Source organism: Microbulbifer maximicatervae (SeqCode) (assembly GCF_052468295.1).
In genome coordinates this window covers 230,685-286,591 of sequence record NZ_CP174340.1, presented here as the reverse complement: position 1 = coordinate 286,591, position 55,907 = coordinate 230,685, and the positions used below count along the sequence as shown (strand labels likewise).

The 55,907-nt window shown below is 45.5% G+C and carries 61 protein-coding genes and 1 tRNA gene (2 of these 62 cut by a window edge); 32 read left to right on the top strand and 30 right to left on the bottom strand.

All coding sequences use genetic code 11. From position 1 onward, the window contains the following. Positions 1-553: the 3' portion of a ribonuclease T gene (rnt, locus tag ACJJIQ_RS01585; protein WP_282931564.1), read on the top strand. 119 nt of this gene lie to the left of the window's left edge; 553 of the gene's 672 nt are visible here — the last part of the coding sequence; its start codon lies off the left edge, out of view; it ends in the stop codon at positions 551-553. 170 nt (positions 554-723) lie between these two features. Further along, positions 724-918 carry a PFL_1563 family small protein gene (locus tag ACJJIQ_RS01580; protein WP_413664697.1) on the top strand — a complete coding sequence of 65 codons (195 nt, stop codon included), beginning with the start codon at positions 724-726 and terminating at the stop codon, positions 916-918. 105 nt (positions 919-1,023) lie between these two features. On the opposite strand, the gene secF is transcribed toward ACJJIQ_RS01580, so the two are convergent. From secF to queA, 4 genes are all read right to left on the bottom strand, one after another. Then, on the bottom strand, positions 1,024-2,025 hold the full coding sequence (gene secF / locus ACJJIQ_RS01575) for a protein translocase subunit SecF (RefSeq protein ID WP_444891809.1): 1,002 nt from the start codon (positions 2,023-2,025) through the stop codon (positions 1,024-1,026). 11 nt (positions 2,026-2,036) lie between these two features. Then, on the bottom strand, positions 2,037-3,905 hold the full coding sequence (gene secD / locus ACJJIQ_RS01570) for a protein translocase subunit SecD (protein ID WP_445360246.1): 1,869 nt from the start codon (positions 3,903-3,905) through the stop codon (positions 2,037-2,039). Between the two features lie 219 nt (positions 3,906-4,124). Beyond that, entirely contained in the window at positions 4,125-5,243 is a 1,119-nt protein-coding gene (tgt, locus tag ACJJIQ_RS01565; RefSeq protein WP_445359662.1) for a tRNA guanosine(34) transglycosylase Tgt, read from the bottom strand. 14 nt (positions 5,244-5,257) lie between these two features. Next, a complete protein-coding gene (queA, locus tag ACJJIQ_RS01560; RefSeq protein WP_445363491.1) occupies positions 5,258-6,331 on the bottom strand; it encodes a tRNA preQ1(34) S-adenosylmethionine ribosyltransferase-isomerase QueA in 1,074 nt (357 codons plus the stop codon). Between the two features lie 178 nt (positions 6,332-6,509). Between queA and ACJJIQ_RS01555 the strand changes: the two genes are divergently transcribed. The 6 genes from ACJJIQ_RS01555 (at position 6,510) to ACJJIQ_RS01530 (ending at position 10,408) form a co-directional block, all read left to right on the top strand. Further along, a tRNA-Leu gene (locus tag ACJJIQ_RS01555) sits at positions 6,510-6,596 on the top strand. 758 nt (positions 6,597-7,354) lie between these two features. After that, on the top strand, positions 7,355-7,573 hold the full coding sequence (locus ACJJIQ_RS01550; RefSeq protein WP_445363490.1) for a hypothetical protein: 219 nt from the start codon (positions 7,355-7,357) through the stop codon (positions 7,571-7,573). A 37-nt stretch (positions 7,574-7,610) separates the two neighbouring features. After that, positions 7,611-8,045, top strand: a complete 435-nt coding sequence (locus ACJJIQ_RS01545; RefSeq protein ID WP_445363489.1) for a hypothetical protein — start codon at positions 7,611-7,613, stop codon at positions 8,043-8,045. Positions 8,046-8,182: 137 nt separating this feature from the next. After that, positions 8,183-8,980 (top strand): DUF2971 domain-containing protein, encoded by a 798-nt coding sequence (locus ACJJIQ_RS01540; RefSeq protein ID WP_445363488.1) that lies wholly within the window; start codon positions 8,183-8,185, stop codon positions 8,978-8,980. A gap of 4 nt (positions 8,981-8,984) precedes the next feature. Beyond that, on the top strand, positions 8,985-9,296 hold the full coding sequence (locus tag ACJJIQ_RS01535) for a hypothetical protein (protein WP_445363487.1): 312 nt from the start codon (positions 8,985-8,987) through the stop codon (positions 9,294-9,296). 14 nt (positions 9,297-9,310) lie between these two features. Continuing rightward, on the top strand, positions 9,311-10,408 hold the full coding sequence (locus ACJJIQ_RS01530; RefSeq protein ID WP_445363486.1) for a hypothetical protein: 1,098 nt from the start codon (positions 9,311-9,313) through the stop codon (positions 10,406-10,408). A gap of 219 nt (positions 10,409-10,627) precedes the next feature. On the opposite strand, the gene ACJJIQ_RS01525 is transcribed toward ACJJIQ_RS01530, so the two are convergent. Next, on the bottom strand, positions 10,628-10,870 hold the full coding sequence (locus ACJJIQ_RS01525) for a hypothetical protein (RefSeq protein ID WP_445363485.1): 243 nt from the start codon (positions 10,868-10,870) through the stop codon (positions 10,628-10,630). Between the two features lie 460 nt (positions 10,871-11,330). Here ACJJIQ_RS01525 and ACJJIQ_RS01520 point away from each other — a divergent pair, with 460 nt between their 5' ends. Next, the gene (locus tag ACJJIQ_RS01520) at positions 11,331-11,762 is read left to right on the top strand and encodes a GFA family protein (RefSeq protein WP_445363484.1); all 432 of its coding nucleotides are present in this window, start codon (positions 11,331-11,333) and stop codon (positions 11,760-11,762) included. A gap of 111 nt (positions 11,763-11,873) precedes the next feature. Here ACJJIQ_RS01520 and ACJJIQ_RS01515 read toward each other — a convergent pair whose 3' ends face one another. From ACJJIQ_RS01515 to ACJJIQ_RS01505, 3 genes are all read right to left on the bottom strand, one after another. Beyond that, on the bottom strand, positions 11,874-12,803 hold the full coding sequence (locus tag ACJJIQ_RS01515; RefSeq protein ID WP_445363483.1) for a hypothetical protein: 930 nt from the start codon (positions 12,801-12,803) through the stop codon (positions 11,874-11,876). An 854-nt stretch (positions 12,804-13,657) separates the two neighbouring features. Next, positions 13,658-14,677 carry a hypothetical protein gene (locus tag ACJJIQ_RS01510; RefSeq protein WP_445363482.1) on the bottom strand — a complete coding sequence of 340 codons (1,020 nt, stop codon included), beginning with the start codon at positions 14,675-14,677 and terminating at the stop codon, positions 13,658-13,660. Positions 14,678-14,754: 77 nt separating this feature from the next. Next, a complete protein-coding gene (locus ACJJIQ_RS01505; RefSeq protein ID WP_445363481.1) occupies positions 14,755-15,183 on the bottom strand; it encodes a hypothetical protein in 429 nt (142 codons plus the stop codon). Positions 15,184-15,308: 125 nt separating this feature from the next. Between ACJJIQ_RS01505 and ACJJIQ_RS01500 the strand changes: the two genes are divergently transcribed. Then, a complete protein-coding gene (locus tag ACJJIQ_RS01500) occupies positions 15,309-16,250 on the top strand; it encodes an IS1595 family transposase (protein WP_445362153.1) in 942 nt (313 codons plus the stop codon). Here ACJJIQ_RS01500 and ACJJIQ_RS01495 read toward each other — a convergent pair. Continuing rightward, positions 16,242-17,048: a hypothetical protein gene (locus ACJJIQ_RS01495; protein ID WP_445363480.1), complete on the bottom strand. Its 807-nt coding sequence runs from the start codon at positions 17,046-17,048 to the stop codon at positions 16,242-16,244. The genes ACJJIQ_RS01500 and ACJJIQ_RS01495 overlap by 9 nt on opposite strands. 803 nt (positions 17,049-17,851) lie before the next feature. On the opposite strand from ACJJIQ_RS01495, the gene ACJJIQ_RS01490 reads away from it, so the two are divergent. Further along, a complete protein-coding gene (locus tag ACJJIQ_RS01490; protein ID WP_445363479.1) occupies positions 17,852-18,139 on the top strand; it encodes a hypothetical protein in 288 nt (95 codons plus the stop codon). Between the two features lie 18 nt (positions 18,140-18,157). Then, positions 18,158-19,183 carry a hypothetical protein gene (locus ACJJIQ_RS01485; RefSeq protein ID WP_445363478.1) on the top strand — a complete coding sequence of 342 codons (1,026 nt, stop codon included), beginning with the start codon at positions 18,158-18,160 and terminating at the stop codon, positions 19,181-19,183. Between the two features lie 458 nt (positions 19,184-19,641). On the opposite strand, the gene ACJJIQ_RS01480 is transcribed toward ACJJIQ_RS01485, so the two are convergent. The 5 genes from ACJJIQ_RS01480 to ACJJIQ_RS01460 all read right to left on the bottom strand — a co-directional run bounded on the left by ACJJIQ_RS01480 (position 19,642) and on the right by ACJJIQ_RS01460 (position 23,360). Beyond that, positions 19,642-20,319, bottom strand: a complete 678-nt coding sequence (locus tag ACJJIQ_RS01480) for a DUF7822 domain-containing protein (protein ID WP_445363477.1) — start codon at positions 20,317-20,319, stop codon at positions 19,642-19,644. Between the two features lie 145 nt (positions 20,320-20,464). After that, on the bottom strand, positions 20,465-21,490 hold the full coding sequence (locus tag ACJJIQ_RS01475) for an IS630 family transposase (protein WP_445363476.1): 1,026 nt from the start codon (positions 21,488-21,490) through the stop codon (positions 20,465-20,467). Positions 21,491-21,908: 418 nt separating this feature from the next. Further along, on the bottom strand, positions 21,909-22,157 hold the full coding sequence (locus ACJJIQ_RS01470) for a hypothetical protein (RefSeq protein WP_445363475.1): 249 nt from the start codon (positions 22,155-22,157) through the stop codon (positions 21,909-21,911). Positions 22,158-22,200: 43 nt separating this feature from the next. After that, positions 22,201-22,428, bottom strand: a complete 228-nt coding sequence (locus ACJJIQ_RS01465) for a hypothetical protein (RefSeq protein ID WP_445363474.1) — start codon at positions 22,426-22,428, stop codon at positions 22,201-22,203. A 434-nt stretch (positions 22,429-22,862) separates the two neighbouring features. Next, on the bottom strand, positions 22,863-23,360 hold the full coding sequence (locus tag ACJJIQ_RS01460) for an SMI1/KNR4 family protein (RefSeq protein WP_445363473.1): 498 nt from the start codon (positions 23,358-23,360) through the stop codon (positions 22,863-22,865). Positions 23,361-24,232: 872 nt separating this feature from the next. Here ACJJIQ_RS01460 and csrA point away from each other — a divergent pair. Then, positions 24,233-24,412 carry a carbon storage regulator CsrA gene (csrA, locus tag ACJJIQ_RS01455; protein ID WP_299588813.1) on the top strand — a complete coding sequence of 60 codons (180 nt, stop codon included), beginning with the start codon at positions 24,233-24,235 and terminating at the stop codon, positions 24,410-24,412. 121 nt (positions 24,413-24,533) lie between these two features. Here the strand turns inward: csrA and ACJJIQ_RS01450 are convergent, their stop codons facing one another. Further along, positions 24,534-25,262, bottom strand: a complete 729-nt coding sequence (locus ACJJIQ_RS01450) for a helix-turn-helix transcriptional regulator (RefSeq protein WP_413664679.1) — start codon at positions 25,260-25,262, stop codon at positions 24,534-24,536. Between the two features lie 170 nt (positions 25,263-25,432). Here ACJJIQ_RS01450 and ACJJIQ_RS01445 point away from each other — a divergent pair, with 170 nt between their 5' ends. From ACJJIQ_RS01445 to ACJJIQ_RS01420, 6 genes are all read left to right on the top strand, one after another. After that, positions 25,433-26,377 (top strand): alpha/beta fold hydrolase, encoded by a 945-nt coding sequence (locus ACJJIQ_RS01445; RefSeq protein WP_444942527.1) that lies wholly within the window; start codon positions 25,433-25,435, stop codon positions 26,375-26,377. Between the two features lie 343 nt (positions 26,378-26,720). Continuing rightward, positions 26,721-27,194: a LabA-like NYN domain-containing protein gene (locus tag ACJJIQ_RS01440; RefSeq protein WP_444894959.1), complete on the top strand. Its 474-nt coding sequence runs from the start codon at positions 26,721-26,723 to the stop codon at positions 27,192-27,194. Positions 27,195-27,371: 177 nt separating this feature from the next. Beyond that, a complete protein-coding gene (locus tag ACJJIQ_RS01435; RefSeq protein WP_444912271.1) occupies positions 27,372-27,752 on the top strand; it encodes a hypothetical protein in 381 nt (126 codons plus the stop codon). Positions 27,753-27,793: 41 nt separating this feature from the next. Continuing rightward, complete coding sequence (locus ACJJIQ_RS01430) at positions 27,794-28,366, top strand: hypothetical protein (protein WP_445363472.1); 573 nt, start codon at positions 27,794-27,796, stop codon at positions 28,364-28,366. A 20-nt stretch (positions 28,367-28,386) separates the two neighbouring features. Beyond that, positions 28,387-28,746, top strand: a complete 360-nt coding sequence (locus ACJJIQ_RS01425; RefSeq protein ID WP_445363471.1) for a hypothetical protein — start codon at positions 28,387-28,389, stop codon at positions 28,744-28,746. Between the two features lie 290 nt (positions 28,747-29,036). Then, complete coding sequence (locus ACJJIQ_RS01420) at positions 29,037-30,053, top strand: patatin-like phospholipase family protein (RefSeq protein ID WP_445363470.1); 1,017 nt, start codon at positions 29,037-29,039, stop codon at positions 30,051-30,053. A 56-nt stretch (positions 30,054-30,109) separates the two neighbouring features. On the opposite strand, the gene ACJJIQ_RS01415 is transcribed toward ACJJIQ_RS01420, so the two are convergent. From ACJJIQ_RS01415 to ACJJIQ_RS01405, 3 genes are all read right to left on the bottom strand, one after another. After that, complete coding sequence (locus tag ACJJIQ_RS01415; RefSeq protein ID WP_445363469.1) at positions 30,110-32,056, bottom strand: aconitate hydratase; 1,947 nt, start codon at positions 32,054-32,056, stop codon at positions 30,110-30,112. A gap of 621 nt (positions 32,057-32,677) precedes the next feature. Continuing rightward, on the bottom strand, positions 32,678-33,334 hold the full coding sequence (locus ACJJIQ_RS01410; protein ID WP_445363468.1) for a class I SAM-dependent methyltransferase: 657 nt from the start codon (positions 33,332-33,334) through the stop codon (positions 32,678-32,680). Between the two features lie 346 nt (positions 33,335-33,680). After that, positions 33,681-34,076, bottom strand: coding sequence for a DUF4345 family protein (locus ACJJIQ_RS01405; RefSeq protein ID WP_445363467.1), 396 nt, complete (start codon positions 34,074-34,076; stop codon positions 33,681-33,683). 59 nt (positions 34,077-34,135) lie between these two features. Between ACJJIQ_RS01405 and ACJJIQ_RS01400 the strand changes: the two genes are divergently transcribed. Next, positions 34,136-34,903, top strand: coding sequence for a helix-turn-helix transcriptional regulator (locus ACJJIQ_RS01400; RefSeq protein ID WP_445363466.1), 768 nt, complete (start codon positions 34,136-34,138; stop codon positions 34,901-34,903). Between the two features lie 317 nt (positions 34,904-35,220). Continuing rightward, positions 35,221-35,538 (top strand): cupin domain-containing protein, encoded by a 318-nt coding sequence (locus tag ACJJIQ_RS01395; RefSeq protein WP_445363465.1) that lies wholly within the window; start codon positions 35,221-35,223, stop codon positions 35,536-35,538. 192 nt (positions 35,539-35,730) lie between these two features. On the opposite strand, the gene ACJJIQ_RS01390 is transcribed toward ACJJIQ_RS01395, so the two are convergent. Further along, entirely contained in the window at positions 35,731-36,279 is a 549-nt protein-coding gene (locus tag ACJJIQ_RS01390; protein ID WP_413664666.1) for a cysteine hydrolase family protein, read from the bottom strand. Between the two features lie 114 nt (positions 36,280-36,393). Here ACJJIQ_RS01390 and ACJJIQ_RS01385 point away from each other — a divergent pair, with 114 nt between their 5' ends. Both ACJJIQ_RS01385 and ACJJIQ_RS01380 read left to right on the top strand, forming a co-directional pair. Continuing rightward, positions 36,394-37,356, top strand: coding sequence for a GlxA family transcriptional regulator (locus tag ACJJIQ_RS01385; protein ID WP_445363464.1), 963 nt, complete (start codon positions 36,394-36,396; stop codon positions 37,354-37,356). 181 nt (positions 37,357-37,537) lie between these two features. Next, positions 37,538-37,915, top strand: a complete 378-nt coding sequence (locus tag ACJJIQ_RS01380) for a hypothetical protein (protein ID WP_444916296.1) — start codon at positions 37,538-37,540, stop codon at positions 37,913-37,915. Between the two features lie 34 nt (positions 37,916-37,949). Here ACJJIQ_RS01380 and ACJJIQ_RS01375 read toward each other — a convergent pair whose 3' ends face one another. Beyond that, on the bottom strand, positions 37,950-38,891 hold the full coding sequence (locus tag ACJJIQ_RS01375) for an IS1595 family transposase (protein ID WP_445362153.1): 942 nt from the start codon (positions 38,889-38,891) through the stop codon (positions 37,950-37,952). 473 nt (positions 38,892-39,364) lie between these two features. On the opposite strand from ACJJIQ_RS01375, the gene ACJJIQ_RS01370 reads away from it, so the two are divergent. The 3 genes from ACJJIQ_RS01370 (at position 39,365) to ACJJIQ_RS01360 (ending at position 43,411) form a co-directional block, all read left to right on the top strand. Further along, positions 39,365-40,384, top strand: coding sequence for a cytochrome-c peroxidase (locus tag ACJJIQ_RS01370; protein WP_445363463.1), 1,020 nt, complete (start codon positions 39,365-39,367; stop codon positions 40,382-40,384). Positions 40,385-40,932: 548 nt separating this feature from the next. Next, positions 40,933-42,099 (top strand): patatin-like phospholipase family protein, encoded by a 1,167-nt coding sequence (locus ACJJIQ_RS01365; RefSeq protein WP_445363462.1) that lies wholly within the window; start codon positions 40,933-40,935, stop codon positions 42,097-42,099. A gap of 205 nt (positions 42,100-42,304) precedes the next feature. Next, entirely contained in the window at positions 42,305-43,411 is a 1,107-nt protein-coding gene (locus ACJJIQ_RS01360) for an acyltransferase family protein (RefSeq protein ID WP_445363461.1), read from the top strand. Between the two features lie 97 nt (positions 43,412-43,508). Here the strand turns inward: ACJJIQ_RS01360 and ACJJIQ_RS01355 are convergent, their stop codons facing one another. Continuing rightward, positions 43,509-44,129, bottom strand: coding sequence for a LysE/ArgO family amino acid transporter (locus ACJJIQ_RS01355; RefSeq protein ID WP_444894975.1), 621 nt, complete (start codon positions 44,127-44,129; stop codon positions 43,509-43,511). A gap of 130 nt (positions 44,130-44,259) precedes the next feature. On the opposite strand from ACJJIQ_RS01355, the gene ACJJIQ_RS01350 reads away from it, so the two are divergent. Then, positions 44,260-45,162, top strand: coding sequence for a LysR family transcriptional regulator ArgP (locus tag ACJJIQ_RS01350; protein ID WP_444892969.1), 903 nt, complete (start codon positions 44,260-44,262; stop codon positions 45,160-45,162). 8 nt (positions 45,163-45,170) lie between these two features. Here the strand turns inward: ACJJIQ_RS01350 and ACJJIQ_RS01345 are convergent, their stop codons facing one another. Both ACJJIQ_RS01345 and ACJJIQ_RS01340 read right to left on the bottom strand, forming a co-directional pair. Continuing rightward, positions 45,171-46,052, bottom strand: coding sequence for a nucleoside deaminase (locus ACJJIQ_RS01345; protein WP_445363460.1), 882 nt, complete (start codon positions 46,050-46,052; stop codon positions 45,171-45,173). Further along, positions 46,043-46,912 carry a LysR family transcriptional regulator gene (locus tag ACJJIQ_RS01340; protein ID WP_445363459.1) on the bottom strand — a complete coding sequence of 290 codons (870 nt, stop codon included), beginning with the start codon at positions 46,910-46,912 and terminating at the stop codon, positions 46,043-46,045. The genes ACJJIQ_RS01345 and ACJJIQ_RS01340 overlap by 10 nt, the downstream gene beginning before the upstream one ends. Before the next feature lie 90 nt (positions 46,913-47,002). Between ACJJIQ_RS01340 and ACJJIQ_RS01335 the strand changes: the two genes are divergently transcribed. Further along, the gene (locus ACJJIQ_RS01335; RefSeq protein ID WP_282933974.1) at positions 47,003-47,503 is read left to right on the top strand and encodes a lactoylglutathione lyase family protein; all 501 of its coding nucleotides are present in this window, start codon (positions 47,003-47,005) and stop codon (positions 47,501-47,503) included. A gap of 100 nt (positions 47,504-47,603) precedes the next feature. Here the strand turns inward: ACJJIQ_RS01335 and ACJJIQ_RS01330 are convergent, their stop codons facing one another. Beyond that, entirely contained in the window at positions 47,604-48,809 is a 1,206-nt protein-coding gene (locus ACJJIQ_RS01330; protein ID WP_444926906.1) for a multidrug effflux MFS transporter, read from the bottom strand. A gap of 280 nt (positions 48,810-49,089) precedes the next feature. Between ACJJIQ_RS01330 and ACJJIQ_RS01325 the strand changes: the two genes are divergently transcribed. After that, positions 49,090-50,193: a glycosyltransferase family 25 protein gene (locus tag ACJJIQ_RS01325; RefSeq protein ID WP_445363458.1), complete on the top strand. Its 1,104-nt coding sequence runs from the start codon at positions 49,090-49,092 to the stop codon at positions 50,191-50,193. 11 nt (positions 50,194-50,204) lie between these two features. On the opposite strand, the gene ACJJIQ_RS01320 is transcribed toward ACJJIQ_RS01325, so the two are convergent. The 4 genes from ACJJIQ_RS01320 to ACJJIQ_RS01305 are packed head-to-tail and all read right to left on the bottom strand — an operon-like array spanning position 50,205 to position 53,558. Beyond that, positions 50,205-50,642 carry an ion channel gene (locus tag ACJJIQ_RS01320; protein WP_192879377.1) on the bottom strand — a complete coding sequence of 146 codons (438 nt, stop codon included), beginning with the start codon at positions 50,640-50,642 and terminating at the stop codon, positions 50,205-50,207. Next, positions 50,629-51,084: a tRNA adenosine(34) deaminase TadA gene (gene tadA / locus ACJJIQ_RS01315; protein WP_413664653.1), complete on the bottom strand. Its 456-nt coding sequence runs from the start codon at positions 51,082-51,084 to the stop codon at positions 50,629-50,631. The genes ACJJIQ_RS01320 and tadA overlap by 14 nt, the downstream gene beginning before the upstream one ends. Before the next feature lie 36 nt (positions 51,085-51,120). Continuing rightward, complete coding sequence (locus ACJJIQ_RS01310) at positions 51,121-51,924, bottom strand: putative RNA methyltransferase (protein ID WP_445363457.1); 804 nt, start codon at positions 51,922-51,924, stop codon at positions 51,121-51,123. After that, positions 51,921-53,558 carry a GMC family oxidoreductase gene (locus ACJJIQ_RS01305; RefSeq protein ID WP_282933980.1) on the bottom strand — a complete coding sequence of 546 codons (1,638 nt, stop codon included), beginning with the start codon at positions 53,556-53,558 and terminating at the stop codon, positions 51,921-51,923. The genes ACJJIQ_RS01310 and ACJJIQ_RS01305 overlap by 4 nt, the downstream gene beginning before the upstream one ends. Positions 53,559-53,642: 84 nt before the next feature. Here ACJJIQ_RS01305 and ACJJIQ_RS01300 point away from each other — a divergent pair, with 84 nt between their 5' ends. After that, positions 53,643-54,332 carry a class I SAM-dependent methyltransferase gene (locus ACJJIQ_RS01300; RefSeq protein WP_445363456.1) on the top strand — a complete coding sequence of 230 codons (690 nt, stop codon included), beginning with the start codon at positions 53,643-53,645 and terminating at the stop codon, positions 54,330-54,332. A gap of 26 nt (positions 54,333-54,358) precedes the next feature. On the opposite strand, the gene ACJJIQ_RS01295 is transcribed toward ACJJIQ_RS01300, so the two are convergent. Continuing rightward, positions 54,359-54,511 (bottom strand): hypothetical protein, encoded by a 153-nt coding sequence (locus ACJJIQ_RS01295; RefSeq protein ID WP_413664650.1) that lies wholly within the window; start codon positions 54,509-54,511, stop codon positions 54,359-54,361. Between the two features lie 165 nt (positions 54,512-54,676). Here ACJJIQ_RS01295 and ACJJIQ_RS01290 point away from each other — a divergent pair, with 165 nt between their 5' ends. After that, positions 54,677-55,165 carry a hypothetical protein gene (locus ACJJIQ_RS01290; RefSeq protein ID WP_413664649.1) on the top strand — a complete coding sequence of 163 codons (489 nt, stop codon included), beginning with the start codon at positions 54,677-54,679 and terminating at the stop codon, positions 55,163-55,165. Positions 55,166-55,253: 88 nt separating this feature from the next. Continuing rightward, the gene (locus tag ACJJIQ_RS01285) at positions 55,254-55,748 is read left to right on the top strand and encodes an RDD family protein (RefSeq protein WP_413664648.1); all 495 of its coding nucleotides are present in this window, start codon (positions 55,254-55,256) and stop codon (positions 55,746-55,748) included. A gap of 13 nt (positions 55,749-55,761) precedes the next feature. On the opposite strand, the gene lptG is transcribed toward ACJJIQ_RS01285, so the two are convergent. After that, positions 55,762-55,907, bottom strand: the 3' portion of a protein-coding gene (gene lptG, locus ACJJIQ_RS01280) for an LPS export ABC transporter permease LptG (protein WP_444926902.1). Its footprint extends 916 nt past the window's final position; only the last 146 of its 1,062 coding nucleotides appear in the window; its start codon lies beyond the right edge, outside the window — the gene reads right to left on this strand; it ends in the stop codon at positions 55,762-55,764.

Below are 55,907 nucleotides of genomic sequence, written 5' to 3'. Positions count from 1 at the left end.
GCTGGAAATTTCTGCGGTTATCCTCGACATGGATGACTCCGGCAACCTCTTCCCGCTGGAGACCCACAGTTTCCACCTGGAGCCTTTTGAGGGCGCCAACGTTGAGCAATCCGCTCTCGACTTTATTGGCATCGACCTGGAATCCCCGGATCGCGACGCCTGGCCGGAAGAAATCGCCATCCCCGAGCTGTTCCGCAAGATTCGCAGCGCCGTGAAAAAGCACAGCTGCACCCGCGCCATCGTGGTTGCCCACAATGCCCACTTTGACCTGGGCTTCGTCAATGCAGCCGTCGAGCGGACCGGCATCAAGCGCAACCCATTCCACCCGTTCTCCTGCTTCGATACCGCTAGCCTCGCCGGCCTCGCCTACGGCCAGACCGTACTGGCCAAAGCTTGCCAGGTTGCCGGAATCGAGTTTGATAACAACTGCGCCCACTCCGCCGAGTACGACGCAGAAAAAACCGCAACCCTATTTTGCGGCATCGTGAACAAGTGGAAAGAGATGGGCGGTTGGCCGCTGGAAACCGAAGAGACCACAGAAGAAGCCGAATAACGCACTATCTTCCGGGCTGCCTCAAAGCGGCCCGATTTATCCAAAAACGACAAAATTATTCGAAAGCTGTCGACAAAACACCCGCTATGTGCAGAGTCTGGCCACTTGGGTGATTTTTTGTGCAAGCCGTGCTAATATGGCCCGCTTACACATAAAAACCGGATAGCGCCGTGGCCAAGAAACCTTCCTCTTCCTCCAATCGCAAACAAGCCGCTCCCCTCGAGACCAGCGAAAGTATCGAGGAGCAGGTAAAGGCGTTCCTCGCCGGTGGCGGTGAGATCGAGCAGGTGCCCAAAGGGGTGAGCGGCCAGACCAACACTTCCGGCCCCAAGCACATCACCCTCGGCAAAAAGCCCAGAGCCTAAACTCCGCGCAATAAAAAACCCCGACGGCGCTCCGCTGATCAGCAGCAAAGCGCGGCCGGGGCCGCTCGAATATGGCTGCGTCAACGCAGCCACTTCTCATTCACATCAGGGCATTTCTTCCAGTTCTGCACCCTCTTTCACCGGCGGCATCAGGTCTTCTTTGTTGATATTCAAAGCCATCAGCACGTTGGCAGCTACGTAAACAGAGGAGTAAGTACCCACAACCACACCCACGATCAAGGCCAGGGAGAAGTTGTGGATCAATTCGCCACCGAAGAACTGCAGCGCCCACAGCACCAGCAAGGTGGTGAAGGACGTCATAAAGGTACGGCCCAGGGTCTGGCTGATAGAGATATTGATAATTTCCTCAGACTCAGCCTTGCGCACCTTGCGGAAGTTCTCGCGGATACGATCCGATACCACGATGGTATCGTTCAGGGAGTAACCGATCACCGCCAGTACTGCCGCCAGTACGGTTAAATCGAAGTCCAATCCCATCACCGCAAAGAAGCCCAATACGATAATCACATCGTGGCCCAGAGCCGCTACAGCGCCGAAAGAGAACTTGTACTGGAAGCGCAGGGCAACATAGATCATCACCATGAACAGGGCCAGCATCATGCCCAGGCCGCCGTCGTCACGCAGCTCGGCACCTACCTGTGGGCCCACCATCTCGACACGGCGCAGCTCAACATCACCCTCACTGCCCTCTCTCAGGAGAGCCACAACCTTGTCACCGATCGGCGTCGTTGTTTCCTGATCGGTAGCGCTGATCTGGATTTCTTCCTCGGTTACCGCAGGGGGCAACTTGATCAGCAGGTCCTTCTCAGAACCAAAATTCACTACCGTGGCACCGTCGTAACCCGCTGCTTCGAGCTGGTCGCGCACGTCGCTAATAAAAGGCGTTACCTCATAGCCCACTTCAACCTGGGTACCACCGGTAAAGTCCAGGCCGAACTTCAGGCCGTTCATTGCCAGTGCGGCGATGGAGGCGAGTACCAACACCACCGAAACAATCCCGGCGATCTTGCGCCAGCGCATAAAGTCGTAGACGCGCTTGCCCATGTACTCGGTAATTTTGCCGTTATCCACTTTGGTCTCACTCATGACTGACTCCCTTAAATCCAGAGCTTCTGCACACGGCGACCGCCGTAGAACAAGTTAACAATTGCTCGCGTACCCATAATGGCACTGAACATGGAGGTGAGAATACCGATAGACAGGGTTACCGCGAAGCCCTGTACCGGACCGGAACCGATGGCATACAGGATCACCGCCACAATCAGGGTGGTGATATTCGCATCCACAATGGTGCTGTAAGCATTGTCAAAACCGGCACTGATCGCTGTTTGGGGAGGCATCCCATTCCTGAGCTCCTCCCGTATTCGCGAGAATATAAGCACGTTGGCATCCACCGCCATACCCACGGTCAATACGATACCGGCGATACCAGGCAGCGTGAGGGTTGCACCCAGCAGCGACATCACCGCCACCAGCAGGATCATATTCACCGCCAGGGCCAGGTTCGCGGCCAAGCCAAATACGCGGTAGGAAATCAGCATACAGATAATCACGGCCAGCAGACCAATCTGTACGGATTGCACACCCACCTTGATGTTATCGGCACCCAGGGATGGGCCGATCACACGCTCTTCCACAAAGTACATGGGCGCAGCCAGGGCACCGGCACGCAGCAGCAGGGCCAGTTCCTGGGCTTCAGCCGGGCTGTCCAGACCGGTGGTGCGGAACTGCTTGCCCAGGGCACTCTGTACCGTGGCCAGATTAATAATCTTCTTCTCTTCGGTGCGCTTCTGCACGGTAACTTCGTTACCGTTTTCGTCGATCTCGGTTACCGGCTCAAAGCGAGTCTCGATAAACAGGGTACCCATACGGCGACCGACATTCTTCCAGGTTGCGCGGTGCATCATCTCGCCGCCACGGGCATCGAGGGTGATATTTACCTGCGGGAAACCGCTCTCGTCGTAACCGACGCGGGCATTGGTAACGCTGTCACCCTTGATAATGATCTGGCGCTCCAACCAGGCACCACCATACATCTGCGCCTGGCGATCATCGCGGTACTCGAAGTATTCCTTGTTGGAAACCAGCTCATCCGGGCGAGCTTCCATACGGTATTCGAGGTTGGCAGTTTTACCGATAATACGCTTGGCCTCTGCAGTGTCCTGTACACCGGGCAGCTCCACAACGATACGATTGCGGCCCTGGCGCTGTACGATCGGCTCAGCAACACCCAGCTCGTTCACCCGGTTGCGCAGGGTGGTGAGGTTCTGGGTTACGGCGTAATCTTCCAGCTGCTTGATTTCCTGATCGGTCAGGGTTGCGCGGATCTCCAGGTTTTCACCGCTGCCGGACTCGCGCAGTTGGAGCTGCGGGAATTCCTTGCGCAGGGTGGACATCGCCCGGCTGCGCAGCTCATCGTTGCGGAAGCGGGCAATAATCTCGCGATCATCCACCAGCTCCACATTGCGGTAACGAGCCTTGGCTTCGCGCAGTTTGCTTTTCACTTCCTGCTCGTAGCTTTCCATGTTGTTCTTGACGATGGTGTTGGTGTCGACTTCCATCAGGAAGTGCACACCACCCGCCAAGTCCAGACCGAGCTTCATCGGGCTAGCGCCGATATCTTTCATCCACTGGGGCGTAGTGGAAGCCAGGTTCAGGGCGACAACATAGTTGGTGGTACCGAGAGCTTTTTGAATCGCCTCTTTAGCCGGCAACTGCTCCTCCATGGAGTTCAAGCGGATCAGTACTGACTTGTCCCCAACTTCGCCGCCGAAGTGAGCAATTCCCGCTTCATCCAGGGCTTTTTGTGCATTCGCAAGGACATCGGGGCCGATGGTGAGTGCACTGGATTGCCCGGAAATCTGCACGGCAGGGTCCGGCTTGTAGAGATTGGGCGCGGCGTACATCAGGCCAAAGGCCACAACCGCGAGAATCAGAAAGTACTTCCAGATCGGGTAGCGATTCATGCTGTTCTCATTGTTCTAGTGTGACCCCGAGGGCCGGTAAATCTTGGCAATCTGCCTAAGCAATTTGCCTGGATATGCGGGCAGTATACGCAGAATGCAAGGTACACCGCCCCCAATAAAAGTGGGGGCTGATTATACGGGGATCGTGGGAACGGACAAATTACAGGGGTGCCGCAATGAGACGGGCAGCACCCCAGGCAGGGTAAAAGCGACGCCTGATCAGGCCTCCAGCGCTGGAACCTCGCGCCCCAGACCACGGTAGAACTCGGCGACATAAGCCTCCAATTCATTGGCGGCAATGGCATCGCGCAGCTTTTGCATCAAGCGCTGGTAGTGGCGCAAATTGTGAATCGTATTTAGCTGCGCACCGAGAATTTCACCGCAGCGATCCAAGTGATGCAGGTAAGCGCGGGAGAAATTCTCACAGGTGTAGCAATCGCACTCTTCCTCCAAGGGACCCGTATCGTGACGGTGCCTGGCGTTGCGGATTTTCACCACACCTTCGAAGGTAAACAGGTGGCCATTGCGCGCATTGCGAGTGGGCATGACGCAGTCGAACATATCCACACCGCGGCGCACCGCCTCGACAATATCCTCCGGCTTGCCCACGCCCATCAGGTAGCGCGGCTTATCTTCCGGCATCTTGTGAGCCAGGTGATCCAAGACCTTGATCATCTCCTCTTTAGGCTCACCCACAGACAGGCCACCAATGGCATAGCCATCGAAACCAATCTCGGTCAAGCCACGCAGGGACACATCGCGCAACTCCGGGTACATACCGCCCTGCACAATACCGAACAGCGCCGACGGGCTATCGCCGTGAGCCTTCTTGGAGCGCTCCGCCCAACGCAGGGACAACTCCATAGATTTACGCGCTTCGTCAGTGGTGGCCGGATAAGGGGTGCACTCATCGAAGATCATGACGATATCGGAACCCAGGTCCCGCTGAACGCGCATGGACTCTTCCGGGTCCAGGAATACCGGGCTGCCATCAATAGGCGAACGGAAGGAAACCCCCTCTTCCGTAATCTTGCGCAGCTCACCCAGGCTAAACACCTGGAAACCGCCGGAGTCGGTAAGGATCGGGCCGGACCACTGGGTGAAATCGTGCAGATCGCCGTGGGCTTTAACCACTTCGGTACCCGGGCGCAGCATCAGGTGGAAGGTGTTGCCCAGAATAATCTGTGCACCGATCCCTTCGATATCCCTCGGCAACATGCCTTTCACGGTGCCATAAGTGCCCACCGGCATAAACGCCGGGGTTTCCACCACACCGCGAGGGAAACGCAAGCGACCGCGACGGGCCTTGCCATCAGTGGTATCCACTTCAAACTGCATAAAACATTCGCGGCTCACTGGGTATCTCCTTTCGCTGGTGCTACTTCTTCTTTTTTGGCATTGGGATCGCGGGTAATAAACATGGCATCGCCGTAACTAAAGAAGCGATAGCGCTCCTCAACTGCGGCCTTATAAGCGGTCATCGTGTGCTGGTACCCCGCAAAGGCACTCACCAGCATCAATAAGGTAGATTCCGGCAGATGGAAGTTGGTGACCAATTTATCCACAACCTGGAATTCATAACCGGGATAAATAAAGATATCTGTCTCCCCCACCGTGGCCTGTAACTGGCCACTGCGCGCCGCACTTTCCAGCGCGCGCACGCTGGTGGTACCCACCGCAATCACGCTGCCATTGCGCGCGCGGCAAGCGGTTACCGCATCCACCACTTCCTGGGAGACATCCAGCACTTCGCTGTGCATCTGGTGCTCGTAAATATTGTCCACGCGCACCGGCTGGAAAGTACCCGCACCCACATGCAGGGTAACGAAGACAACCTCTACACCTTTATCCCGCAGCGCACCGATCATTTCATCATCAAAGTGCAGCCCCGCAGTAGGCGCGGCCACTGCACCGGCATTGCGGCCGTATACGGTTTGGTAGCGCTCCCGATCACTGGCATCGTCTTCGCGATCAATATAAGGGGGCAGCGGCATATGGCCGAGGCGATCCAGAATCGCCAGCACACCCTCTTCTTTAGGGAAGGACAATTCAAACAATGCATCCTTGCGGCCGGTCACTTCTATACGGGTGCCGTCTTCAAGGACGATGGTGGAACCGGGCTTAGGCGACTTACTGGAGCGCACATGGGCCCAGATATCCGTCTCGTTGAGCACCCGCTCCACCAGGATTTCCAACTTACCGCCGGTCTCCTTCTGCGCGAACAAACGCGCCGGGATCACCCGGGTATCGTTAAAGACTATCAGGTCACCAGCTTGGACCTGATCGAGAATATCTGGGAACTGCCGATGTGCAATGGCCCCACTGGGCCCATCCAGACACAAAAGACGGCTGCCACGGCGCTCCTCGGTGGGCGCGCGGGCGATCAGCTCATCGGGCAGATGAAAGTCAAAGTCCTGACGCTGCATGGAATCCTGGAAATCTAGAAACTATGGAGAGGTCGCGAAGGTTATAGGAAATTTTAGGAGCTGTTAACTGCGACGACAGAAAATGCGCTAAGTTATTGAAATCACTGGTTGACCCAAGCGAAAGCATTGCTATAATCACGCCCTCTTCGCACCGACCCCAAGGTCGAGCAGCGAAAGTGCCAGAGTGGTGAAATTGGTAGACACAGGGGATTCAAAATCCCCCGCCCTTAAAAGCGTGCCGGTTCGAGTCCGGCCTCTGGTACCATCTCTCAAACCCGCGATAGCTGTAGCTTTCGCGGGTTTTTTAATTCTGGTTTACCTTCCCTAAATTTTGAAGAATGGCGCTTAAAAGACCCAAAGTGTCCACATTGTGTCCACACAGGATTTTTTTAACTCTACCTTGCCCAGATGTGGACACCATCAATCTATTGCTTTCCCCCTGTGAAACTCCTCTTCATTTCTCTTCCAATCTCTTCAAAGTGTGAAATCCAATTCTTACCCAAACCCCGCACCAGCTCAGGCCAGGGCCGCTAGCCTCATTTCATCAACTAAAACAGCGCCCAAAATCGGCAGGCGTGGGGAGGAGTGAACGGCAGCCCTTTTGTCAGTATGATTTTTGATCAGGTTGAGTTGTAGGCCTTATGGGTTATGGGGTTTGGGGTTTGGGGTTTGGGGTTTGGGGTTTGGGGTTTGGGGTTTGGGGTTTGGGGTTTGGGGTTTGGGGTTTGGGGTTTGGGGGGAGATTGGTAGTTTTAGTTGCTTTGAGAAGGCGTGAAGGATTTTGAAATTTGATTGGGGCGCAGTTGATGCATGCTACAGGTTTTGAAGCATCTTCATGGGGTGATAGGATTTTGTTGAATAACAAATCACAGGGAGAGTAGTGTTGGCATTTTTTGGGGGCCTTTTGTCTTTTTTGGAGCTATCGGGCTTGGGCTTTTTATTGGTGGACAGGATGAGCCGACCGAACCTCCACGACAACTTAGCCCCGCAGAAATTACCGCTATTACTCTGATCAGAGAAACTATGACACATGATGTCCGCCATTTGCTGGCGAACAACTCTAGCGCCCACTTAAACGATGGTATCGCAGTGCTTACCGAATCCCGAGCGGCTTACTGGGTCAAGAATGAAAAAGTCTACGCAGCTAATGGGATTGCGATGATTTACTCGCCCAAGATTGGGAAATCTCCAGTAGATATCGACTTCGATAGTGTTGAAGCTGCTGTGAAAGGTGGTCTGTAGCCCGCCCTATAGAAACAAAAACTAGACGGAACTAGTTATGCATATCTTTTTAATCATCTTAACTATTGCCTCAGGCCTAAGAGTTTTGTCCGGCTGCGACAAACAAGAAACAATTTACCCTAATGCCGATAATCTATTAGAGATTGATAGTGACCGATTACAGGTATTAGAAGCCAAGGATACTGAAAATGGTGTCTTAGTTGCGATAGGAGAATCGGCCTCTCGCCGCTGTGAAATCAAAGTTATCAAAGCAAGTCTAGCAGAAGGTGTATCGGCCAACTCTTTAGAGGATCGTGATAAAATTGATGCAAATTGCATGTGGGATGAATTGGCCTATAAAATCTCAAAAAAGCCATATACGAACATAGCAATACGGGGGGCAGGCAACAATATAACTGTGGACCTTCAGCTTTTTAACTACAGAAAAGCAAACTATATTGCTTTTACCTTAGTAGACGCTCCCCTGCCTTAAAATAGACTCAACCAGACACACCCAAAAAAAATAGACACATGAATAACACTAAAAACAAAATAACTGCCACCAACTAAGCTGTAGTAGACAACGAAAACTTCCTATACCACTACACAGACATACATGGCGTTATAGGAATGCTCGGCAGAAACAATGATGAAGGAAAGTACGAAGCAGGAAAGATGTGGCTTTCTAACCGACAATATATGAATGACCCCACGGAGGGAACAGACTGTAAGACACTCCTTAACGCCTTCTTTGAAGAAAAATACAAATCAGTAACATGTAATGACACCCATCAAGCAATCAAAAAATTTATTTATGACTCAACCAACTATTTTTCAGTAGATGAGAGTTACATAGCCTGCTTTTCTGAAGGCGATAAACTTAGCCAGTGGAGAGGTTATTGCAGTAAAGAGGGAGGCTACTGCATAGGATTTGAAAAGAAACACATAAAAGAGCTAGAAATCCAGAAGAACCTCCATGTAGAAAAATGCAAATATATCCATGAAGAAAAAATGAAAGACTGGGAGTCGATTTATAACGATGCCTGCACTTTTTACGATACCCACAAGACTTTACATGCTTATGACACCAATCAAATGGGAAGATCTATTTACAATCAATATTTACAAATGTCTTACAAAATCCTCCTCAATGTACTAACTCACAAAGATGAAGGATATAAAGAGGAAACGGAATCAAGAGTTGTCATTTATTCAAAGGACACGAATTACAAAATTAAATTTAGACCTTCAAAATCTTATTTGATTCCTTATATTGAGCATCAAGAAATATGCCAACACATCAAAAGCATTATAATTGGCCCCTCTCCAAATGCGGAATTTAATAGGCGTTCAATAGAAAGATACCTAAAAGAAATCAAGAAAACCGATATAGAAGTTATAGACTCGGTAATTAATTTTCGTGCTTGATATCATGGAAGCCAAGGACATTCCCGGCGGCATTCTTTTAGTAATCGGAGAATCATCTAGTCGTCAGTGCGAGATCAAAATTTCAGGTGCAAGCTTAAAAGAAGGGATTGGTGTTACCTCAATAGAGGAAGCCAGTAGAGTGAGCGCCCGATGTCATTGGGATGATGGAGAATTTTCTCAATCTAGAAAAAACTACACTTCAGTTGCTGTAAACATAAACGAAGAAAAGGCAACCATAGATCTTCAACTCATAGATCTACGTAGTAAAAATTATCTAGCACTCACCAAAATAACAACACTTCAAGCTGATCAATAAAACGAGGAAATTGAATGTTCTGCAAAAATGATAAGAATTCCAAAACGGGACAGGATGAAGATCACACTTCGGAACCGCTATCAAAAGACCCCTGGTTTATAGGGTTACTGTCTGGTGCCTTCATAGCACTAATTGCTGTGGGCATATATATAATATACTTATTATATACAAGCCAAAACCCGCAGTATGAATTTTCGCCGGACTATAAAGGTTTTGAAAACCTAGTATCCTCCCTTGAACCTGCCTTTAGAATTTTTACTGCTTTTCTTATTTTTGCAGGCATCAGGGGCGTAATGTTTCGCAGCGAACAAACAGCCGAACAACTCAACCATGCCAAACAGCTTTGGGGACACGAGCAAGAAAAAAGCAACTTCAGCCAACACAATGAGCATAGAGAAATATTCAAAAAAACACTAGGAGATCTGGAAGAAACCCTAGAAATAAAATTCAATAAAGATATGGATTCTTTCCATAACGCTTGCTTTGAAAATCTTGATATAACGAATTTTGATATTTCAATCGCAGAGGACAGCCTCATACAACTCGCCCTGGAGAATATCTCGATCATTGAAAATATAACAAGGGATATTGAGGAAAACTATATATTCTCAGACAAACAAATCGATAACATAAAATCTCATTTAAATCAGGCATATTGCAACATACCCGTAGAAAAGGAGGGTAGGCTAGCCAATATACCCCCAGAGGAGGAGGACTGTCTAGGCAACGAGGAAAGATATACAAATATTCATGATAGACTTGAAATCCTATGCACTATATTAAACGCTATAATAAAGATATCAACCAGTAAAAATTACGCCCCTGACAACATCTCAGACACTTATACCTTATATTCGAATGCAAGCAACTACATAAAATTTAGAGATAAAGACACACAAAGTCTCGCTGGCTATAATTATGTATTTATATTTGGCCAGTTCAATGAGACCTCCGACAGGTATTTTAAAATACGAGAATTAAAATCCGCTTATGTACCCAGCAGCGATCTCACTGCCCCGCCAACAGCGGAGATTATTAGCAAAATAATAAATAACCATGAAACCATAGACGCCAATGATCCCTTAGCTGTGCTTGCAAGTTTAGAAAATTAAGATCATTTGAAAGCCTCGAACAAATATAACTTTACGTATACTAAAGAAAAAAAGCTCAGGGTAAGTACTCTTGGAATGGGCTGCTAATCAGCCCATTCATCAAGTGAACTCCACACGCAATAATTGCGTATCTATTCGCCTTTCGCTCTTTCATATACTTATCCAGAATTTTAAAAACTTAACCACAAAGTTCTAAATTATTGATACAGGCTAAACGTCTTAATACACAATCGGCGCCAACTCAGCATCCAGCTTGTCGGCGTCGCCCTTCTGCCCACTAAACTCCCCCGCCTGGTCGGGCACTTTGGTTTTTAGTGACGTGCCGTTATCCGTGTACTCGTGAGTGTGCCCTGCCGCCGTGTTGGCAATTTCGCTGGTCACTTTGATTAACTCATCCAGGATGCGCAGTACGTTGCTGGATTCATCAGAGATTTTGGACACCCACAAAATTTGTAGCTTCAAGCGCCATCCATATTGACACCACATAAAATACCGGATCAAATGCTGTATAAATAGTCATACATATAGGGATGACCAATGCCCCTTCCATCTAGTCTAAAATCTCACTTGAGGGCACCCCTTATTACCACCGCACCTCCCGCTGTGCATGGATAATATTTTCATGTGCCAGAGATATAGAATCTGGTAAAAACTATGAGCATCACCTCAGATAAATTAAATCTAGAACACACAATCTTACTTTAAATTTAACTATTGACTTCATAACATATACAATTAGGAACCACTATCATCTTGTAGTTCAGGATAAAACAAATAAATAGCTATCTAGGCCATCAATATTTAAATCATAAAATTAGAATGGCATTTTCCATTTAAAAGAATCATTATTACTGAAAATAAAAAGGCATACTTAATTTAAGCTCTAAATTCAAGTAAATTTTTGCATCTACAGGCTCATTATATGAATAGTAATAATTCAATTACTTCCGGTGGTTGCTTATGTGGAGCTGTGCGGTACGAGGTTAAAGGGCCACTACGCAACGTAGTTAACTGTCATTGTAGTATGTGTCAAAAACTGCATGGAAGTTTCGGCCCTCATACCAAGGCTCGCAAGGTCAACATTAAAATAACAAAAGATGACGGGCTGGCGTGGTATAAAACATCAGAAGTAGCCCGCAGAGGCTTCTGCCAGCAATGTGGCTCAAGCCTCTTCTGGGAGCCATTTAATCTTGATGCAACTGGAATTATTGCAGGATCACTAGATGGCCCAACCGGGTTGAAAACTATGGGGCATATTTTCACCGGCGAAAAATCTGATTTTTACGAAATTGATGACGAACACCCTCAATTCAAGGAGTCATCAAATGGGCAGCTAGTCAATGACTACAAATAGATAGCTATCAGAGAGATAGGGGGCTCTAGTGCTCAAATAGCACTAAGGCTCCCAATCAAATCTACGGGCATCCAATTTTTTTCGGGCCCATATATTATTTAATTCGTATACCTAGTGGGCACTTAAGGATCTAACTGAGATAAACGCACCTCGACTAATATCCTTCAAATTAGAACCTCCACCAAATACAACCAGTAGAATTCCGGCCCCAAGTATTGGCAAATGCCCTATCAATTCATGAATACCGAGAATGGATGCGGTCAAAATGAAGAAACTCAATACCGTAATCGTTGCCAACCGTGTTGACCACCCCAACAAGATAACCAAACCAAAGCAGAACTCAGCCATTCCCGCAGAAAAAACGAAGGTCAAATCGGAGAAAGAATGCCACCCCAGATTAGACATGAAGTTCCAATGATAGTGCTGCAGAAATTCAAGACCCAAGTGAGGATTGAGCCACTTATTGTGAACTGCCAGAGTCATAAGCTGAAGGCCTAGCCCGCAGCGTAAGGCAAGCAGTCCAAGACCTGGCTTTTGGTACAATATAAATGCTAGTGAAAGCCCTAAAAATTCGAAGCCATAATCAATCCAGATTGAGAATGGATAAGTAGCCATTATTGAGAGCAAAAGCGCGAAGATTAGATACCCGGAGCTTCTTAGGCTGACATCTAAAATTAACACAATACCAATTACCAGCTGAAACTCATTAGCAAGACTTTGTGTGACAGAGAATTCCAGGTTGGGGGCCAGTAATACACCCGAAAAATAATTAAAAACAAAGGTCAACCCAATCAATGCGGACGTGATATGCCAAATTTTGTGACGGCCAATATCGGACCAGAGGTTGGGAAATTTATTAGATACTCTGTGAACAGCCACTGTTTCAAGCGACTGTAAGGATCTATTCACCATACAGTATAGAAAGCCCCCCAATAGAACTAACGCATATATCCAATTCCACTCAAACTCAACTGCATTACCATCGTTTTGTACAAACCAGCGTACATGAGACCACGCAGGAGGAGAAACAAAGTAGCCCATAAAAGCTATAACCAGTAGAAAGCTGTAAGACTTCCTCCGTGTAAACATAATTATTACCTCAATGAATACTGCTTTTAGCCTACAAAAACCTATGCAGGCAGCTCTTGCACCTGATCATATATAGTTCACGTATTTAGAGTAAATGGGGTAGCTTTCACATTGTTAGGTACTTAACAAATGTGAAAAAAATAGCATTTTGAGGAAATTCTTTGTCAACCAAAAAAAATCTTAGGACAACCTCTATCAGCTAAGAACCACGACACAATACTTGTTTGCTAGGGTACCACCCGGGGCAGGCACATAAGCTTGCTAAGCTTTTCTAACTATGGTTGAAGGCAAGAGGCATCTACTCTTATTAATCCATTGACTGAAAAACGTTCAACCTTACTGGCTGAAGTGCCGGTTAGTTATGCAATGAGCTTCAAAGATTAAATCACTACAATTATCTTGGATTCACTTTATAGCATAAAAAGATTGCAGTTATTACTTGAAGCCAAGGCCTACACAAAAGTAGAGATTGTATGCTATCCATATCAATAAAATATAAACCTAAAGATAACCACATAAGCAGGCAATCGCTCTAGCCCAATTATATGATTTAGATTACTATGCTGACGTGCATACCTTTTAATACAAGGTAATCACACATTGTATTAAAAGAAAAATGTATATGAATTGGAAAATATTCTCAATTGGAGTGTGGGTATCTAGGCTGGGCTATCAATATCTTTATTAAAATGCCTTAGCTTGAATTCGAAGGGAATCAACCGTTAGCAGCGGCGCCAATAAACAGTATTGTTAGCACTTCCCTCCCCACTCAAGGCTTAATTTCCAAGGGTGGAATAGCCCTCAATTCAAGTTATTTTTGGACCAATTAAAGGTTTATTCGTTATATTGGAGGGAACTCTAGAAATAATTTCTATTTTCTCTCCAAGAGAGTAACTATTTTCAAGGGGCCTAGGTTGGATACGCTTATCTATAAAAGTAGATACTTCCTCAAAGGTTGCTCTATGGCTTTCATTTTTATCCCTTTTTGCATCCCTATATCCTCTACCACTCCACATTTGCATTACATATTTTGCATCTTCTATCTGCTGAGTCGAACAGCCAAAAAGTGACTTACTTGCGGCACTAGGCACGGAGTGAATCTCCATGCGGCGAGCTGAAAGTTCGGGAGGCAGTTCAAGAACCAAAGAGTCCATTATACGCTTTATAAAGCAAATATAGTTATCCAAAGACGTACGCTGGTTCATACGAAAAGCATTACCTGCATTCAAGCCGGAGCGCCTAATAGAAAAGTTGAAGCTAAGTATATGTTTGTCACTTATTGCCGTTTGCCAGCATAAAGTATCTGAGCCATTAACGAGAGGCTGAGTTTCAAAATAAAGCCAATCTACCCCACCATGTTCCACCCACTGGCTATTCAAAGGTCCTAAATAACTCGGCCATCTATATTGTGTGAGATCAAAGGGGTCACTGACTAGACCACTATTAAAACTCTGTAGTTTTGTTAACTCATATGTACGATATACTTCTTTTAAAAAAGTATTGTTATTAAATAGAGTTTCGTTAATTGGAAGATCGCCTACGAATTCTACCCCAACACATAATCCAATAAACCCCCCATAGCTTTGAAGTATAGGCATCCCTTTGAACGCCCAACGACTAGAGTAAGTATTTAGAAACTGAACATGGGGGAACTCAATTTCTTCATCTAGATCACGAAATGACTTGTAAGTAATAGGCTGATACCCCTCGTCATTCAGGATATCGAAATAGGTTGGCTCAGTTTCCCATTCCTGATTATCAGAAAAGGGGTCAGAATAAGGGGGGGCAGTAAAGGTGAACTTGCAGCCAGATATATCTTTCTCCACTATTCTAGAGTGTCGAAAGCTGGGAGGGCGTGGAAACATACTCGAAAGCATCTTCATATTAATTCGCACTTCACTATTTAGGGAAATTTCTTTCCTAACTGCTTAATTGGAGCCCCTGCATCTGTGTAGTAAGACTCAGTTAGACTTGGAATGCTTGCAACCACACTTGTCAGCAATGCATGCCAGTTACGTGGAATTTTCCCTAGTATACCAAAACCATGACGAACTACATCCACTCCAGCATCAAACTTGTTACCTTTTTCAGTATAATTAAAGTAACGATTTACAGACATCAAGAAATCTGCTGTCCCCAAGAGGGAACCTCCTGTTAACTGAGCAAGGCCCGGCGCAGAATTAAACCACTTGGAATTATTAGTATTCATTCCCACTTTCCTGCGTAAATCATCAGCTAAATACTGACTGGAAGTTGCATCACTCAAGAATATCTTCTGCTTCGCCTCAAGGTTAAGTTGCCAAAGGTTAAGTTGCTCCATAGCTTTGGTCAAGACTTTGGAACCGCCCCTATGACTGGTCCACTCAACATATAAGCCTTCCTAATTACCACTCTTGCTAAGTTATGCGTAACTGTATATAAATACAGCTATCTCGTTGATCTGCAAGGGAATACGCCATGGCTCGCAACAAGGTACAGTTTCAGAAGGGTATTAGTTTGACCCAATTCCTCAAAATGTACGGCAGCGAGGAACAGTGCTTCGATGCACTGTCGCAGTGGCGTTGGCCCAATGGCTTTAGTTGTCCTCACTGCGGGCATGACAAGCATTGCGACCTCGCTTATCGCAAGCTTAAGCAATGTAACCATTGTCGGCGTCAGACATCGATTACCTCTCGTACAATTTTTGACTCCACGAAGCTCCCCCTCACCACCTGGTTTCTCGGTATTTTCCTGATTACTCAGGATAAGAAGGGCATTTCCTCTATGGAGCTATCTCGACATCTAGGTATCTCTTACAACGCAGCATGGCGTATGAAGCAGAAACTCATGCAAGTGATGATGGAGCGAGACCAACGATACAAACTGTCCGGTTTTATTGAACTAGATGATGCCTATCTCGGTGGTGAGCGTACTGGATGCAAGCCCGGGCGCGGAGCCAAGGGTAAAACTCCCTTTGTGGCGGCCGTTGAAACAACCAAGGAGGGACGCCCAACCCGTATTAAGCTCTCAATTATCAAGGGCTTCAAAAGCAGTGAAATTTCAACCTGGAGTAAAAAGTACCTTTGCAGTGGCAGCACAGTCATCTCAGATGGTCTTCCATGCTTCAATGCCATTAAGGAGGCCGGTTGTGTACATGACAAAATTGTTTGTGGTGGTGGCCGAGCTTCTGTTGAAGAGCCTGAGTTCTATTGGGTAAATACAGTACTTGGTAATTTAAAGAGTGCGCTACGTAGCACTTACCATGCTATTAGGCCGAAATATGCACAGCGCTATTTGGCAGAATTTCAATATCGCTTTAATCGGAGGTTTGATTTGTCGGCACTCATTCCAAGATTGATTTACGTCTCTCTTCGGACACCACCGATGCCAGAAAGGTTGCTAAAAATTGGCTTAGCATAAGTGGTAATTAGGTAAGCCTTTATCATGTGCCTCTTTCATATGTCCCGCAAGTATTCTTGCTGCTTGTAGGTCTTCAGTAGTAATCTTATGCCCCATATTTTTGATGCATCGCCATCCGGATTTAAGTGCACCTTTTTCCTGAGGAACATAGAAAAGAGTATAACCTTTAGCTTGTAACTTTTTCAGTTCAGTTTTGTCACCACGACTAATGTGAGTAGGCAGTATTTCCGCAGCATGCTCTAAACCTTCACTATAACCATTAATTCCAATTTTTAAAGCAGTTTCTTCACTACTACCAAGAGCCTTGTCATTTGTTCGTAAAAAGAAGTTGGGGCTCTCGCTATTTTCCCATTTCCCAGCGTCTCTATTTGTAGACTTCTTCCATTTAACGTCCCACAATGCAGCCCTTTCCGCGCCACTTGAGGCATCAGAAGTTAAGCGAATATCAATAATTCCAACATCTGTTTGAGGAGCACACTCTCCATACCGCCGATAGGTTTCATACTCAATTTCAAATCCGGCTCCGGCAATACAGCGGCGAGTTGCACTACCATTTTTAAGAAAGGAATAGAGAGGTGCCGAACCGCTCCGCAAGCTATTAATTGCTGAAATTACTGCCAGCGCATTATAACCTTGGCTACTAGGGATTCGGCTTACTTTCACCAACCCTTCAAGTAATTGCGTGAGTTTATTACTAGCATAAATTGCTCTACCTGAGCCTGGTTCTCCGAAAAGTTTGTCGCTGACATTACACTCGAAGCACTCCGAAACCAGAAGGTTATTCATTGATTCATCCATGTATAATTATTTCCCGCACTGAATTAGACAGAGTAAAGGAAGAAGCTAAAGGTATGACGCGCAATCTATCAGTACAAGGTAGAAGTGTACATTTATTGAGATAGCACAATTTTCGATAATATTTGACTACCACTCAAAAAAACTAACTCATAGATTATAAATATTGCCATCTTTAAAAATGGTGCCAGAGTGGATTTTTAGGGAGGCTTAGGAGATGCTTAATAAACAACCAAATTTGGCCTAACGGTGTAATAGCGTGTAATGTCTTTTGCCTGAATGTTGTGAACTGCCTCACAATTTTAGGGGCGGCGAGGTATGCTAAGCCTTTTCTCGTCTTGCAGTTAAAACTTCACAGCACAGAATTAGAGTTTCCCCCAAAAAAAGAACTCCTATTTATACTTACCCTCATGTAAGTAAGAACAAATTAATTCTGCCCCCAATACACTAAGTTCTCCCCCCCCAGAAAGTAGATATAGAAAACAGTTAAAACGTTCAACAGTTGCTACTACACCGCTCTTGAAAAAGCTCTCTCGATCACGGTTAACCGGGAAGGCATCCATAAATTATTACGCATGTTTAGTAGAAACTAATTTATGTACGCCTTCAACGGGTTTATTTTCTATCAATGCTAAACATATGGCCATTACTCTAAGGGTCTCTCCCTGCCCTTAGAGTTTCAATCTGACTTTACCTCTCTCTTTTCATATGGGACTCACCAAAAGATACGTATTATCCTCAAAGAAAGTAAGTAGTATAATTCCGAACCAAGAATTGATCAGTTAGTAGGGCGAAGGAGTTTAGGCATGACTGATCTTGCTATTTCAATTAATGAGCTAATCAAACATACACCACGTGAACAAAGGCCTGGAAAAGATATCTCTACAATATATGAGGTGTCAAAGTTTTACGGGACTGTTGGCGGGGCAGTTAAACTCGCTGTAGAATTTGGCCTTACTGTGACTTTTGCAAAAGCACTCATGTCAGCTGTTGCAGGAGTAGCTATTTCTAGTGTACCAAGCCTTAATGAAGGCTATCATTCAGGTCCTCTCGACCCTGTAAAAAACTTGGCTAACAAAACCTTCTCAGAATAGAATATAGATATCAATGTGATGCTTGGCACTGAAAAAAATCCTAAGGGACCGAATCTAAATAAATTCAGGAAGGTAACAAAGAATATCTCTGGAAGCGAGCTTTCCTTTTTTGCTCCACCCCCTGATGATCCATTTTCCTCCAATGACAAATGGGAAGCAGAGCCAGATGAGTTAAAGCTTGAAGATTTAGAAGAATTTAAAGTTCTTTCATCAAGCAGATTATCTGGTGAGACTCAAGAGTGCCAGGATATACGTTCTAAAAGAATTTACTCCAATCGCTGGGCCTTTAGGGGTTTACCGATTATTCAGGGGTATTGCGGCCATATTAATTGTTTAATAGATATAAACTATATTGAAGATCTTCCAATCAATGAGAGCTTGTTTAATAAAACAATTTTGGCCCAATCAGCTTACCGAAGATTTAATTTTTCTACTTTACAAGATCTTCATAGCGCAAAAAAAGACGACCTTTTTGATCTGACACAGGAAAAATGGTCTAGCCATTTAGGCCCACTAAATTGCCAATGGGTTAAACAAGGGAATAATGATTGGCTTTATTTTGAAAGCCAACCGCTAATCAATACCCCCTTGACAATAAATCTCTTTGCCCCAATTGACCATAAATTTTTTATTAGCTTTCGATTTGTAGTTACACGCTCAGCCAGTGAAGTCAACTGTTCTTATGAGCTCGAAAAACGAATAGAGATAACATCTTTTTTAAAGTTTTCAACTAACATTATCAATACACTTAATTTAAATCTATCCAAAAAGGAGGCAGCAAACAAGAAAAAAGTTGAAACAAATCTCAACAAAGATTCAATCATTTGCGACAGGCCTATACTATCTATTACAAATCAAGAGATTGAACATGCAAAACACGTAATGTATGAATGGAGTAAGGTGGAGGATAAAGACACAGTCATTAAAAAAGAAAATTCACGAGAAATTGATGATTTTATTGAAAATCGTATAAAAGCCAGACCTCTATCTAATAGTTATCCAATTGGTGACCCCCTATATATTCACTCTAAATCATCTGGATAATGGACTGTTTTGGCATCACGAAAAACTGGCAACTTCAAGCAATACTCATCTTGAAAGCTGATAAATTTGATCCCAAATACTGCACAACTAAAAAGTTAATTAATTTGAGGGCTAACAACTATTATGTATAGCCCTCAAGTCTTCCTAGAAGGCTATCTTATATAGCCATTACATTTTTCATTAACTCTACAGCAGGAGTACAGACCCCCAAAAAATATGAGTGTTACCACCAGTGAGTTAAATTAAAAATATAAAATATATTTTATTAGTCATATTAATCTCCCGAAAAACCACTAAAATTACGGCCTTGCAACATTACACATATAACCCAGGCTGCATGCTCACATTCCCTATCGATAGTGATGCTATACCAAGCTGATAAGACACATAAATACACATGCAATGACCTTTCAGGTTAGCTCAATACCAACTAAAAAACTTGAAAAACTTTAATTCAATTATTCAAGAGACTCTTCAAATTCCTTTTTGCTCTCTAAATCGTAATAAAGGATATCACTCCAATACAAACCCACCGGAGGCTCACTCTCAACGTTGTCAAATTCATCATTGAACTGGAGCCCATAAAATGGACTTAAAACAGGTTCTGAATTGTTTTCTGCTGCACCCTTTACAATATCAGCCGATACCTCTGGGTCTTCAGGAAGTGAATCAATAGCTGCTCCAGCTTCACGGCAAGCGATAATTTCGGATTCAACGTAGCCACGCCGGACTGACTCTTCAGAGCCATCCATACAGTCCAGTTCGATAGTCTCAAGCAGTAAATGCCTATCCTTATGCTCTTGAAGGAATTCTAACGTTTCATTTAGCATTGAATCCGGCAGATCCGTAATGTCTTTGCTAATAACTCGCAGAACTTCAACAAATTTCTTTAACCGCGTAAATCCTGCCTCAAAGTCACTACTAATAGCATAAAGTTGAGTTTTATCATCAGGTGAATCGCCCTCAAAGCCATCCGAGACCAGTGACGCGCACAGAATGGGATTCCCGGACATTAATATACGATAAGTGAAGGGAATGTTATATGGCCATTCAGATAAGCCAGAGATAGTCTCGGGGCGGTCTGAATAGGATTTAGGTTGATTACTAAGACTATAAAGATAAGAACGATTTGCCATTTTAAGACTCCTTATAAATACTTCCAACGGCACGACTTTTCGCTGTCATGCCTTTTCTGCTTAAGAAAACTATTGGATTGAAACTTCCTGGGCTAAGAAAGTCGAGAGTGAAGTTAACTATGTGTGCTTACCATCCAGTTACTACCTAGGCAGCAGCAAAGAATACAGTCGACTCTTGAAAAAATGATTTCACAAGTTTTCTATTTTTCTTGATGCTCTGCAAATCTGCATTTGCACGACTCAGTAGTGTCTCACCTTTTTTCAGCGGCCTCTTTGAAGTCCCTATATTTCTCATATGATTCCAGACCAACTCATCTGGATTTAGGTTTGGTGCATATGGCGGTAAGAGCACCATTTCAAGCTTTCCATCCTGTGAATCGACATACTCCAATACCTTTTTCGATTTGTGTACTGGGTGCCCATCAACAATGAGAATCACTGGTCTTTTCTGACTTCTCTGGAAATTTTTGAAGCATTCTACGCACTTTTCTGCCGTGAACTTTCCACTATAAATATGATACCAGAAGCCACCTCTATTCGATAAAGCTGAGATCGCATTGATTGACTGTCTTTGACCACTCGTTTTTACCACTGGAGTTTTTCCTTTTTCTCCCCATGTCCTTTGGAGTGGATCGTCTGATCTGATACTAGCCTCGTCCAGCCAAAATATTTCTGCACCAGTTTTTTTCGCATAAGATTTAATCTTTGGATAGACTTCCTTTACCCATTTATTCACCGCCTTCTCATCTCTCTCGTAAGCTCTTCGTAGAGGCTTTTGTGGCGTCAGGCCCAGTCGATGTAGAAGTGTGCCGACACTAGAAACGCTAAGTTCAATTTTGAATCTCTCAAAAATCAAATCCGATACGATCTGACGTGTCCACAATCCGAAATCAAAGCCATATTGCCTTGGATCGCCACCAATAATCCATCGTTTGACTTCCTCTTCTTCAATAGCTGACAGTTTTCTACCGCGTCCAGGTCTAATTTTTGGAGATAGCGCTTCAATACCTTTCTCCCGAGCAGTCCTTAACCATGGGAAAATAGTTCTGCTCCCCAGCCCTAAGCTACGACTAACCTCCGCCGCAGATTCTCCATCAAATACTCGCTGAACAGCAATTTTACGTATGAGGTGCTGCTCCTCAGTACTAAGTTTTCTGGCATCGTATTTCATGCAGTTTATATTACCAGGGTGTACTGATTATTTCTGCCCCGCTAGTAGCTGCTAATAACCACCGGTTCATTCGTAAATTGAGTAGATGGATAAGTTAGGTACTGACCGCCAGCGTTCTATTTCTGTTAGAACTAGACTCTACCACTACTGAGCCTAATTATGTACAAAGGGGCTTTATTTTAATGATATTTGTCAGAAATTGATTTTCATCAATTTCAGCTTGGAGTTTTTCTAACTGTGCCGTAGCCAGAGCCATTCAACTTTACCCTGTAAATAGCTCTGGTCACTCGGTAGATTATCAAACCACAACCTGCCTTAACCTGAACTTTAAATTACTCACGCTATACATGTAACTATTACTTACTTTTTCTACCCTCTGTCTTCGTTCATTAAGTCTACCTTAGTTACCAGGCTCCTATTATTTGGGGCACTCCCTTTCTTCCAATACCCCACCCCTCTTGATTGAGTATTCTGTATAACTCCCAGTCATTATATCGAGAATTTGTAGCCAGGAATAAAACAATGCTTTTTCAGATTTAGCAATTTCTCCTGCCAGTTCCTTTGCGGCTTCCTCTGTTGGTGCAGAATCCCTAAAGCTTTTTGCACCACCATTCATTAAATGGACCCGCTCTGCAAAAATTGCAAACCGATTGATTTTTCTTCCCATAATTTGCTCCTTATCCATAAAAACAGCTTAAGTCCTTACATTCCTAAGCTGATACTTCCATCCAATTTATACTTCGCTCAACTCCTCGCATTTGCGCCAGGGTCAGCTCTAACTCCTCGCGTAGATTCATCTCTACTGATACCGAAAAGCTGCGTACGTATTTTGTATAGTTAAGGATACAGATAGCGTACATTGCCCGGTTGTTATAACCCGATCGGTAACGGCAGATCCGGATCGGCTCCCCGTCAATAGTGATACTTCTGGCTCCCATTGCTACCTCCACTCAAGATACTGTACATGCATACAGTATACGGTAAGAGGTTCAGGAACTGTCAAGTCACTATTGCCGCCAGTCCAGGGCCCACTCCGCTCAAATCGCCCTTCTGCACGCGAAATTACCAGTGTTATCAAGGAGTTTGGTACGAGGGGAATTACCGTTTACGCCATAGCCGCAGATATACACTTCCTGTGTATTGGCAACCCAGTCGTATAAAGTGCTGGGACAAGCCATAGACTGTATAAGAAACGATCAGCGATCTATTTTTTGATTAAAAAATGATTAACAATGCTTAAGGTGAGGGAACACCGGTGAGTAGTACATAGGCTACACCGCTCAACTCAATGCAAGGGAGAAGCAGAGGGGTTGTCGTAGAACAATGTGTATCCTGCTAGCTACCGGGAGTATTTTGAGGAAAGCTGTGGTAGTCAGCCCTTGGGAGGGTTTTGCGGTACTTCTATGCTCTCGATGCTTTTAGCCAGCCAGTCTTCATACCAGTTAAGATAGCTACTAGACCAAGGCTGTGGCTCACGGTAACTCTGAGTAACCCATACTTCTCCCCTATGAGCACCGTTAATAACTAACATAAATTCAATACCACAGCCTATTTCTGCAATATCAATGGTGCCTTCTGACATCGGATATTCATCTTCGTCATCCTGGTAGTAGTGCGGAAGACCCTCTACATTAGCACCATAAGAATGCCCAGCCCCAAAACCAATCTCAAGAAGAAAGGCCCGAAACTCCTGCGGTAAAGAAATGTTGTATTTCTTCTCGATACCGTTAACTTCTTCCTCCGAAAACCGACGGAAGTTATAGTTCCAGCGCTCTGCACCAAAGAGAGAACAATCCTTATCCAAACCACTCAGCCGCTTAAGTTGTTGTTTGATGCCCAGAAGTCGACTTTCTATATCTTGCGTACTCATACCGTCTATATTTTAAATATTGATAAGTTTCAATTCTGTCTAGATTATAACTTTTAACTCAACAGCTGAAGTACCCACTCCACATCCTGCTGCACTGTAACCTAACGAAGAGTGAGATTACTTCACTTTGTGCCATTTCGTTAATCTAAATTCGCAGCCATAATTACTGCGATAAGAGCCCCGCAAATAAAATAGAAAAATACAAACCACCCTTGAACTAAGGCACCTACTTACTTACAAGAATCAAAAGAGATATTTGCGATGTATACCAGTAATTTAATTTAGCCAATTTAATCTAGATCAACTATGGGCCCAACAATATCAAACTGCCAACAGCAGGTAGCATATTTTTAAAACCTTAAATACAGCTGAAAAGATAGGCGCAGAAATGATCTTATTGGAATTTATTCAGATTGTTTTCAGTAACAAAACTGCGTAAGGTAACTGAATATTTCTCGATATTTTGATCGCTGCTGAGCAGCGTTATTTGTAAGCAAATCGAATGCAAAATATTAAAGAGCTTTATAAATAGCCTATTCCCTCAAAGGAGAACGGTAGCGTGACATAAAAGTAAGTAAAAGTCGCTGACCCAAGGTGCTACCAACACCAGGGGCCAGCTAACCAAATTGATACACTCACTATCAAGATGGCTGTATGGATGATACGCTAGAAACCCGCTCGTCTTCAATAAAGTGGAGCACATTCAGTAACTTGAGGCAATTACTCAAGTTCTGGCAGCGTTGTGTCCGTCTTTTCTACTTTTATGCCTACCGTTCCCGTGCCCCACCCCGCATTCACTCTTCAACTTTCTTTCTAAGCTTTCCCATTGCGGAAAGGCTATCCATGGTTTGAGTATCATTAGGGAATAACATATGTTGATTTTGACTCGCCGAATTGGCCAAAACCTCAGAATTGGGGCTAATGTCTCAATCACTGTATTGAACGTTAAAGGCAATCAAGTACAAGTAGGAATAAAAGCCCCCAAATCTTTAGCGGTTCACCGCGAAGAAATTTATAACCGTATCCAGAGGGAACAGAAGATAGGCAAGTAAAATCTGTGAGTGGAAAACCTGGACCAATTATTGGGGGCAGAGTCGAGTTAGCTAATGGGTTACACTGCCACCAATTATTGGCCTTTCGCGAGAGCGATCATACTTACCGCCAAGAACCCAATCATCTTGAAACTTTGGGATTGTCACGAATAGGAGATACGCCATCTTCGAAGACTATATGTCGTCTTCGAAATTTCTTATCCAAAAGGTATTCAGGTTGGCTAATCCGATCCATTCGAAAATGACGAAAGTCATTGCGAGCAGGGTCCCAAGCTACCAGATACCATACGGGTGGTAAGATCAACATAGCTTGCGGTTCAACAACCCGGCTAGTTACTGCCCCTTTCGCATCACGATATTGGAAGCTCAGGTATAGTCGCTGAAGAAAAGCCGTTTCAAATGTAGGCAGTAGTAAGGGCGACATCTCTCCGACATTAGATACGTCTACCTCCGGTGAAAGCTTGCCGATGTACAGGCAATCCATAAACCTGCGTAAATCACGCACCTTATCAACGGGTAAAGCCTTCTCTATTTTTGCCAGCCCGGCATCCGCAAGATCCGAGAAGGGCAAACTCCCTGCTGCACGCACGGATGCAACGCTAATAAGCAGCGCAAAAATCTCAGCGACCGAGAGCCGAGCTGTAGTTTGAACCGATTGCGGATCAAGTTGCAGGCCGCCCCCAGGGCCAGGTTCAGAACGGATAACAAAGCCCTCATCCCGCAACGAGCTGATATCACGCAGCACTGTGCGCCTGGATGCGCCAACTTCAGCGGCTAAATCGGCAATCGTCAAAGTGCCCTTTCGGCGAAGGCTTCGCACTATGGCGTCTTGTCGGAGACGTACATTCATTTTACACAGACATTAATAAATGGTGACAGTTTTTGGCACCATTAGATTCTAGCCTATGCACTCACGATCCAGCAAAGGGATGTTGAAGTTGGAACAACCCTTAAGGATAGAAAGCGGAGCCTGTTGGTAAATAGCAGCTCTCAAGACCTCCCCAAAAAAGAGGAAGTAAATTGTCTAGAATACCCGATTTCCCCACACCTACTCTTATCTCGGTGAATGGCATAGAGCTGGAGGTCTTTGAAGCGGGCCAACAGAACACAGGAAACCCCGTTGTGCTTTGTCACGGATGGCCGGAACATGCCTTTTCCTGGCGCCACCAAATACCCGCTCTCGCCGCAGCGGGCTACCACGTTATCGTTCCCAATCAGCGAGGCTATGGCAACTCATCCCGCCCAACGGAAGTAACCAGCTATGACATCGAACAATTAACCGGCGACCTAGCTGCACTTCTGGATCACTACGGATACCAAGATGCCACTTTTATCGGTCATGATTGGGGTGCAATGGTCATTTGGGGAATAGCGCTATTACACCCAAGCCGTGTTAATAAAATTATAAACCTCGCACTGCCTTATCAAGCCCGAACAGAAAAACCTTGGATCGAGTTTATGGAGGAACTCCTTGGGAGCGATTATTATTTTGTGCACTTCAATAGGCAGCCAGGTGTTGCGGACGCAGTGTTAGACAAGAACGCTTCCCAGTTCCTTCACAATTTGCTCCGCAAAGACGTGCCTCCTACCCCGCCGGAGCCTGGTATGGTAATGATCAATCTCGCGAGAGCAGCATCACCGCTTGGTGCCCCCTTGCTGAATGATAGTGAACTGGCTGTATTCGTTTCCGCATTTGAAAAAACGGGTTTTACAAGTAGCATAAATTGGTATAGAAACCTGGATCGCAATTGGCACATCTTGGCAGATGTAGACCCAGTTATCCAAAAGCCGACCCTTATGATTTACGGCGATCATGATTTGATACCTAGGTCTCCAGATATCAAAGATTTCGTTCCCAATGTAGATGAGGTGAACCTTAATTGCGGCCATTGGATTCAACAGGAAAGACCGGAAGAAACCAATCAAGTGATTTTAAACTGGCTGGAACAACAATCCGCTACTTAGTATCCATTTCTCTAGAAAATTCCCTTTCTGATTATCCACACAGAATCCCGCAAAGAAGGCGTTCACGGTAGGATACCCACTGTAAAGTGGCCATCTGGGGATAGCATGTGCATATAAGCGAGACATGCTACTTCATAAGGCCACTGCTCAACACTATATATCTCGACACAACTCATCAGCTACTGATAAATTGGCTTTGTTGCCGAGATGTTCCTCACCTCTAAATTTGGCTGACAATCATCGCTTAAGTATGTAAAACTAGTGGCTTAATGCATCCACCCTGATGCAGACAGATCATAACTTCACTGTCAATTTCAGAATTTTATAATAACTGGATTCCCAAATGGAAAAGGTTGCCATATTTGTTGATGTGCAAAATGTTTATTACACATGTCGACAAATCTATAAACGAAACTTTGACTACAACAAGTTTTGGCGGGAGGTGACAGGGGGTAAAAAAGTTGTTAAAGCCATAGCTTACGCAATCGACCGTGGTGATAGAAAACAGTATGAATTTCAAAACATCTTAAGGTCGATTGGTTTTGAAGTGAAGTTAAAGCCCTTCACCCAAAGATCCGACGGATCAGCTAAAGGCGACTGGGATGTGGGCATAACTATTGATGCTATGGAATATTCAAGCTCGGTAGATACAGTGATTTTAGTGTCAGGAGATGGCGACTTTGACATTCTTGCCCATAAGCTCAGGTTAGATAGAGGCAAGAAGGTTGAAGTATATGGTGTTCCGGAATTGACGGCTGGAGCATTAATTAATGCGGCGAGCAAATTCACTCCAATTGAAGATAGGTTATTGCTGTAATAACTACCAAGGCTACTAACTGGTGTTCAGTAGCCTTAAAGAAATTTCGCTCAAAATAACCATCTAGTCACTTATGTGATTTTAGAACAAATACCTATGCTATTAGTCAACAGACAAGTCTATTATTGGCTTTTATACTATCTAATAACACCTTAGTAAGGCTCAAGGCGTCAACAAATGAAGAACTCATTAGTTATAATTTTGACCCTATTCTCTATGGCTTCTATAGCAAGAGGGGATGTAAATAATTGCCCTAAATTAAATCTCAACATTCCTGAATCTAAAGCCAACCCAGTAATAAAGGTCGCACCACTGCGTCCAATAGGCACTAACAGGAACTTACCCGTATGCGTAGTCGTATCCTTTAGACTGGTGGAGAAAACGACGTCTGAAGGTGGAGGTCTTGTTCCTGGGGAAATAAAGATCGAAGGTTCATCTGATAAAGCATGGGATACCCCCGTTAAAGTCGCCGTATCAAGATGGCTTTACCTTTCAGAAGGTATCGACTATCGTGGGCGTCAGTATGTGATCTATAAGATTCCCTCACAATCCCCATAGTCAAAAACTAGAAAAGCTAAATGGTACCGTTTAGAGATTTTATGCGTATATTGGTACTCTTGATTACACTTATCCCCGCAGCAGTTTTTGCAGGAGGTATAAATTGTACTAGCGACGGAGACTCAGATCGCTATAAAAATCAGCTCAAAAAATTCAATGCTCAGCTACTATGCGGCCTAAGTCCTGAGTATGTTGCAGGATTTCGTATTGTTTTTGCTCCATCATTCGGACAAGCCAAGATAACAACGGTTTACCAACGCCATGACGGGACACTAGATGTAAATGGTAAATATCCTCTATCGTTATCCCAGTACAAGGACATGGTTTCCCAATTTAAGGATCTCAACCTCTTTGAATTAGAAAGTTATGATAGATTAATTGATTTGTACTGTGCCAAGCCTCCAAAATTATCAACGAAAATAGATTCCTCCGAACCTAATAAATGCCCTTTGGGGTTCGATGGGGAGACCGTTTATATTGAGGCTGCCTATGGAGGCCAAAAAAGGACCGTTCAGCGCTGGAATGGACTAAGTGTTGCTCCCGATGTGGAAAGGGACTTTAGTAAAACTGCAAATTTTCTCCTAAATATACTTGACTCTGAAATTAAGGAATAATTTATTTTTATATATACTCAATGAGAACACTCAAGATTCTATTATTTTACTTTAGGGAGTGGAAAGGATTTAGCCTAATAGTTCTCCTTCTATTACTGGTGTTACTTCATGTTATTAACCTGGCCAGAAACACCGAGAAGGTTGTAAAGCAAAATGGTACAATCAAATCAAAATTTTATATTGGTCGCTCCAATGCCGCTCACATACCAAAATACCAATATCAAGTAGAGCTGAAGAATCGCAAGGTGATTGATGTGGGCAGCGATATGAACCTACACCCAGGTGATACGGTTTGTATTGCAAGCATCACTTATAAAAATAGCGTAAGAGTCGCCAAATATACCATAGAGACTTCAAACGGCTGCACCGGTGCACAGTAATCGGCGTTGCGTAAGAATCTACTTTTATGTTCCGACTAACTCCACGAGACTCTAGCCGTTGAGCTTTAGGCGTCAGCTCAGAGACCCGCTAATTCCCATGCCTATCAATCCTTATATTAGTTTCTTTACCTTAACCATATTAATAAACTCAGCATGGTGATAGGTGCGCCTAACTTATTGATATTATATGCTTTTTTATTGGTATTCAGGGTATATGAAGTATTACCCCTGTTACCAAATGCTATGTTTCTAGGGTCGCGTACAATCTACGGAGCCAGAGGGCATCGGCAATGGCTATCAGAATCCTTTCTATCGATGGTGGAGGAATCCGGGGAATCTTGCCTGGCCAGATACTGGTGTCCCTTGAGCACAAGCTAAAGGTGAAATCAGGCAATCCTGACGCCAGGATAGGCGAGTACTTCGACCTGGTGGCCGGAACAAGTACCGGTGCAATATTAGGTGCCGCCTACATCTGCCCTAACAAGCAAGGAAAACCAAAATTTTCTGCCCAGGATGCTGTCAGCCTCTACCTTAAGGAAGGCGAGAAGGTATTTGGCTCAGGCTCATGGCCTTTTCTAGAAAAGTTAAAGTTATTGAAGGAGGAAAAGTACTGTTCCATGGAGTTGGACAGGGTTTTATCGCAATTCTTTGGGAAAATGAAACTTAGTAATCTATTAAAGCCCTGCTGCTTTGTTTCCTATGATATCAAAAAGCGGGAACAAGTCATTTTTAGGCAACATTGTGCCATAGTAAAGAATGAAGACTTTCTGGTTAAAGACCTTCTACTCGGAAGCACCGCGGTACCAACCTATTTTGAGCCAGCACGCATCTTTTCACTACCTCCATCCAACAATAAATATGTCTTAATTGATGGCGGCATGGTAGCCAGTGATCCTGCTTTATGCGCCTACTCCGAAGCCATCAAATTCAGCGGGGTCTCTGGGATGAAGGATATGGTTATTGTATCTCTGGGTACTGGCAGGCAACTTTCAGGATACAAATACAAGGAGGTTAAAGATTGGGGGATACTCAATTGGGCAAGGCCCGCCATTGATATCGCCGTAAATGGAAGCGCGCAAATGGTTCATTACTATATGAAGCAAATTTCTTCTACCGTAGAGAATTCAAATTACTACCGGATACAACCAAAGCTTTACGCTGCTGACTCATCTATGGACAATGCGACACCAGAAAACCTGAAGAAGTTAAAAAAAGCGGGAGAAAGGAATGCAGAGTATTTTGATAAAGAGCTGGAAGAAATAGCTACTATATTAGTCAACAACCAAGGAAGCCATAGGTATCAGTAATGCTACCGATCGGGACCAGCGTTGACTTTATCAAATTACAGCTATAGAAATTCATACTACTTATTAGAGCTTAGGTATTTTTCTCTTACCTGATTAATCATACCTCCTGCTTCCAACACTTCAATTTCGTCCTTAGCCAAATCACTCCGCAAGTTAATACATTCTCCTGATGATTTAATTATTAACTTAATTGAACTGCTTGACTTTATCTGTGCAATTGGATTGTCAATTTCAAGAGCTACCCCCTGTTGAAGAAGATTGTAATCATCAAAATTCTCAAATAGCAATGGCAGCACACCGAAGTTAATAAGATTACGCCGGTGTATACGGGCCATACTTTTTGCAATTATGCACCTCACCCCAAGAAAACGTGAAGATACCGCCGCATGCTCACGGCTGGAGCCTTGTCCATAATTTTCACCACCGACAACAAAACAGTCTCCATTGAGCTTCACTGCCCGATCATAGAATGATTCATCGATTCGTGAGAATGTATAGCGGCTGATGGCGGGGATATTTGAGCGCAGCGGTAAGATTTCTGCTCCAGCAGGTAATATTTCATCAGTGGAAACATTGTCCCCTGCTTTCAGCAATAATGGGCCAGTTAAAACTTTCGGGAGCTCTTCGAAATCAGGAAGGGGCTTGATATTTGGCCCTTTAATTAACTCCACTGCTACTGGGATTTCTTGAGGTGGCTGTAATAACGGACGTATATCAGGTAGATATTCCGGCTCATGGAAGCTGGGGTAGTCCATATCCAGATCACGAGGGTCGGTGATCACTCCTCTTAACGCACTGGCAGTGGCTACTTCGGGACTGCACAAATAGACTTGGTCATCTGCGGTGCCGGAGCGGCCGGGGAAGTTGCGAGGGACTGTACGCAAGCTTATACCACCACTGGCGGGGGCCTGCCCCATGCCAATACAGCCGCCGCATCCTGTCTGATGCAAACGAGCTCCAGCTTGAAGCAATTTTGTTAGATCGCCGCTCCGACTGAGTTCTTCGAGTAACTGACGTGAGGTCGGGTTAATGTCAAAGGAAACGTCATCGGCTATACGGCGACCTGAAACCATACGTGCCGGTATCGCAAAATCTCTCAATCCAGGGTTGGCAGAAGAGCCTATATAGCTCTGGTAGATCGGACGGCCCGCCACTTCTCGGACCGTCACAACTTTGTCTGGGCTTGATGGGCAAGCAATTAGCGGCTCGAGAGTTGATAAATCAATAGTATCTTCTTCGTCGTAACTCGCGCCTTCATCAGCCTTCATCTCGACAAAGTCACTTTCACGATGCTGCTGTCTAAGGAAGGCTCTCACACCCTCATCCGCAGGAAAGACGCTGGTAGTGGTACCCATTTCCTGCCCCATATTGGCGATCACATGGCGATCCATCGCTGTCAATTTAGCCAGGCCGGGACCGTAATATTCAACAATCTTGTTAACACAGCCCTTAACAGACTGCCGACGCAACATTTCCAGAATGATGTTCTTAGCGCTAATCCATGGCGGCAGCTCACCTTCGAGCTTCACACCGAGTATTTTGGGCATTTTCAGTGCAAAGGGGACGCCTGCGATAGCCATTGCCACCTGTAGGCCACCGGCACCAATCGCCAGCATCCCCATAGAACCCGCTGCACAAGTATGGCTATCGGCGCCAAGTAATGTCTTACCAGGCACATCGAAACAAGCCATCTGTACTGGATGGCTGACACCATTACCGGGCCGCGAAAACCAAATTCCAAATTTACGACAGGCACTTTGCAGGAATATATGATCGTCGGCGTTTTTAAAATCCGTCTGTAACAGGTTATGGTCTACATATTGTGCTGAAAGCTCGGTCTTGATTTGAGACAAACCAAGCGCCTCAAGCTCCAACATGATAAGTGTTCCCGTCCCATCCTGAGCTAGCGTCTGATCGATCTTTATCTCTATTGGGCTGCCAGGCTCCATTGATCCACTCACGAGGTGGCTTTGGATAAGTTTCTGCGCAAGATTCATAGGCATAAAGGGATACCCGGTGAGTGAGCTGGAGCTTTCTAGTATTGATGCAACTAGATCTTGATCATTGTAGCTCTAGGGAGCCTCTGAATAACTCCGTGACACCTCTGGCATGCAGAGCGGTTCACAATCAAGGCGCGGCTTCGCAGGAATGTCTAGACCTTTCAAGAAGTCGCAACGCGGAGTGTGAATCGCTCTGCAAGCCCCAAAGGGCGGTCCTTGAAGGCCACGGCTGCTGCGTTGCAGCTCTTGCAAAGGGCTGCGGCCATTCCCGGCGAGCTGCGCCTAACATCTGCAGCCTTCAAGGCCCGCAGAGGCATTACGGAGTTATTCAGAGGCTCCCTAGCTTCCTCGGCTGAAGCACCGTTGTAGTTGCAGGACTATGTAAGCGCCAAGGCTATACCCCCGGACTCTTAGTAGCTCTAACATACGCTAGAGCTACCTGAACCGTTTGCTTCCGCAGTTTTGTAATCTCTGACAAATGACTGAGTATATGCAGCTACATACGATCGATAGGGGAGTAATCACTAGAAGATAGGGAGTTAATTCAATCCAGAACTTCTATTTAATCAGTCAAAATAAAAAGTGTTCTTCGGAAAGACACAATTTTCAAAGATTGGCAATTGCTTATGGATTCAGCTCACACACAATTATATTAATTTTCTTCTCCACAAGCTGCCCTGTATTACTTTCTCCATACTCACTATGCTTCCCGCGGGATACAACTTTAAATCCAGCGTCAGACAATTGGGCACAAATATCACCCTCACCAAACAGCCTGAATCCATATTGAGTGAATGGTAGATTTTGCATAAAAGATTTATCGCCAAAAGCCAGGCATAACTTTCCTTTAGGTGCTAGTACTCTGGATATCTCTGCTAGATGAGTTTTTAGGGTGTCCCAAAAGTATATTGTGTGTACGGCTAGAACCTTATCGAACTGTTTATCGGCAAATGGCAGGCTTTCTGAGCTACCAACTAAAAAGTCTATTTGCCCCAACTCTATATATTCAAAATTTAGGCCCTTTGCGGTTGCAACCATTTCACTCGACCAATCAATGCCGGTATAGTGGACACAAGATCCCTTACGAATTACGTCGACTGCAAATTTGCCATTGCCCGGACCAATTTCTAGAACAGAATCACCATCTACCACATTGAGAGCTGTTAAAGCGGCAAGATTCGTTGCTTTATTCGCTTTGTTCATTTGCTGCGCGGTTTCTGAAGCCAATGTACCAGATGGTTTTCTAAGCTGCTCAGCAACGAGCTTTGGATCTTTTGACATTACTATTCCTTCAGCGCCAAAAATAGAGTACTAATCAGATAATTTATTCTTTAAATTAACCAATCACTACCTGGGTAACCGTTTTGTTTTGAACATAGATATAAAATACAACTTATTCTACACTATCCTATTCCTCAATATCTATATCGATTATGTTAGGTAAAAAATAGGGGCAGGCAGAATACCTATTAAGATATTCTGCCTGCGCATCTCAGTATTTCCTACAATGCAAATCACTTCAATATGAAAATTTGTTTTTTAAGTACCCCTATCCAAAATAGATTGCAAATTAAGCAAACTAGAACTTGTTATCTTTAATTTGGTTAGATTGCACTTATAACGACATTTAAGCATCCGTAGTATGTGCCATGAGCTTGCAAGCAATTATCATAATGACAGTAGCTACAATTGTTGGGACCACTGTAGGGATAAGTTCTGGATAAGATCCATCAATAAAATAGCCTACTAATCGGCCAACTAGAACCAACATCAATGCAATAAATCCAACCATAATATAGTCCACGTTATATCTTATCGCTCCAAGAAGAACCATTGCCCAAATTGCGATTGTTGTCCCACCCCAAAGAGAGCGAATACTCGATAGCCCACTCACAGAATCAATAGGCCCGATAAATGTGTGGGCCAGCATGACAGATGGACTAATCATAAGCACCAATCCAGTCCCCATAAAAAACAGGGCTAAGATACCTAAAATACACCGTCCAATAGTTGCCTTCGCCATATACCCAAAACCTCCAATCAATTTGTAATCATTCAATATCACCGAACGAGGTGTAGGTTATGGATAAATATGACACTATATGGCATATTTTGATAACTATGCGCACATCTACCCTCTCACGAATAGATAGACTTGAAGTTATCACTGCCCGATTAAAGTCGGACGAACCCATCACGATTGGTGAAATTGCCAAGGAAGTGGGCGTTAGCATTCGGACGCTGAATCGAGATATAGAGGTGTTGAGAAGCCGAGGCTTGCCGATTGAAACGGACGTGGGGCGCGGTGGTGGAATCCGTTTGGACCAGCGCTGGGGCGTTGGTCGTGTCAACTTAAACTATACAGAGGCTGTTGACCTGATGATCAGTTTGGCTATTGCTGAACAGATGAAGTCCCCCCTCTTTATGGCACACCTAAGTAGCATCCGCCACAAAGTAATGGCTTCCTTTTCACCGTCCATGAAAAGTAAAGTGAATGGTATAAAGACACGTATCATCATCGGAAAATCGGCTTCCGAGGTTGTGCTCTCAAATTTCTTAACTCCAAAGCGTAAAACTGTCGAGAAACTCCACCAGGCTTTCTTAATGCTTCAACGCATAAAGATCACCTATTGTGACGAAAGCGGGAAAGAAACGCTACGTACTATTGAACCCCACTACCTCTTTCTTAGTTATCCCGTATGGTACATCCTAGCCTGGGACAAGCTCCGTGAGGATATGCGGGTATTTCGCTGTGACAGGATTGAAAAGATACAGACCTTAAGTGAAAGCTTTAAGTTAATTCCACTCACTGAATTTAAGAATAAGAGGGATGGTATATCTCCAACTTAATGTAACTGGAGTTAATCACAATAATGCTATTTGAAATTTCTGTATTCAGCATAATTACAGAACATACAACTAAACCTCTATCCTTTTCTCCCTTGGACAAGTAGAACAATCAAGAAACACTACCAAACAAAGGCTCTCACAAAGATTGCAACAATAATTGGAACTATTTCATTTGTATCTTAGTCTATTTACGTAACATATAGACCAGAGCTATTTGGACTTGCTAAATTTAATCCACAGCCAGAAATTTTATTAAACAGGCAAGAAGTTACACAAAACCGACCCTAAACACATGAGCACTCAAAAAGGAAGCAGAGATGCCAGGCAGTTACCCAAGCAAAATTAAGGAATTACCTCCCTACGATGGTCGCTTTGATGCTTACAAGCTTAAGGCAGAAAACAGTGATGTTCTTTTCGCATCATATCCAGCTGGAACGTCCATTCCACCCCATACACATGACACAGATAATCATGGCGTTATCACAAAGGGGGAACTAATACTCACCATGAATGGTGCCACCCAACGGATTGGCATTGGACAGTGGTACCACGTACCGGCAAATGTAGAGCACTCCGCGACTTTTGAAGTCGAAACAGATGAAATTGAATTTTGGTTTAAAGATAAAACAAGCTAAATCTCTACACGCACATAAACTAAGAGCTTTAAAAGCCTAGTCGGCAACCTGTAGATGCAGTGTAATTTATCATGAAATAGAGCTGAACATGCAGCCTGAAGAAGGACTTTAGGCTTATAAAGCCTAAAGTCCTTATCGATAAAGGTATAGCAGTATCGTGTGTGGCTTAACGCTAAAGTGCAGGCGAGCTAATTACTGCGTTAAATATTCGTCAGCACTAATAACCTCAGCATAGGCAAATTGTAGTGCTGCCATATAAGCTGCATGTATATGTGCAGCGGGAACATCGACACCATTGAAGTACATGTCCCGACTGGCGCAGGCATCATGAATAACGGTATTTTCATATCCAAAGTCACTTGCCGCTCGGGTGATGGCGTCGATACACATATGGCTCATCGCACCGACAATGACCAATTTATTAACACCTAACTCATCCAAGTGCTTTTTAAGATCCGTACCTTTGAAGCTGTTAACTTCATTCTTGAGTACTACCGGCTCACCTTCAACAGGCAGAAGGCTTTTGTGAATTTTCGCACCCTCGCTACCAGCAATAAAGAATGGAGCATCCTCACTGAGAAATTCATGGCGAACATGAATAACTGGCCACTGCTTTTTGCGAAACTCAGCCAGCACTTTTGCGGCTTGGTCTGATGCTTGGCCAATGCCTTCAAGAGTCCACTTTCCGCCTTCGAAGTAGTCGTTTTGCATATCGACGACGATTAGCGCTGTCTTGCTCATAAGATTGTCCTTTGGTTGTGTCTTTGAAATGTACAAGCGCATGTTAGGGCGATGGGCTAAGATACAGGCGTGGCAAGACCGACATAAAACGGGCAAGAACTGACAGGGGGGCTAGTGACCCAAACAATCCACATTGCAATACTGATGATCCCCGGAGCGGCTCAGTCGGCGACTTATGGCCTAATCGACCTGTTCCAAACCGCAAACCACATCTGTCAGGAGTCAATTCCAGAACCCAAGGCGCTATTTGAGGTATCACGCTGGCTAATTAATGACGGAAAAGTCATACCCGAGAAAAAAGGGGCTGCTAAAGACCCAAATATCGTTATTGTACCGCCGGTATTGGAAGGTCAGGAGTACATGGAGCCACCGACAGATGTCAGTAACTGGTTGTTAAAGCGGCACAAAGAGGGGGCCGTAACCTGTTCCGCTTGTGCTGGGGCTTTTATGTTGGCCGACGCAGGACTATTAGATGGACGCCAGGCGACCACTCACTGGCGACTGGCCGATGCCTTTAAACAGAAGTTCCCGGATATAGAGCTGAATATCGATTCCATCCTGATTGCAGACCCGGATGTTGTCACCGCAGGAGGTGTAATGTCTTGGATTGACCTTGGGTTACACCTGGTCGGACGATACATGCCTCCCCATATAGTTATGGAGTTGGGACGTTTCCTGTTGGTGGATACGGGTACCCGTTACCAAAGTTATTACCGCAGTTTTCTACCTCCTGTAGATCATGGTGATAAAGCAATTTTAAAAGTACAACAGCAAATTCACCGGGATTATCAACAACCAATCTCTGTTGCAGAGATGGCTCAACTCGCCAATCTGGGCGAACGCACCTTTCTACGAAGATTTCAAAAGGTTACCGGCTATAGACCCGCCGAATATCTTCAACAACAACGTCTGCAAAAGGCTCGCGAACTATTGGAAACGGGCACATTGCAAGTCGAACAGATCGCTTGGCAAGTGGGGTATGAGGACGTCAGCGCATTCCGGAAAATGTTTCACAAACAGACCGGCCTCTCCCCTAGGGAATATCGACAGAGATTTTCAGGTGGCTCTAAAATGTAATTCTCAGGAAAGGTTGATCAGTCGTGCTAATTGAGAAAGTAATCAAAGCCGGTACAGACATTGATTGAAGAATTGACGATGATTCACTATTCACAAGAATCCTCAGCTATCCGAGACAAATAAGGCCTATCTAAAGTAAAATTAATGCACAATCAGATCACACTATATAACCTTGAGAGATATGTGGAAATTCATACTTAATTATATAAATGGTGCTCTTGGTATAAGTTCCATTGAAAGCGGCGAAAGAATATCCCCAGAGGAAGAACGCTTTCCAACAGACGGAATTGTACGCGCGCCCTCTTTTGATTCGATTCCACACAAACAAGAACCTTTGACGGGCTCAGTCCGCCCAAAAGAACTTGGTGAGGTAGTAGAAGTCATGGTTGGTGTTGATTATCCAATTTACGGTGGACAAACGATACTCGTTGCTGATTTTGGAACTTACACAATTGAGCTGCCCAGCCCCTGCAGCGGAATAATCGAAGAGACTCTTATTAAGCCCGGTAGCTTGATAGGTAGCGAAACGCCTCTATTTAGAATACGTAGACCAATATAAAAGTTAACCAGATATAACAATACCTAATTACCACTTATGCTAAGCCAATTTTTAGCAACCTTTCTGGCATCGGTGGTGTCCGAAGAGAGACGTAAATCAATCTTGGAATGAGTGCCGACAAATCAAACCTCCGATTAAAGCGATATTGAAATTCTGCCAAATAGCGCTGTGCATATTTCGGCCTAATAGCATGGTAAGTGCTACGTAGCGCACTCTTTAAATTACCAAGTACTGTATTTACCCAATAGAACTCAGGCTCTTCAACAGAAGCTCGGCCACCACCACAAACAATTTTGTCATGTACACAACCGGCCTCCTTAATGGCATTGAAGCATGGAAGACCATCTGAGATGACTGTGCTGCCACTGCAAAGGTACTTTTTACTCCAGGTTGAAATTTCACTGCTTTTGAAGCCCTTGATAATTGAGAGCTTAATACGGGTTGGGCGTCCCTCCTTGGTTGTTTCAACGGCCGCCACAAAGGGAGTTTTACCCTTGGCTCCGCGCCCGGGCTTGCATCCAGTACGCTCACCACCGAGATAGGCATCATCTAGTTCAATAAAACCGGACAGTTTGTATCGTTGGTCTCGCTCCATCATCACTTGCATGAGTTTCTGCTTCATACGCCATGCTGCGTTGTAAGAGATACCTAGATGTCGAGATAGCTCCATAGAGGAAATGCCCTTCTTATCCTGAGTAATCAGGAAAATACCGAGAAACCAGGTGGTGAGGGGGAGCTTCGTGGAGTCAAAAATTGTACGAGAGGTAATCGATGTCTGACGCCGACAATGGTTACATTGCTTAAGCTTGCGATAAGCGAGGTCGCAATGCTTGTCATGCCCGCAGTGAGGACAACTAAAGCCATTGGGCCAACGCCACTGCGACAGTGCATCGAAGCACTGTTCCTCGCTGCCGTACATTTTGAGGAATTGGGTCAAACTAATACCCTTCTGAAACTGTACCTTGTTGCGAGCCATGGCGTATTCCCTTGCAGATCAACGAGATAGCTGTATTTATATACAGTTACGCATAACTTAGCAAGAGTGGTAATTAGGTAACAATAAGATTAAAATCTTCCTAAAACCTAAAGGTCCTACCTAAAAATTTAACCACATTCAGATAGTTATGGAGTCATTTATCGTTCGAGTAGATATTACACCACCAACCGGCTAGCAGAAATACGAATCATTTCTCTTTAGAGATACTGATAGCTATCCCCTAAATCCTACACTTCCTCGCCAAATCCAGTTCACTCAATGTATAGGTCAAGTTCTGAATAGTATTTGAAAAAATATTTTGTGACCAATTCTGGATATTCTAATAACCCACAGTTTTTTTTGTTAAATCATGGTATCAGCCGAACGAGCTTCCCTATATAGTGGCGCCGCCTAGCTTTGATTAAAAATAGGTTAGTTGTCATTGTTTTTTGAGATGTGGGAGAGATACCAAAGTGATTAAGAAAATTTTTTCGAAAAGAGATCTCAAGCTTCCAATCATTGGCGGCTTGATAGCGGTAGCAAGCTTGCTATCAACAACTGTATCGGCAACGGCCGAAGTTGATATAAATCAATTACGTCAACAATCAAAAATTATGTTCGGCACTCTCTCAGAAACTATGCCAGGCAGTGAGAATGACACCCCTGCGATGGTTGAGCTTGGAAGAACACTGTTCATGGACGAACGGCTTTCAGTCAATGATAGCCAGTCCTGTAACAGCTGCCATCAAGTAGGGAACTACAACGGCTCGGGTGTCGACAATGAAGCGACATCACCGGGAGCTTTACCTGGCACCAAGGGTGATCGAAACTCTCCAACGGTCTGGAATTCCGGATTTCAAGTGGCTCAATTTTGGGATGGTCGCGCAGAGGACCTGAAGGAACAGGCCAAAGGTCCAATTCTAAACCCTGTAGAGATGGGAATGCCTTCAGAAGAGGCTGTTGAGGCAAAGATTTCAAAAATTGCCGAATATCAAGAAAGTTTCAAACACGCCTTTGGTAAAGAGAATGCTATCTCTTACGACAATATTGCTGAGGCCATAGCTGCGTTTGAGCGCACACTGATTACAAATGATCGTTTTGATGATTTTATAAATGGTGATGATCAGGCTATGACAAAAAGTGAGTTAAAGGGCCTGCAAACCTTTATCAACACTGGTTGTTCAGCATGCCACAATGGTACAACCTTGGGTGGAAACATGTACCAGAAGATGGGGCTGGTCAACCAATATCCACACCAAGAAGATTTAGGTCGTTATAAAGTTACAGGCCTTGAGAATGATAAAATGATGTTTAAAGTTCCAATGTTACGCGACGTAAGCAGAAGCGCTCCTTACTTCCATGATGGGCGTGTAGAAACCATCGAGCAGGCAATTTACGATATGGCTTGGTACCAATTGGGACAGAAATTAAGCACACAACAAGTAGATGATATTGCAACTTTCCTAAACGCTTTAGAACATCAAGCTCATTAAACTATTTCCCACCCTTCGGGGTGGGCTTCTTTCGCTCTAATCAATTTTGGCTGAGCTCGCGGGTTTCCAGTCACTAGCTCATTGATAACTTGTAACCATTCAACCCTGCGGTTACTTTGTGTATATGACACAACAGTCAGTAGACTAAACGGTTTCCTGATTACCGACCAACTTATAATTTCTAGCGCTCCATCAATACTTATATCAAGCCCGTAAAATAAAGTCCGAAGGGAAATGTGCAGTCTTCAGCCGCCGACTTGAGAGAGTTCCATTAAATTACTGTTCAATACCTGGGCATTCAGTCATCAGATTACTTTATGTGCTTTTCGCTTTATAGATAGTGAAATTTTCCATAAGGAACTAAGAGAATAGAAATTACGATTTTTTTCTCATTCGAATAAGAATCCCCAATAGTGCTTAATTTCCTATCACAGTCCCAAAGCAAGATAAGAAAACAGCCTTAAGTAACTTTTAAATAACCCAAAGAAATAAAACTAATCTGATTTGCCACACTCACTGTATTAAGAGTTTAGCGTTCAGGAAGATCAATGAAACTTCGGCTAGCGTCAGCCCTCACCATACTAGTTATCATAGCGTTTTTAGGCTTGGTGTACGTCTACAATTATCGACTGACCCAAAGTATTCAGTATGACGCCCACCCTGTTACTAAAGAGTTTATTAAGAGTAATGCTCCCCTTAAAGACAAAGATACTATCAACATCCTTATCATAGATGGCGGTGGAATACGTGGTTTGATACCGCTCTATGTTATTCAACATATTGAAGAGCAGACCGGCAAGCCTATTGATGAATTATTTGATGTTTTTAGTGGAGTATCCACTGGCGCCATCATCGCTACTGGTCTCAATGTGACTCAAGAATCATTTGACGATGATCATCCAGGGATTGAAAACCTTAAATCCCAAAGTGATAAAATTATTGATATTTATAAACAAGATAGCAGATACGTATTCTCCGTACCTTGGTATCACAAATTACTAACCTTTAATGGTTTTATCTCCCCTCGCTTTAGCGGTGAGCGCTTAAGCGAAACCATGGAAAAGCATTACACTGAAAAATTGAAGTTTACGAGCCTGAAGAACTACGTAATCATCCCCTCTCTCAATATTCATATGGGTCAACTTCAATTATTCAAAAACCGTGGTGAAGCAGTCAGTAAGCTGCCCACAGACACACTTTATCAACTCGTAACAGCGGCAGCTAGTGCGGAAACCCTATACCCGCCTGTCGATTTTGTAACTACGGGACGGGATATGCACCAGCGCTATTATGCCGATGCTGGTATATACGCAAATAATCCAGCCAGTATTGTTTTACGCGAAATTATTAGAGAGTTCCCTGAAAAAAACTACTATGTGCTGATTCTCGGGGCCGGTACGTCTCCACTAAGTACAATGGAAGCCAACTACAGAAACTTAAAAAATTGGGGAAGAATTAATTGGGTGAAAGACCTTATATCTAATGTACAGAGGTCCATGGATGACCAACAAGTATACACTTTGGAAATCGCACAATCCCTTAGCCCTAAAGGGCGAATAAAATATAACTACTTAAATGTAGAGCTTGTTAATCCATATGTTGACCCATTTGACTATAAAGCAAGTAAGAAGCTGAAAGTTCTAGCAGATAGGCTTCTTGAGGAAAATAAAACGGAGGTTGATCAGGTAGTAAACACCCTCAAGGACAAAGGCTAGCTATAACGCTGGAGAATACTTCACCTATTCAGTTGAGCTTGCCATTCAGTGTTGCCTTGGATGAGAAGCCATTAATGGATTTGCATGCATGAAAGCCCGAAGATTTGAGTTGAATCACACAGAATACAGATAGTGTGTTCAACTTAGGCAAGGTAAGATCATGCCCATACCTTCTTGGATTGACCATGGATATAGGTCGTTAGCAATGAACACACGCCTTCTTAATCTCGATGTACTACGGGGGCTGGCTGCAACTTTGGTTGTCTGGCAACACAGTAGTGAAGTATTTATCCGCAACCCACCCATCGCCCAGCACGGCTCGGCACTGGCTGAATTTATCAGTCAACTGGATTTTGGCCGGATAGGTGTACTTTGCTTTTTCCTAATATCCGGCTTTGTCATTCCCCATAGTCTTCTTGTATCTAACCGTACTCTCAAGAGCTTTGCTATCCGCCGCTTCTTCCGCTTGTATCCCGCTTACTGGTTATCTCTGACTGCAATTATCGGACTTACATGGTTGCTCACTGACCGAACATTCTCTGCATCTACTATTCTTGCCAATACCACAATGCTGCAAGGCCTAATGGGGTATGAAAGTGTTCAGATTCTATATTGGACTCTCACTGCAGAACTGCTTTTTTACTGTCTCTGCGCACTGATGTTCACCCTTCGACTACTAGGGAATCCCAGATATCTACTCTTAGTGTGCTGGGGGGCACTATCGGTATTTGTCAGCATGCAACTTTTAGGGCAATCATCCACTCCAATTTCCCAGCTTCCCCCCACCACTACTTACCTCCCCTTTGCTATCGCAGTTATGTTCTGCGGAACCCTACTCAGGTATTGCTACGAAACAAGGCGCGGTTATCGTTATATGCTTTGGGGCCTGGTTTCGACCTTCTCGATACCACTACTCGTTATGGCCATGCACCTACTAGGTAGGTCGATCAGCGAAACTCCCCTCCGCTTTGTATCATCTCATTTCATCGCTTTAGCTATCTTCCTCGTTTTTGTATTACTTCCACCAAAGCCAATACGACATTTAGCCACTCTGGGGACTATCAGCTATTCCATTTACCTGTTTCATTTAATCGTTGTCTTTCTCGTCAGCTGGGCCATAAGCCAACCTTGGGGACAAGGGCTTACAAGTATTTCTCTATCCACGTTGCTTGTGGCAGTAACACTACTTAGCTTCGCTTTGGCGGCAGCCATTTATTGGTTGGTGGAGAGGCCTTGCATGCAATTTGGGCGCTTTTTGAGTGATCGAAACGGCGGGTTAAACAGGTCAGGGGGAATGTTAAGGGGGAGTTAGTGTGGAAAACTATCGGAATAAGTTAGGGGCCTGGAAGCAAAAAAATAGCCGTAGACTTATTAGTCTACGGCTATTTTTAGCAGCCATTATTGAGTGTCTACTGCGCCCACAACAAGCTGATAGCAATAGTCCACATCATAATGCCCACCAATACATCGAGTACCTGCCAGGTTCTGGGGTTCTTAAATAGCGGCTGCATCATGCTGCCACCCACTGAAAGAAGGGTGAACCATAACAGGGATGCACTACATGCCCCCAGCACAAAAAACCAGGTTCCATTGCCAGCATACTGCGCCCCTACTGAGCCAATCAGTACAACCGTGTCCACATACGCGTGTGGATTAAGCAGGGTTAAGGCTACCGCGGTAATCAAGGCAGAACGGCGGGATTTCATCCACTCTTTTTGCTCTCCAAGACCTTTGTTAGTGAAGGCCGAACGGAAAGCCATGGCACCGTAGGAGAATAGGAAAGCAGCACCGAGCCAGGTCAGCCAGATCATCCAGTCGCCACCCGCTTGTGCGAGATTTGCAACCAGGAACACACCAGCTGTAATCAAGGCAATATCCATCAGTACGCATAAAGCCGCGATACTAAAGTGATATTGTCGACGGATACTCTGCGTCAGTAGAAACGCATTCTGCGCTCCGATCGCCATAATCAAACTGATGGTAGTCAAAAAACCTTTTGCGAGCGGCGCCAGCAACAACCCTGAAAACACGATGCCTCCTGTGTTTCATTCTCTAATTTGGAAGTGCCCGCAGGGCTGCGGGCCTGAATAGTGGCGCGAGATTAAGAGTCAAACTAGAATAAGTAAACTTAATTATACTGATCCCTCATAAGAAATTCTTATGCTAGACCTAAAGCAACTCCAAGCCTTTGCCTTTGTCGTAGAGGAGCGCAGTTTTGACAAGGCTGCTGCCCTACTCCATGTCAGCCAGTCTGCGATTTCCCAACGAATCAAAGCCTTAGAAAGCCAGGTTGGCCAAGCCCTATTGATACGCTCCAACCCTTTGCGGCCCACTGAAGCCGGCCTCAAAGTGCTGGGGTACTACCAGCAAATGCACTTGTTACAGCAAGAGCTTCTCACTGATATCGATCCAGAGGGAGGCAAAACCCGCTATAGCAACCAGAATAAGGTTCGTATCGCACTGAATGCAGATAGTTTGGATACCTGGTTCCTAGCCGCCATCACACCATTGATTCGATCCCAGCAGTTGCTCGTGGATCTAAAGGTCGACGACCAGGACGCTACCCATGAACTGCTGAAGAATGGTGAAGTCATTGGCTGTATCAGTTCAACAACCAGTAACCTCCAGGGCTGCCAATCGGTACTGCTCGGTCACATGGCCTATTACCCGGTATGCACCAAGGCGTTTAAGAAGAAGTTTTTTTCAGACCCGATTAAGGTTGAAGAACTCCACTACGCTCCCACAGTGGAGTTCAACTATAAGGATCAATTGCAGAGTCGTTACCTTAAACAGTTTTGGGGAGTGGAGACTGGTCAGTACCCATCTCATGAAATTCCCTCTTCAAAGAGCTTCCTCAGTTTCTTAACTCTGGGGCTGGGTTGGGGAATGGCGCCAGATATTCAGATCGCGAGCCTGCTAAAAAGCGGAAAGCTGGTGAAACTCGCTGAAGACCAGTATTTGAAGATTCCTCTTTACTGGCATGTTTGGAATTTAAAATCGAAATTGATTAAAGAGATCACTATCAACCTCACAGAACATGCTCGAAAAGCACTAAACCAATAGTCGAATAGTTAGTGATGGTGATGGTGCGACTGCCAGGATGGACAGTAATCCAGCTGCAGTTCACCATTTTCCAGCTGTTTTAGGGTTGAAAGTGCTTGGCGATATATAGACCGATTTTCCTTATGCCTAATATCCAGGTTTTTGAAGTTCCGAAAAGCTTCCTGATAAATTTCTTTAGCATCGTCACTCAATAGGAAGCTAACAATATAGTCTCCATGTAGTAATTCATAATTAAAGTAAGCCCCATCCAGCTTCTCTTTTTGTAAAAGCTTCGATGGTTCTGAAGTTATACGGCGAGTGTAATAATTTCCCGGTTTATCTACGATACACTGAGAATGTTCATAGCCACAATTTTTGTCAAAGCTTTGCTTAAGTCGTTCGATACTTTGACCATAGTCTGGATCAGTTTGCCCGTATACAATACCTGAAACGCCCAAAAAAATCATCATTCCGCTACACATCATACAGGGCTCTAAAGATGTGTAGATCGTAACATTGGCCTTGGTCAAATATTGACTTTTTCCTCCGAGACATTTTTCTGATAGACACTGCTGCATTAAACGCACTTCAGCGTGTTGAGTTTTGTCATCACAACGCAAAACTGAATTTAGTTGGGCCCCGACTATTTTCTTGGCATCATTATCAAATAAAACCGCACCAATATTATGGCCTCTTTTATTTTTATCAGTAGGTCTGACCCAGTCCTGGAATACTATAGAATAAGCCAACAACATCAGTATCTTATCTTGCTCATCCTTAACACTCTCGGCTTTAGCTATTCCCACAAAAGAAAATTGTGATAGAGCGAAAAGGAACAGGAGGCGAAACAACCCGGTATTTTTACCAAAACTGTTCAGCTTTTTGATACTTAGGAGCCCGATTAAAGCCATTTCTCCATTTCACCAATAATAAACCTGACTCTGGCGGGTACAAGTTGAGTGCGCCTAAGCGCCAAATACAGTGTCTCACTAACGGGATTTTCAAGGCTATGTGCCTTAATCAATTTCGGCTTTCGAAATGCACTTACCGCATAGGCGGGTAAAACTGTGAAACCCAATCCCATACTAACGGGATCCAGGATTAAGCTGATCTGATTGGAAAACCCTTTTTGTTGAAAATCTTCAAGACTTCTAAATTGTGGGAAGTTCGCTCCCAATAATAGACTCGCATGGTGTATACCGTCAGGATGGCCTATGTACCCCAGCGCTAAAAGCGACTCCCAATCAGGGGGTTTCACTTCAGCCGGCGTCACTAGCAATAACCTTTCACTGGCGATCGGCCGACTGTCAATCTCCTCTGCTTGTGGCGGGCTGGTCATTAATCCAATATCAGCACCGTTTTCCGCAATGGCCTTCTCTACATCCAGGTTGGGCGCGAAACGGCAGCTAATCGATAAACCCTGGTGGATTTTCTGCAGGGACAACAACTTGGGGTAGAGCTTCAGCCCCACACTCCCAGGGCACATCACTCGCACATCCCCATGGTGGGGAGGGTCTTCACCAACAATTTGCCCCAGGCTGGAAAGCTTCTGAATAATCCCCTGCCCTTCCCGATAGAGCCGATCACCAGCATCCGTGAGAGTGAAGTGTTTACCCTGCCTGACTAACAGAGCGACACCTAAGTGCTCCTCTAACTTGCGTATATGCTGACTGACCCCAGACTGAGTCATATGCAAGCGATCCGCCGTACGAGTGAAGTGCCCCTCTTCAGCTAAAGTACAGAAGCTTCTTAACCACACTGGATTTATCATTACGAATGCTACTTGAAAATATTACAAATGATAATTATACGTAATGAATCAGAAGCTGTAACTTAACCGCATTCAACAAAGGAGACAGCTATGAGTAACGCATACCCGAGAACCTTTTCTCATATCGGTATTTCAGTGCCAAACCTTGAAGAAGCTGTGAAGTTTTACACCGAGGTACTTGGTTGGTACCTGATTATGAAGCCCACAGATATCACAGAGGACAAAAGCGCTATCGGTGAAATGTGCACCGACGTATTTGGCCCAAACTGGGGTAGTTTCCGCATTGCTCACTTATCGACAGGGGACCGGATTGGCGTAGAACTATTCCAGTTTAGCAATCAGGAAAACCCAGAAGATAACTTTGAATACTGGAAAACCGGGATCTTTCACTTCTGCGTACAAGACCCCAACCTGGAAGAACTGGCGGATAAGATTGTGGCGGCCGGTGGTAAAAAACGTATGCCGGAGCCCCGTTATTACTATCCCGGTGAAAAGCCTTATCGCATGATTTATATGGAAGATCCTTTTGGCAACATTCTGGAAATTTACAGCCACAGCTATGAGCTGATCTACAGTGCTGGTGCCTACTGATCTTAAGCACTCCAGAATTCACTCAGCATCACTCGAACGATGCTGAGTGAAATGCCAGCACAGAGTTATTCAGAGGCTCCCTAATTTATTTTGGTATTACTCAATCGCTCTGGTCTGCTGTGATGCTGACTACATTACGCAAAACCAACCAGGAAACCACAAAGGCCAAAATTCCACACACCGCAATTACCCCAGCAAGCGACCCTGGTGTTCCATTAAATACCAAACTGGTTATCAGGATAGCTACAGCCCCGATTGACAACTGCATAGTACCAGCCAGGGCGGAAGCCGTTCCCGCTATAGGGCCATGTCTTTCCATGGAGAGAATAAATGCCGTCGGAAGAACCAAACCGAGAAACATATTGCATACGATAAGCATGCATATCAGTAGTACGAGATGATCGAAACCGGCCTCTATTACTAAATACATAGTCACCGAGCTTATTACAAATCCAGTCACACCCCACTTCACCAGCTTCACCATCCCTAAACGAGCACCGAAATTTGCCGAAAATTGACTCGACAAGAAGAAACTAAGCGCATTCAGAGCAAAGGCGAGACTAAATTCGGTTGGGGTCAATCCGTAGTAATTCGTATATAAGAATGAAGCTGCCGCAAAAAAAGCAAGTACACTGGCGAAGCCAAACCCTCCTATACAAGTAAGCCCTATATAGATCGGGTCACGTAGTAATATCGAATAAGATTCAAGCAGCGCACCTATTTTAAATGGTATGCGCTTATTCACTGGTAAGGTTTCATGAAGGCTTGTAATAGCAAGTATCAGACTTAAAAAAGTAGCAATGGATATCCCCCAAAATATGCTGCGCCAACCAAACGAAATTAATAGCAGACTACCAATTAATGGCGCCAACATAGGAGAAATTGAAAGGACAAGAATTGCTGTGGTAAGAAGGCGAGTTGCTTGAGTACCCGTATAAGAATCTCGAATTATTGCTCGGGGAATCGACATTACCGAAGCGGCACCCACTCCTTGCAGGAAGCGAAAGGCAATTAACCACTCGATAGTGGTTGCCAGGGCACAACAAATAGATGCGAAAGTAAAAACCAGCAAACCAAAATAGAGCGGCGGTTTGCGGCCAAACATATCGGAAGCGGGGCCATAAAAAATCTGACACACCCCGAACGCAATAAAATAGGCCATCAGCGTATAAGACGCGACCTGGGTTGAGGTGTCGAGGGCCTTTGTCATCGCAGGCAATGCAGGCAGATACATATCAATGGCCATAGGACCAACAGAGCTCAAAAGCCCCAGGATCAACGCCATTTTTATAAAGCCTGAGTTCATCCACAGCCCCTATTGAACCAACTCCACCTTGGCACCTCTACAAGACACCTCTCACAATTACTAAAAAGGGAGAAGGAAAGAATACACCGCGCTTGGGACCCTATGAGGCATGGATGCCGATTAGGAGCTTACAGGGATGTATTCACAGCGTGTCTCGAGTGCGGTGTATTCTTTCCTTCCACCTCAGCAGTAAGTTCCCTCATCCTTTTCGGACTGGCAGGTCAAACCTTAACCTTCAATCGTAGCAACTTAATTTAGGACCATAAGATCAGGGGAGTTAATGGCCCATGACGCTTCTATACCGCCTGCAGACGGTATAACTAAAGGTGTTTCAGCCCTGACCTCCAAGCGTCCAGGAGGCTCCTGTGGTGCCCGGCTCTTCTTCAACACCTCTTGGTGGAAAAGCCCTGTCATTCTAGCAACTGTGATAGCTCAGGAATTTTTGCCTGGCCTGCTGGCTGCTACCAGCCACAAGCCCAAGCGACACCCGCTTTCCCCACCAACAAGACCACGTCGCCGCCTCCCTTTAAGCTCCAGACGCCCAATTACCTCGCGTGGCCGCCGTCAGCGACCCTATATCGCCAATACCCCCTGTTGGATTATCACTCTGCAACCAAACAGTGATGACGTTGACCTATTACTCAGCGCCGGGAAAATGCAGCGACTGCATATCAACACAATTGAAGGGATTGATGGGCGCTCAGGCACCCCAGAACTGGAAGATAATGAGCATATCGCGAGTAACGTCACCCGGTGGCGCCACTTGTGCGAACTCAAGAACTCCGAAATTGGGTGCTATCTCGCCCATTTGAGAGCAATTCGCCGGGCATACCGCTCCGGCTTGGACCGGGTCTGTATTCTGGAAGATGATGTACAGCTAGAACCCTCATTTGGCCGCGTCTTAGCGGAGTTAGAGCAACTCCCTGAAAATATCGAGATGATTCGACTGATGGGACTTAAAGTCCGCAAGCGAAAAGTCGTGCAAACCTTGAATGACGGTGTTCACCAGTTAGTGCGACCAGAGCGGGGATGGTGTGGAGCACAGGGATATTTGATTAACCGGCGCGGTATGGAGAAAGTCTTAAAATATGCCAGCCGTATTTTCGAACCCATCGACAAGGTATTCGATCACTTCTGGCAATTTGACCTAAAACTATATGGCGTTGAGCCCCACCTTCTGTGGGAAAACGAACACATCTCCAACATTGTTAAATCCAATATCCACCGCACGAAAGTCGCCCGGTGGCTCTATTGGCTGCACCCTTTCGGAAAACTTTGGCGCAGTGTGGGCAGGCACTTTTATTTAAGGCTCCACTCAAAAGAGTTCTATCCAGCAGAAAAACCCACACAGCGCACAGGGCGTACGGCGCGAATTAAATCTTAAGAACCCTATGATCAATTCTCCCAATAACGCTGCATTTTTAAAAACATAAAAGAAGCGGTCCAAGTAATCATTACCAGTCCCGTAAGGGCTTCAAGGCCAGCAGTAAAACGCAGATGCCCCAGGGGCTCGATATCACCGAAACCCAGTGAGGTATAAGTGGTGAATGAGAAATAGGCGCAGTCCAACAGGCTGCCATTAAAGTTGCCCACCAAAGTACCAAAATAAGGCGAATTCACCATAAAGTAGTAGCAGTAAGCAAACAGCCATATTTCAGCCACGTGGGCGATCAAAGCGCCAAACACCCCCAGGACAATCGCCAGGTTATGCTTGATCGGAATCCAGCGGCCAATCCTGGCAAGGGCACTCAATACTTCGTGGTGAATCAGGACGACGGTGGCGACAACTATTGAATTCACCACGAAAGCAAATGCCAGATCAGCGTCGATCATGAAAGAACTCGCGCACTAAATTGCTTGCCTCTTCCGCCATGACTCCCGACTCCACCGTAATCTTGTGATTGAAAAAGTTGGCCTGTGCCAATTCCAGCTGGCTCTCAACAACACCGGCCCGGGGTTCGGTAGCGCCGTATACCAACCGCCCTACCCGCGCATGTACCATTGCGCCAAAGCACATAGTACAGGGCTCAATCGTCACATATAAAGTGGTGTTTGGCAGGCGGTAGTTTTGTTGTTTATCTGCCGCTTGCCGCAGGGCTACGATTTCCGCATGGGCACTGGGGTCACAATTCCCAATCGGGCGATTACTGCCCTCCCCTATGATTTTTCCATCCTGGACTAAAACTGCACCCACCGGTACTTCACCACGCTCAGCAGCGAGTTGTGCAAGCTCCAGGGCTCGCCGCATAAATCCAAAGTCTCTGGGAGTCGCCATAACGCTGCTCTATTACCTCTACCTAGCAAATGCCTGTTATTTATGTTTAATAAAACGACGAATAACAAAGTCCGCTTCCAGCTCCAGGCTGTCGCGCTCTTCGAGTTTCTGTCGTTCTTCACGGTTGCCCTTCCAGGCAAAAGGCGTCATAGCGAGAAAATCTGCAATGGCCTGCTTGCCCTTCAATACGAAAGGGAAACAGCAACGCATATCGACTTCCGGCGTCAATTTCTCAATCACTTTTGGTGCGGGATGTTTACGCGGCTCTTTATAGAGGTACTTCTTTAGTGACCACAAGTGATCGGGGCCAGGGGATACATCTACCAAATGGCCACCGACTTTAATCACCCGCTCCATTTCATGATCGGGGGCTGGGGCAAAGATCTTCAGCAGGTTATCCACCGACTCCGAGACCACCGGCAAATTCACATTGCTGGCAACCACAAACTGGGCGCCACTGTCGCGCTTGGCAGCCATACGCACGCCGGATTTTGAAATGTCGATACCGGAAAGGCCGTGGCCATGCCAGCCGGCTGACTCAAGCTCCCGCAGGTAATACCCCTCACCACAACCGATATCCAGCAAACGGCGGCCGGGCTTATAGGGTAGAAGCGCCGAAATACTATCAACCAAAGGCCGATAGTAACCGGCGTGAAGAAAGCGCCGCCGCGCGTGAAGCATCTCCGAAGAGTCACCGGGATCTTTGCGGCGCTTGCGATAAACGGGCAACAAATTGACGTAGCCCTCACGCGCGCGATCAAAACTATGTCGATTGGTACAGTGCCAAGTATCTTTTCCTAAAGTTAAGGGGGCAGCACAAAGCGGGCATTGCCAAATCATTCAACTTCCTGAGTGTGTCTATTCTCTTTTACAAACGAGCGCGAAGACCGCTGCATAATCAAATCTGCCGCCTTCTCCGCAATAGCGATCACAGGCGCATTGGTATTGCCACTGATCAGGGTGGGCATTATGGAGGCGTCCACAACCCTCAGTCCATCCACACCGTGTACTTTTAGCTCGCTGTCCACTACAGCCAATTCATCACTCCCCATTCGACAGGTACCTATCGGATGGTAGATGGATTCTGCATGCTGGCGAATATAGTGGATGATTGACTCTCTATCACTCAACTTCTGCTCTGGGCGCAAGGACTTTTTCTTGTAGCGACTCAGTTCCTCCTGAGCGAGGATATCCTGTGCCATTTCAAATGCCTCCACCATTACCTGCAGATCCTCGGGCTCACTCAGGTAGTTGGGTTCAATTCTGGGCAGTTTGCGTGGATCGGTGGAGTCCAGAGTGATCTCACCGCGACTCTTAGGCCTCAGGGCACAGGCGTGAAGGGAGTAACCGTAGCAAGTACGCTTATTAAACCCGTGCTGGAAAGTCGGGACTGCCGTCATGTGGAACTGAATATCCGGGTTGCCCCCCGCCAGACTGGAACTGGCAAAGCCCCCCGCCTCGGCCACATTGCTGGTTAAGGGCCCTTTATTTAAAAAGATCAGTTCTGGCAGGCGCATTGCTGTGAGAAGCTTTGGCCATAGTGCCTCGGAAAAGCTAACCGCTTCAGAGGCTTCCACTACTTGGATGATATCCAGGTGGTCCTGTAGGTTTTTCCCAACACCGGGAAGGTGCGCTTGCGAAGTCACTCCAGATTTACGCAATTGGTCCTGATCCCCAATACCGGACAGCATTAATAGCTGTGGCGACTGGATAGCACCGGCACTTAAAATCACTTCCTTGTTCGCCAGGATTTTAGTGCCATCAAGCAATTCGACGCCGGTCGCTTTCTCTCCCCGGAGAATAATCCTCGCCACCTGACTGTTGGTACGAACATGTAGGTTAGAACGGCTGGAAACTGGGTGCAGATAAGCTGTAGCCGCAGAGCAGCGGCGCCCGCGCCGTTGGGTTACTTGGTAAAAACCCACGCCATTTTGCTGGCTGCCGTTGAAATCGTTATTCGGCCGGTGTCCCAGGGACTCAGCTGCGCGTAAAAAAGCATGGCCCGATCGGGTTTTCCACTTTAAATCCGAGACCGACAGAGGGCCGTAGCCACTGTGGTGCGCATCAGTACCCCGTTCATTGCCCTCCGACATTAAGAAGTAAGGCAACAAACCTTTCCAGCCCCAACCGGGATTACCCTCTGCTTCCCAGGCATCGTAGTCATCACTATTGCCACGGATATAAACCATGGCATTAATAGAGCTACTACCCCCGAGGGTCCTGCCCCTCGGCCAAAACAGTTTCCTGTCATTCAGGTGCTTTTGTGGCGTGGTATGGTGGTGTAGGTTATAGCGAGTACCCGGCAGTAACTCGCCAATACCCACAGGGATGGAGATCAAGGGGCTCCGATCTTTAGGACCCGCCTCCAGAAGACAAACTCGATTCTGCTCTTCGGCACTGAGCCGATTTGCTAAAACACAACCGGCGGAGCCGGCACCTACGATCACATAATCAAAAATCATTTGAGTGGACATGGGACCTCAGCACCTTTGTAGCTGGATGGTCCACTGACGGTACACTCAAGCTGTGAATAATGACAGGCTGGAGGTCACCCAAGCATGCCCAATTCCGAATTCAGTGATGATCAGGTACTCACCTGCTGGCATAAGAATGCTCATGAGTGGACTAAAGTAGTAGACAATGCCGCCATTCCCAGCCGCCGACTGGTCACTGATGCCGCCATTGTCAGCACAATCATGGCGTACCGGCCTGCGAGTATTTTAGATATCGGTTGCGGTGAAGGCTGGCTCAGTAGAAAACTGGCGGAGCAAGGTATTCGAGTCTGTGGTGTCGATGGCGTTAAAGATTTAGTGGATGTTGCCAGCGCTCGAGCAGGCGCCAATGAGTCCTACCGGCGATTGCAATACGAAGAAATTTGCGCCGAAAAACTGGAACAGCAGTTTGAACTTATCGTGTGCAACTTCTCCCTCATCGGAAAGGAATCTGTCGAGCAACTATTCAGCCATGCACGCGAGTTAATGCTGCCCGGTGGGTATTTTGTCATCCAAACTCTTCACCCCCATCAGGCCTGCGGTAATGAGCCCTATCGAGATGGATGGCGCCCGGGATCTTGGGAAGGTATTGAGGGAGATTTTGAAGAGGCCGCTCCCTGGTATTTCCGCACCCTGGAAAGTTGGGTCCAGCTATTTCGTGACAACAGCTTTGCCATAGAAGCGATTTACGAACCCAGAGCCGATAGCCAACCAACCCCATCCTCACTGATTATTTGTGGGAAAATTTTGCGGTAGCGCATTTTGGAACTCTTTCCTGGCACCTAAGCCCCGATCCGGTGGAAAGAGGAGCTATTCAAGACAATTTTTTCATCAGCATTGGCACAGAAATACCAAAACAATAATAAAAAAACATTGGCGGGCTCCTGCTCACGCTCGCGACCACTTAGACAAAAATGAAAAAGTATCCATTTCATGCGGCCTCCAAGGAAAGAGATGACTTTTTCGGACTGTCCAGTAAGTGGAGTTGCATCAGCCGCCTAATTAATTCGAAAAAATGCTTTGTTAAGGGTGACCCATAATAAATTCAACGACCGCTTGCGGCCATCGAAATGAGAAGTTGACACCCAGGGGTAAACAGAATGCTACTCTGCAGTTTCCGATTCAGCGCCAATCAACTAGTGCCAAAAACCGTTGGCCTATTTCTTCTGCCCGCGTGCTGCGTCTGTTCTGCCGATGAGTTATTTATCCCGGATTCCCATGAAACCCTGAATATGGAATCCGGCAGTCTGTTTTTCTCCGACAGTGCATTTGCTATGGATAACGAAGCACTGGTCCAGGCCGCCGAGTACTTGCGCACCAATAGTATGAGCAACGTACAGCGACGCCTGAATTACCAGTGGCTGCAGATGCACACCAATCCAGATAAGTTTAAGCCCCTGAAAGGTGGCAAGGCATTATCCAAAATCCTGCGAATGGGTCTAGAAACGTACAAGACACAGAACTCCCGCGCCGCACGTACAGGCTTGCTCAGGTACACCAACAACGAGGGCAAGATTGGCAGCTCGGTGGACTACGGCATCTCTCTGTCCGACGACAAATTCAAGTTCTCTTTTGAGCTGGAGTTTTAGGGAGCCCCTGAACTCAGGCGCGCTACCTCTCCTTCCCCGTTTACAGGTTTGTTAGAATCTCCGCCACTTAAAACCGGCGGAGATAACCGTGAGTAGCTCGAACACCCCCAAATCCTTTCCTGAACTCCCTGTTGCCGGGGTGGGTCCACGCCTGGCCGCACTGCTCTACGACACCCTGATACTTATGGGCCTACTGGTGGTTTACGGCTTTATCGCGCTGATGGTTGCCTCTACCGTGGTGGGCCTCAACTGCCAGCCCGAGGCAAATGACTACAACCCCTGTGTCAGCGGACCATTCTTCCAGCTGGGCGCTCTAGCGGTTATCGTAGGGTATTACTTCTGGTCCTGGAGGGCTGCGGGTCAAACTGTGGGGATGCGCGCCTGGCGCCTGCTGCTGGCGAGCCCAAACGGAGCCCAGCTCACTTGGCGCCAGTGTATCCTTCGCGCCATCGTAGCGCCGCTGTCTATTGCTTGTTTGGGACTCGGTTACTTCTCTGCTTGGGCCAGATCCGACAAGGCCACGTGGCATGACCTTATCTCCGAATCCGAGGTGCGCGTACTTCCCAAGAAGTCTAAAAAGTAGAAGGCCAGGGGCCCTAACGGGCCCGCTGCAGTAGATACCATCCCGCGCCAAAGCACAGCAATATCGGTAGCAGCACCGCGAGGAAAGGCGGGAAACCAAATACCAGGGAAGATGGCCCCAGCATATCCTGGACAAACTGAAACACCAGGCCAACCACCA

Bases quoted from the DNA above. Each gene is read 5' to 3' on its own strand.
- secF (WP_444891809.1), bottom strand. From the start codon at position 2,025: ATGAGTGAGACCAAAGTGGATAACGGCAAAATTACCGAGTACATGGGC.
- secD (WP_445360246.1), bottom strand. From the start codon at position 3,905: ATGAATCGCTACCCGATCTGGAAGTACTTTCTGATTCTCGCGGTTGTG.
- tgt (WP_445359662.1), bottom strand. From the start codon at position 5,243: ATGCAGTTTGAAGTGGATACCACTGATGGCAAGGCCCGTCGCGGTCGC.
- queA (WP_445363491.1), bottom strand. From the start codon at position 6,331: ATGCAGCGTCAGGACTTTGACTTTCATCTGCCCGATGAGCTGATCGCC.
- ACJJIQ_RS01550 (WP_445363490.1), top strand. From the start codon at position 7,355: ATGACACATGATGTCCGCCATTTGCTGGCGAACAACTCTAGCGCCCAC.
- ACJJIQ_RS01545 (WP_445363489.1), top strand. From the start codon at position 7,611: ATGCATATCTTTTTAATCATCTTAACTATTGCCTCAGGCCTAAGAGTT.
- ACJJIQ_RS01540 (WP_445363488.1), top strand. From the start codon at position 8,183: ATGCTCGGCAGAAACAATGATGAAGGAAAGTACGAAGCAGGAAAGATG.
- ACJJIQ_RS01535 (WP_445363487.1), top strand. From the start codon at position 8,985: ATGGAAGCCAAGGACATTCCCGGCGGCATTCTTTTAGTAATCGGAGAA.
- ACJJIQ_RS01530 (WP_445363486.1), top strand. From the start codon at position 9,311: ATGTTCTGCAAAAATGATAAGAATTCCAAAACGGGACAGGATGAAGAT.
- ACJJIQ_RS01520 (WP_445363484.1), top strand. From the start codon at position 11,331: ATGAATAGTAATAATTCAATTACTTCCGGTGGTTGCTTATGTGGAGCT.
- ACJJIQ_RS01515 (WP_445363483.1), bottom strand. From the start codon at position 12,803: ATGGGCTACTTTGTTTCTCCTCCTGCGTGGTCTCATGTACGCTGGTTT.
- ACJJIQ_RS01500 (WP_445362153.1), top strand. From the start codon at position 15,309: ATGGCTCGCAACAAGGTACAGTTTCAGAAGGGTATTAGTTTGACCCAA.
- ACJJIQ_RS01495 (WP_445363480.1), bottom strand. From the start codon at position 17,048: ATGGATGAATCAATGAATAACCTTCTGGTTTCGGAGTGCTTCGAGTGT.
- ACJJIQ_RS01490 (WP_445363479.1), top strand. From the start codon at position 17,852: ATGACTGATCTTGCTATTTCAATTAATGAGCTAATCAAACATACACCA.
- ACJJIQ_RS01485 (WP_445363478.1), top strand. From the start codon at position 18,158: ATGCTTGGCACTGAAAAAAATCCTAAGGGACCGAATCTAAATAAATTC.
- ACJJIQ_RS01480 (WP_445363477.1), bottom strand. From the start codon at position 20,319: ATGGCAAATCGTTCTTATCTTTATAGTCTTAGTAATCAACCTAAATCC.
- ACJJIQ_RS01475 (WP_445363476.1), bottom strand. From the start codon at position 21,490: ATGAAATACGATGCCAGAAAACTTAGTACTGAGGAGCAGCACCTCATA.
- ACJJIQ_RS01470 (WP_445363475.1), bottom strand. From the start codon at position 22,157: ATGGGAAGAAAAATCAATCGGTTTGCAATTTTTGCAGAGCGGGTCCAT.
- ACJJIQ_RS01465 (WP_445363474.1), bottom strand. From the start codon at position 22,428: ATGGGAGCCAGAAGTATCACTATTGACGGGGAGCCGATCCGGATCTGC.
- ACJJIQ_RS01460 (WP_445363473.1), bottom strand. From the start codon at position 23,360: ATGAGTACGCAAGATATAGAAAGTCGACTTCTGGGCATCAAACAACAA.
- csrA (WP_299588813.1), top strand. From the start codon at position 24,233: ATGTTGATTTTGACTCGCCGAATTGGCCAAAACCTCAGAATTGGGGCT.
- ACJJIQ_RS01450 (WP_413664679.1), bottom strand. From the start codon at position 25,262: ATGAATGTACGTCTCCGACAAGACGCCATAGTGCGAAGCCTTCGCCGA.
- ACJJIQ_RS01440 (WP_444894959.1), top strand. From the start codon at position 26,721: ATGGAAAAGGTTGCCATATTTGTTGATGTGCAAAATGTTTATTACACA.
- ACJJIQ_RS01435 (WP_444912271.1), top strand. From the start codon at position 27,372: ATGAAGAACTCATTAGTTATAATTTTGACCCTATTCTCTATGGCTTCT.
- ACJJIQ_RS01430 (WP_445363472.1), top strand. From the start codon at position 27,794: ATGCGTATATTGGTACTCTTGATTACACTTATCCCCGCAGCAGTTTTT.
- ACJJIQ_RS01425 (WP_445363471.1), top strand. From the start codon at position 28,387: ATGAGAACACTCAAGATTCTATTATTTTACTTTAGGGAGTGGAAAGGA.
- ACJJIQ_RS01420 (WP_445363470.1), top strand. From the start codon at position 29,037: ATGGCTATCAGAATCCTTTCTATCGATGGTGGAGGAATCCGGGGAATC.
- ACJJIQ_RS01415 (WP_445363469.1), bottom strand. From the start codon at position 32,056: ATGCCTATGAATCTTGCGCAGAAACTTATCCAAAGCCACCTCGTGAGT.
- ACJJIQ_RS01410 (WP_445363468.1), bottom strand. From the start codon at position 33,334: ATGTCAAAAGATCCAAAGCTCGTTGCTGAGCAGCTTAGAAAACCATCT.
- ACJJIQ_RS01405 (WP_445363467.1), bottom strand. From the start codon at position 34,076: ATGGCGAAGGCAACTATTGGACGGTGTATTTTAGGTATCTTAGCCCTG.
- ACJJIQ_RS01400 (WP_445363466.1), top strand. From the start codon at position 34,136: ATGGATAAATATGACACTATATGGCATATTTTGATAACTATGCGCACA.
- ACJJIQ_RS01395 (WP_445363465.1), top strand. From the start codon at position 35,221: ATGCCAGGCAGTTACCCAAGCAAAATTAAGGAATTACCTCCCTACGAT.
- ACJJIQ_RS01390 (WP_413664666.1), bottom strand. From the start codon at position 36,279: ATGAGCAAGACAGCGCTAATCGTCGTCGATATGCAAAACGACTACTTC.
- ACJJIQ_RS01380 (WP_444916296.1), top strand. From the start codon at position 37,538: ATGTGGAAATTCATACTTAATTATATAAATGGTGCTCTTGGTATAAGT.
- ACJJIQ_RS01375 (WP_445362153.1), bottom strand. From the start codon at position 38,891: ATGGCTCGCAACAAGGTACAGTTTCAGAAGGGTATTAGTTTGACCCAA.
- ACJJIQ_RS01365 (WP_445363462.1), top strand. From the start codon at position 40,933: ATGAAACTTCGGCTAGCGTCAGCCCTCACCATACTAGTTATCATAGCG.
- ACJJIQ_RS01360 (WP_445363461.1), top strand. From the start codon at position 42,305: ATGAACACACGCCTTCTTAATCTCGATGTACTACGGGGGCTGGCTGCA.
- ACJJIQ_RS01350 (WP_444892969.1), top strand. From the start codon at position 44,260: ATGCTAGACCTAAAGCAACTCCAAGCCTTTGCCTTTGTCGTAGAGGAG.
- ACJJIQ_RS01345 (WP_445363460.1), bottom strand. From the start codon at position 46,052: ATGGCTTTAATCGGGCTCCTAAGTATCAAAAAGCTGAACAGTTTTGGT.
- ACJJIQ_RS01340 (WP_445363459.1), bottom strand. From the start codon at position 46,912: ATGATAAATCCAGTGTGGTTAAGAAGCTTCTGTACTTTAGCTGAAGAG.
- ACJJIQ_RS01335 (WP_282933974.1), top strand. From the start codon at position 47,003: ATGAGTAACGCATACCCGAGAACCTTTTCTCATATCGGTATTTCAGTG.
- ACJJIQ_RS01330 (WP_444926906.1), bottom strand. From the start codon at position 48,809: ATGAACTCAGGCTTTATAAAAATGGCGTTGATCCTGGGGCTTTTGAGC.
- ACJJIQ_RS01325 (WP_445363458.1), top strand. From the start codon at position 49,090: ATGGCCCATGACGCTTCTATACCGCCTGCAGACGGTATAACTAAAGGT.
- ACJJIQ_RS01320 (WP_192879377.1), bottom strand. From the start codon at position 50,642: ATGATCGACGCTGATCTGGCATTTGCTTTCGTGGTGAATTCAATAGTT.
- tadA (WP_413664653.1), bottom strand. From the start codon at position 51,084: ATGGCGACTCCCAGAGACTTTGGATTTATGCGGCGAGCCCTGGAGCTT.
- ACJJIQ_RS01310 (WP_445363457.1), bottom strand. From the start codon at position 51,924: ATGATTTGGCAATGCCCGCTTTGTGCTGCCCCCTTAACTTTAGGAAAA.
- ACJJIQ_RS01305 (WP_282933980.1), bottom strand. From the start codon at position 53,558: ATGTCCACTCAAATGATTTTTGATTATGTGATCGTAGGTGCCGGCTCC.
- ACJJIQ_RS01300 (WP_445363456.1), top strand. From the start codon at position 53,643: ATGCCCAATTCCGAATTCAGTGATGATCAGGTACTCACCTGCTGGCAT.
- ACJJIQ_RS01295 (WP_413664650.1), bottom strand. From the start codon at position 54,511: ATGAAATGGATACTTTTTCATTTTTGTCTAAGTGGTCGCGAGCGTGAG.
- ACJJIQ_RS01290 (WP_413664649.1), top strand. From the start codon at position 54,677: ATGCTACTCTGCAGTTTCCGATTCAGCGCCAATCAACTAGTGCCAAAA.